Source organism: Serratia sp. CoH_134_PS_4 (genome assembly GCF_058190535.1).
The window spans coordinates 1-57,671 of record NZ_JBXWKI010000011.1; the positions used below are offsets into that span (position 1 = coordinate 1).

Here is a 57,671-nt window from a genome sequence, read left to right on the forward strand (position 1 = left end):
GATTTTTTCTCTTCGAACCCCGGAGACTCTGTGAAGTTGTTCACATGTTCCGTGTCGATGGAGGCGCATTATAGGGAGCCGGCTCAGAATGACAAGGATTAATATTCACTTTTTATCTGACCGCTCACTATTCATGCATAACGTCTACTAAACCCGCTTTTTAATGGCTTCCGGCAGGTCTGCCAGGCTGTTTAACACCCAATCTGCCAGTTTCTCGCCTTCTTCAGTGACTGGCTTGCCGGTACGCACCAGTACTTTTGTGCCAACACCCGCCGCCATTGCCGCCTGCATATCTTCCAGTTTGTCGCCAACCATATAAGAAGCAGCCATATCAATGTTCAATTCCTGCTGCGCCTGCAACAACATGCCAGGTTGAGGCTTGCGGCAATCGCACACTTGGCGGAACTCTTCTATTACTGCTTCTGGATGATGTGGACAGAAATAGATGCCATCCAGATCAACATCACGATCGGCTAACGACCAGTCCATCCATTCAGTCAGGTACATAAACTGGTCTTCGCTGAACTTACCGCGTGCGATGCCAGACTGGTTAGTCACCAATACCAAAGCAAAGCCCATCTTTTTAAGTTCGCGACAGGCGTCAATCACGCCATCAATAAAGTGGAAATTATCGATTTCATGGACGTAGCCATGGTCGACATTAATCGTGCCATCACGATCGAGGAAAATTGCTGGAACGCTTTGTGTCACCGGTTTGCTCCTGAGGGCCTGAAAACGTGCACAGTATCGCATGTTTTACCCAATGCTGAGAACGGAAGAGAACAGCGTTGATCGTTGACTTAGACGTCTAGACGCCTTAACATCTGAGTCATACCTTGGTCCACGCCAAGGTTTACTTTTATCTAGCCACGGGCAACCACGCTAAAATAAGAAGAATATGATTAAACTTTCTAACATCACCAAAGTGTTCCAGCAGGGTTCGCGCACGATTAACGCGCTCTCTGACGTGACTCTTCACGTCCCTGCCGGGCAAATTTATGGCGTTATCGGTGCATCAGGCGCCGGTAAAAGTACCTTGATCCGCTGCGCCAATATGCTTGAGCGCCCAACCTCGGGCCAGGTGCTGGTCGACGGACAGGATCTGACGTCGCTGTCTGAAAGCGAACTGACGCGCGCACGCCGTCAGATTGGCATGATTTTCCAACACTTTAACCTGCTGTCTTCCCGTACCGTGTTCGGCAACGTTGCTTTGCCGCTCGAGCTGGATAACACCCCGCGCGCTGAAATCAAAAAACGCGTGACCGAACTGTTGGAACTGGTCGGTTTGTCAGATAAGCATGATGCCTATCCGGCTAACCTGTCAGGCGGCCAGAAGCAACGCGTGGCAATTGCCCGTGCATTGGCAAGCCAACCTAAAGTTCTGTTGTGTGATGAAGCCACCAGCGCCCTGGACCCGGCCACCACACGTTCAATTCTGGAACTGTTGAAAGACATTAACCGTCGTCTTGGTCTGACTATTTTGCTGATCACCCATGAAATGGACGTGGTAAAACGCATCTGTGATCAGGTTGCGGTTATCAGCCAGGGCCAACTCATTGAAAAAGACAGTGTCAGCGAAGTGTTCTCGCACCCGAAAACCCCGCTGGCCCAGCAGTTCATTCAATCCACGCTGCACCTGGATATCCCGGATGACTATGCCAAGCGCCTGGCGCCTGAACGCAGTGGTGGCCGTCAGCCACTATTACGTCTGGAATTCACCGGCCAGTCAGTTGATGCGCCGCTGCTGTCAGAAGCTGCCCGCCGTTTCAACGTGAATAACAACATCATCAGTGCGCAGATGGACTATGCCGGTGGCGTCAAATTTGGCGTGATGCTCGCTGAGCTCCACGGCAGTGATGAAGACGCATTGGCAACGATTAAGTTCCTGCAGGAAAATCAGGTAAAAGTAGAGGTTCTGGGTTATGTCTGAGGCAATGATGTGGTTAATGGCTCGTGGCGTGTGGGAAACCGTCATGATGACCTTTGTCTCCGGCTTTTTCGGTTTCGTACTCGGCCTGCCGGTTGGCGTGCTGCTGTATGTGACTCGTCCGGGGCAAATCGCCGCCAACAATACGCTATATAGAACACTGTCTGGGTTAGTGAACGTTTTCCGTTCCATCCCCTTCATTATTCTGTTGGTGTGGATGATTCCATTTACTCGTTTGATCGTCGGTACGTCGATTGGCCTGCAAGCGGCCATCGTGCCACTGACCGTAGGCGCTGCCCCCTTTATTGCCCGTATGGTAGAGAACGCGCTGTTGGAAATCCCCTCTGGCTTGGTGGAAGCGGCCCGTGCGATGGGCGCAACCCCGATGCAAATCATTAAAAAGGTGTTGTTACCAGAAGCCCTGCCGGGTTTGGTTAACGCCGCCACCATTACCTTGATCACTCTGGTGGGTTATTCCGCCATGGGCGGCGCTGTTGGCGCAGGTGGGCTGGGGCAGATTGGTTATCAGTACGGTTATATCGGTTATAACGCCACAGTAATGAATACCGTATTAGTATTACTAGTGGTGCTGGTTTATCTGATTCAGTTCTTCGGTGACCGGATCGTCAAGGCCGTCACCCATAAGTAGTTTTTACAGCAACTGCGCTGATATCTACCCGATAGATTTCAGAACCTGGCCAGTCGGCAAGTAAGCGAGTCCCCATGAACAGTAATTGGGGTGAGCGTACACAGCCAACAACGCTGGGCTTTGAAAGATAAAGGGTAAAGCGTATTTCAAATGCGAGTCTAATGAGGAAGGGATATGTCGTTAAAATTTAAATCCATCGCAGCAATCGGCGCACTGATCGGTACTCTGGCTCTGGTAGGCTGTGGTCAAGAAGAAAAAGATCCGAACCATATTAAAGTCGGCGTCATTGTCGGTGCTGAACAGCAGGTCGCCGAAATCGCGCAAAAAGTGGCGAAAGAGAAATACGGTCTGGACGTCGAGCTGGTAACGTTCAATGACTACGTGCTGCCAAACGAAGCGCTGAGCAAAGGTGACATCGATCTGAACGCCTTCCAGCACAAACCTTATCTGGACCAGCAAATCAAGGATCGCGGCTACAAACTGGTCGCAGTCGGCAATACCTTCGTTTATCCGATTGCCGGTTACTCCAAGAAAATCAAATCTCTGGACGAACTGAAAGACGGTTCTCAGGTTGCCTTGCCTAATGACCCAACGAACCTGGGCCGTTCCCTGCTGCTGCTGCAGAAGGTTAACCTGATCAAACTGAAAGACGGTGTTGGCCTGCTGCCGACCGTGCTGGACGTAACTGAGAACCCGAAAAACCTGAAGCTGGTCGAGCTGGAAGCACCACAGTTGCCACGTTCACTCGATGATCAGCAAATCGCACTGGCGGTAATCAATACCACTTACGCCAGCCAGATTGGCCTGACCCCAGCGAAAGACGGCCTGTTCGTTGAAGGCAAAGACTCGCCGTATGTGAACCTGCTGGTTGCCCGCGAAGATAACAAAGACGCGGAAAACGTGAAGAAATTCGTTCAGGCTTACCAATCTGACGAAGTGAACGAAGCGGCCAACAAGATCTTTAACGGTGGTGCAGTTAAAGGTTGGTAATTATTCATTACCGATTTTATTCCTATAATTGCAAGACGGGCTTCGGCCCGTCTGACACTGTTAATCAAATCCTTTGCGACTGATGCAGTCATTTAGTACTAATAAAAACAAAGGATTATATTTTCTACATTACCCCAAACATCCGAAAACCACGTTTTTCGGGTGTTTGTCAGAAATCTAGACGGGCTCCGGCCCGTCTTGTTATTTCCACGATAGATTGCTTCAATAGCGCCACTTCTATATTCCATCAAGGCAGAGGAATCTCAATGCGTGCTTTACCTCTCTGTTTGTTAGCGCTTGCGCTAGCAGGGTGTTCGTCGCAGCGTTTCGCGCCCCCCTCAACAAACAGCACCAGCAAACCGGTAGCAACAACGCCAACGAAAACGACCTCGGCGGCACGTCCCGCGCCGGTTAAACTGTATAAAAGTGCAGAAGAGTTAGTCGGTAAGCCATTCCGCGATCTGGGTGAAGTTTCCGGCGAGTCTTGCCAAACGACGGTGCAGGATTCTCCACCTAATCTGGCGACAGCCCGTAAACGCATGCAAATCCGCGCTTCTTATATGAAAGCAAATGCCGTGCTATTGCACGACTGCCAAATTGTCAGTGGCGTTGCCGGCTGTTACCAACAGGCCATTTGCCAAGGCTCAGCGCTTAACGTTTCGTCCAAATGACCGAGTTTGTTTTCAATCAGATCGGAACCATCCGTTCACCGTATAAAGAAAAATTCGCCGTACCCCGTCAGCCGGGGTTGGTGGAAGATGGTGGCGGTGAGTTAGTGCTGCTGCCGCCCTATAATCAGGCGGAAGCAGTACGCGGTCTCAGTGAGTTCAGCCATCTTTGGGTGATGTTTATTTTCCATCAAACCATGGAAGGCGGCTGGCGGCCAACCGTCCGCCCACCCCGCCTCGGCGGCAATGCCCGGATGGGAGTATTCGCGACCCGTTCGACTTTCCGTCCGAACCCGCTCGGTATGTCGCTGATTGAATTAAAAAATGTGCGCACTCAGGGCAGCGACGTCGTGCTTGAATTGGGCAGCCTCGATCTGGTTGATGGTACGCCAGTGGTGGATATCAAACCCTACCTGCCCTTTGCCGAAAGCCAGCCACAGGCGCGTGCCGGATTTGCTCAGTCAGCGCCAGCCGGTGATATGCCCGTGTTTTTTGCCCCTGAAGCGGAACAGCAGCTACAGCAACATCAAACACGCTACCCGCAGTTACGGCGCTTTATCACTCAGGTTCTGGCTCAAGATCCACGTCCAGCCTACCGTAAGGGGCAAGAAGTGGAACGGGATTACGCGGTCTGGTTACTGGATTTCAACGTACGCTGGCGGGTCGTGGATCAACAAACCGAGGTGCTGTCTCTCGACCTGCGTTAAAAATCCATCGTCTCTCTTTTGACAACCCGCTTGCACTGGTAAACTAAACCACTTTTGGCCGCCACTGTGGCTACCCAATGCAATTTGCAGTTCTAACGGAACCAAAACACCATGCGTACTAGCCAATATCTGCTCTCCACCCTGAAGGAGACACCTGCCGATGCCGAAGTGATCAGCCACCAGCTGATGCTGCGCGCCGGGATGATTCGCAAACTGGCCTCGGGTCTTTATACCTGGTTGCCAACCGGTCTGCGCGTTCTGAAAAAGGTTGAAAACATCGTTCGCGAAGAAATGAACAATGCTAACGCGATCGAAGTATGTATGCCGGTGGTACAGCCTGCCGACTTGTGGCAGGAAAGTGGCCGTTGGGAACAGTACGGTCCTGAACTGTTGCGTTTTGTCGATCGCGGCGAGCGCCCGTTCGTACTGGGTCCAACGCACGAAGAAGTGATCACCGATCTGATCCGTAACGAGATCAGCTCTTACAAACAGCTGCCGCTGAACTTCTTCCAGATTCAGACCAAGTTCCGTGATGAAGTGCGCCCACGTTTTGGTGTGATGCGCTCTCGCGAATTCCTGATGAAGGACGCGTATTCGTTCCACACCACGCAGGAATCGCTGCAAGCGACCTACGATGCGATGTACGAAGCCTACAGCAAAATCTTCAGCCGCATGGGCCTGGACTTCCGTCCGGTACATGCCGATACCGGTTCTATTGGCGGTAGCGCATCACACGAGTTCCAGGTGCTGGCTGACAGCGGTGAAGACGATATCGTGTTTTCCACCGGGTCCGACTTTGCCGCCAACATTGAACTGGCCGAAGCCGTTGCCCCTGCGGATCCGCGTGCTGCAGCCAGTGAAGAACTGCGCATTGTGGATACGCCAAACGCCAAAACTATTGCCGAGCTGGTAGAGCAATTCAATTTGCCGGTAGAGAAAACCGTCAAAACGCTGCTGGTGCGTGCTAAAGAAGAAAGCGGCCACAAGTTGGTTGCCCTGCTGGTTCGCGGCGATCATGAACTGAACGAAATTAAAGCCGAAAAACTGCCGCAGGTTGCTGCTCCGTTGGTCTTCGCCACCGAAGAAGAAATCCGCGCCATCATCGGCGCTGGCCCTGGTTCTCTTGGCCCAGTTAATCTGCAGGTTCCTGTCGTGGCCGATCGCAGCGTAGCGGCAATGAGTGATTTTGGTGCCGGTGCCAACATCGACGGTAAGCACTACTTCGGTATCAACTGGGAGCGCGATCTGCCGCTGCCGCAGGTTGCCGATATCCGTAACGTTGTGGAAGGCGATGCCAGCCCGGACGGTAAAGGTACGCTGTTGATCAAACGCGGTATCGAAGTGGGCCATATCTTCCAGCTCGGTACCAAATACTCTGAAGCGATGAAAGCCACGGTTCAGGGTGAAGACGGTCGTAACCAAGTGCTGACCATGGGTTGTTACGGCATCGGGGTGACCCGTGTTGTGGCTGCGGCTATCGAGCAAAACCATGACGAACGCGGCATCATCTGGCCAGATGCTATCGCTCCATTCCAGGTGGCGATTCTGCCAATGAACATGCACAAATCTTTCCGCGTGCAAGCGCTGGCGGAAGATCTGTACAACACCCTGCGTTCACACGGCATCGACGTGATCCTTGATGACCGTAAAGAGCGTCCAGGCGTGATGTTTGCTGATATGGAACTGATTGGCGTACCGCACTCTATTGTTATCGGCGATCGTAACCTCGACACCGAAGAGATTGAGTACAAAAACCGCCGCGTCGGCGAGAAACGCATGATCAAAACCGGTGAAATCGTTGATTTCCTGTTAGGCCAGATCACGCGCTAATCCGCGACAGCTGAAAACAAAAAACCCGCCGAGGCGGGTTTTTTTATGACGCTTATTTACTGTCGCAATTTTTGCTGCGGTCGAAAGCAATTTTGCCGTCAGGCACCAGCGCTTTCTCCGTTAAGCCATCTTCCATTGAAGGCTGAACGCTGAAGTGACCATTCAGGGTCAGGAACACCGGCTCACCCGGGGTTTTATAGGCTTTGGCATAACCTTGCTCCAGGGCGATAGTATTATCAACCGGGAAAGTCTGGCCTGTGGCGCAGTCTTTAAATACTGCCGCATCTGCCATATAGGTGTAACTGCCTTTCAGCGACATCGGTGTCTTAGGCAGTGCCTTCTCTACGGGATCGAGACGGTAATTCAGCTGAGACTCAATCACAGCACCGGTTTGATCCAGCATTTCCAGGCTTTTACCAACCGGACGGAAATAGCGTTTATCACCACGGCTGTCAGTCAGCACCAACTTATCCGCTGTACGCGCCCACTTGCCGTAATCAGCAAAGGTTTGATCGCCATCTTTGGTACCGCGGTAAGTTTCCTGCAACACGAAAGTGCCATCTTTATCCAGGAACAACGAGGTATCCAGGCCACCACAATCAGCGCAAGGCAGAATGCCTTGGTAGCTTTGTTGCATCGCCTGAAGTGGTTGTTCTTTCGGCTGGTAGTGGTTATTACATCCCAGTAACGAAAGTGCCCCTGCCGCTAAAAACAAGGCCAGTGTTATTTTCTTCACAGTTATTCTCCTACTGTGTTTATATCCTTTATTCTTGCCGCTGCCTCTGAGTTGCCAGTGCTCCCTTATCCGAATCACTTACCACGCAAGCGCATTGGAATTCGTTCACTGGCCGACTCGGTGCAACGCCAATTATATTGGGTGTATGTATCCTTAAGTGCGGATCTTACCGCGCAGCGCTTTAGTTGCGCCTTTACGTACCTTGCCTTCCAGCCGGCGTAATTTTGATCCTTTCGTGGGCTTGGTCGCTTTGCGCGCCTTTTCCACCACCATCGCCTGCTGAATTAGCGCGACCAACCTGGCCAGCGCCGACTCGCGGTTTAATTCCTGGCTGCGATATTCCTGCGCTTTAATAATCACGACGCCATCAGCGGTAATTAAATGATTATTCAGGGCCAGCAATCTTTCCTTGTAATACTCTGGCAGGCTGGATGCCCGGATGTCAAAGCGCAAATGGATAGCCGTTGAGGTTTTGTTCACGTGCTGACCACCCGCACCCTGCGCACGGATCGCCGTTAATTCCAGCTCGTTATCCGGTATGGCTACGTTTCTTGACAGTTCTAACACCAATCACACCTGTGCCTGTTGCCACTCGGCAAACTGGATTTCCAGACTATTCTGAACGTCAGAAAGCCAGATAGTTCCCTCTTGCAGCGTAGCCTGTAGCGTCATATTTCGACTGGCCAGCGCGGCCAATTTGCCCAATTGTTCATCATCCAGAAAACGGATGCTTAGGTTTTTGTGGTTTGCCACCTTACTCTGAATCGACTGCCACCACACATGGCCGGCGCGTTCACCGTAAGCATACAACACGACCCGCGGTGACTGATTGCAGGCTTTCTTGATCCGCTTTTCATCAGGCAATCCCATTTCGATCCACATTTCCAGCCCGTTATGGTCGTTCCGCTGCCAGATTTCCGGCTCATCGTCAGCGCTCAGGCCTTTAGTAAATACCAAACGCTCATCCGCGTGGCAGATCCAAGCCAGCAAACGCAGCATCATGCGCTGTTCAGTTTCGGAAGGATGCTGGGCCAAGGTGAGCGTGGCGTCGTGGTAGAAGTGACGATCCATATCAGCGATATTGACCGTGGCTTTATAAATTGTAGCTTTCAGCGCCATGGGTGACCTCATAATTATAAGGCGACAGTGTACTAGATTTGGCCTAACCGCTGCCAGCGCGGCCGGGAAAAGCACGGCACGAAAGCCACGCGGAGGTGCTAATAACTCCACAATAGCTGTGCTATAGTCGTCTAGGATAGAGTCAAGCTCCGAGAGCCTGCGCCTCATCGCTGTAGGGCTTCGATGACGCAGAGGTTCTTAAGGGAGGAAACTGTGCAACAATACTGTGAGTTAGTACGCCGTTTTTACGCTGAGATCGGCAGTGGTGATCTCGGCTACGTGCCTGATGCGTTAGCATGTGTATTAAAGGCATTGGACGAAGTTGCTGCGAATAACGCGCTACCGTCCTCCGTTAGGGAACAGGCGGCCTTTGCCGCCGCTAACTTATTGGTGAGCGACTATGTTGATGAATGATGAGTACCAATCCATCAATTGCGATGACTATGAAAGCCTGGAACTCGCCTGTCAGCATAACTACATTCTGAAGCTGGAGTTACGCGACGGAGAAAAACTCGAAGGCAAGGCCACCGAGCTGAAGTTTACCAAGGGCGTTGAGTATCTGATTATCGATCAGGCCGGCAATGCTCTCAGCTTGCGTCTGGATCATATCCTCAGTTTCAGTCATCCGGAAATCGGTACCGTGGTCGTCAGCCTGTCTGACTGATTAAACGGTAACGCCATCCCAACAGGGCAGCCCAACGGCTGCCCTCGTCTTTTATGGCTTCTGCTAGGGTTTAAGACTGGCATAGTAGGCCGCCAGATCGGCAATATCATCATCAGACAGCGCTGAAACGTAGGCCTTCATCACTTCTGCCTGCCCCCCATTACGCTCGCCTTTTTTATACGCCTGCAATGCATGCTCCAGATACATGGCGTTTTGCCCGGCCAGGTTCGGGTACATGGGCACGGAGACCTTCCCTTCCGCACCGTGGCACGCCATACAACTGGCAGATTTATCCTTACCCGCCGCCGCATCGCCCGCAGCCATCGCTGGCAGGCTGCACAACCCCAACATCACCGCCACTGCGCTCACAAATTTCATCATTGCTCCTTCGCTATGCCCAAAACCATTGGCGTTGCATCGAGGTGGCAACCAAACGCCCCCTGGACGTACAAATCGTACGTGACTGGAGCAAATACAGGTCGCCAACAAAAAGACAACGTCAGGTAGGTTGGGTCTCTTATTATTTTTTATGCCAGTGCAACCGCAGGGGCTGTTGCCCTTCGGGTATTTGACCGTCCTCGCAGACAAAAACCCCCAGCGCAGCGATAAGTTGATCATCATAATAGACCATCGGGATACGCTCACGCTGCCAGGGAGGAATCCCCAACTCTTGCCACAATTTTTTGATCGGCCGGGAATGCGTTCTACCAAGAATGCGGAGTTTACCTTGGGCAGCAAAACGTATGCTCACTTTTTGTTGTGGCTGTGGCGCCCGCAGGCAAATATCCCCCCCCCCACTGACCAACGTGCCTAATCCGTCCGGCAATGTGAGTGGCTCTGCCAATGACCAATTTAGGCTGAGATCCCGCAGATCGGCCATTAGCGGCAACAGGTATAAACGCCGGCGGAAACGGCGGATCTGATATTGTCGCAGTAGCAGTTGCGGTTCGGCATCGTCGCGGCTGAGTGCGACCTCTTCCCATAGCCGTTGCAGCTGTTCACGTGAGGGCATGGTAACGTCGAATGACGCAATCCAACGGCGTAACACAGCAAAACGCCGGGCTGCTGAACACGCCAGCAAACCCTCAATAGCCAGCGCATTGTCTTCATCCAGCAACGCGTGCAGTTGCTCTGCCAATAACTCGTCCAGCAACTGCTCTTGCTCGGCACACAAGCTGGCGCTACGCGCCGTTGCGGCTGCAAAATGCGGCCAGCGCTGATTCAGCAGCGGCAACACTTGAAGACGCAGGAAATTACGGTCAAAGCGCGGGTTCTGATTGCTGTCGTCGTCAACCCAGGTGAGTTTATGCTGCTGCGCGTAGGCTTCCAACTGTTCGCGTGAAATCCCCAACAACGGGCGCAGCAAACTATGATCCCCCCGCGTTGCCTCTGCAGCCATCGCCGACAGGCCCGCCGGGCCACTGCCACGTTTTAACGCCAGCAGGAAGGTTTCACATTGGTCATCAAGATGCTGTGCGGTAAGCAAGACCTCACCGGCCTCCAGCGTGCTGGCGAAGGCCGCATAGCGCGCGGCTCGGGCGGCGGCTTCAATGCCGCCTTGGCTGCCGTCAACCTGCACGTGCTGAACCACCAGCGGCAATCGCCAGGCAGCGCATAGCTGCTGGCAATGCGCTGCCCACCGATCGGCAAAAGTACTCAGGCCATGATGTACGTGCACCGCACGTAACTGCAATTCCGGCAATTGCTGCCGTAACATGGCCAGCAGGTGCAGCAGCACGGTGGAGTCCAACCCGCCGCTGAATGCCACCAGCAGATGCCGGTTTGCACCCAATTGGCGGGCAAGCTGTGCAGATAATTGATTACTCTTCATTGATTAGGCTTAATGACGTCCAGATAGCTGCACGTTAACCCCCGTCATACCATCAATCAAGCATTAACCGCTCGGATATGCCGCCCCGCCAATAACCACCACATGGCCAACACCGCAACCACTGCCGCAGTGCACCCCATCGCCCACCAGCCAATTTGAGCAAACAGGTGGACATAAGCTTGCGCTGTCGCGCCTGTTGCCGGGTCGTCAGCGGTCTGGCCGGCGATAATGCCCGCCAGGTAATTGGCTATCGAACCGGTGGTCAGCATATAGATGCCGGTCAGCACCCCGGTGGCGCCGGGAATATTCAGACGCGTAATTTGCGCCATCGCGACAGGGTCGATAAACAGTTCGGCGAGCCCCATAACCGAAAGCCCGGCGATCATTAACGCCATCGATCCTTGCCCGTAACGGGCGTTCAGTGCCATCAGGGTAAAACCCACGCCAATCAGCAACAAACCGAAGGCGAATTTTCCCCAGATACGCAGAGTTCGGCTCCCGCTGCCATTTCCTCTTGCCAGCCAGGCCAGCATCACACCGCCAAACATGACGGCAAAAGCATTCACCGACTGGAACAATGCGGTCGGTACTGACCAAGAGAACCATTGGCGATCGACATAGTGGTCGATAAATAAACTAATGGAGCTGCCGCCTTGCTGGGCGAAAGCCCAGAATAAGGTCCCCAACAGCATCAACGTGACAATCTGCCACAACCCGCGCCGCTGTATCGCCGTGGCCCGGGCCATGATCCGCATCACCATCACGACGGCAGCAGCACACACCAGCATCAGTAATTGTCCGGCCAAATCGTAAATGAACAACGCGGTGAAAAACAACGGAGCCAACAGCAGCATGACGCTCAGCCATACCCAATTTGGTACCCGTAACGTGGTGGCCGACATTTGAGCGGGATCCACGCCACGCGTATGGCGAAAGTGGCGGCTACCGCACAGGAAAATCGTTAACCCTGCCAACATGCCGATACCCGCAAGCGCAAAGCCTACATGCCACCCGTAGCGTTCCGCCGCCAACCCACAGGCGATCGGCGCCAGAATCGAGCCGACGTTACCGGCGGCATACAGCAGAGAGAAGCCCCCTTCACGGCGCGTATCCTGCGGCTGATACAGCTCACCCAGCAAGCAACTGATATTGGATTTAAACAGGCCATAGCCGCAGATGATGATCGCCAATGCCAGATAGAGTGAATGTGTTGAGACGGCGCTCAGCCCGAGTACGATATGGCCCAGGGTCATCAGCACCGCGCCGGCAATGACGGCGACACGGTTGCCAAGCAGGCGATCGGCAAGCAAGCCGCCAAGAATCGGCGTAACGTAAACCAGGGAAGCATAGGCGCTATAAAGGCTAATGGCGCGGCTGTCGGAATAACCAAGTTGGTGGGTCAGATAGAGAATAAGTAACGCACGCATGCCGTAAAAGCTGAAATATTCCCAAATTTGTATTGCTACGACATAGTAGATTGCGCGCGGCTGTGAGGGTGTTTTCATGGTTTTCTCCCATCAGTCGTTGAACGACAAAGGGGAAGCGCGAACGCCTCCCCTGTTATTACACTTATTTATCGTTTTTCAATACTTTAACGGTGTAACGTCCATCCGCCTGGCGGTACGCGCCGTGGATATCAGTTTCAAAGCCTGGGTAATGCGCGCCGATTTCGCACAGCATTTGCAGGAACTCCAGCACCGGACGGCTTTCCTCCGTCAGCATTTCACCCGGCATAACCAATGGAACACCCGGAGGATATGGCAGGATCATGTTGGCATTCACCTTGCCAACCATCTCCTCCAAATAGACCTCTTCTACTTCGCCGTGCAGTTCCTTCTGGAAGGCTTTGAACGGGTTCATCACCATAGTTGGCAACACTTCAAAGGCGCGGTACATCAGGTCCGGCAGGTTATGCTGTTTCACCAGGTTGTGGATATTCTGAGCCAGCTCCTGGATCCGCATGTTTTCATAGAACTCTGGGGCTTCTTTGTACAGCGAAGGCAGCATGTTTTTCACCCGCAGGTTCAGATCGAACGAGCGTTTGAAGTCAGTCAGACCGCGCAACAGACTCAGAGCTTTGGTTTTGTCGATACCGATGCTGAACAAGAACAACAGGTTATATGGACCGGTTTTCTCAACAATGATGCCGTGCTCATCAAGGTATTTCGCAACCAGGCTGGCAGGAATACCAAACGATTCCATTTGGCCATCTTTGCTCATCCCCGGTGTCAACATGGTGACCTTGATTGGGTCGAGGTACATATGTTCGTTATCAATGCCTTTGAAACCATGCCAGGCACTGTCGGAACGCAGTGGCCAGCATTCCGCTTCGTCGATGTGTTCTGGCTGCCAAACATCAAAGAACCAGCCTTCAGATTCCACATTCAGGCGTTTGATTTCTTTACGGAACTTGATAGCGCGCTCAATGGAACCGTTGATCAGGCGCTTACCGGCATTGCCCTTCATCATTGCTGCTGCGGTTTCGGTAGAGGCCACGATGCCGTAGTGCGGTGAAGTGGTGGTGTGCATCATGTAGGCTTCATTGAAGGTTTCTTCGTTAATGTCACCTTTCACATGGATCATTGAAGCCTGTGAGAACGCCGCCAGCAATTTATGGGTAGATTGCGTTTCATAAATCACCTTCCCTTCCACACGACCACCGCTCATGCCGCATTTGCCTTTGTAAATCGGGTGGAAATTGGTGTAAGGCACCCAGGCAGAGTCAAAGTGGATAGATTTCACATCCAGCGTGTTCTTAATGAAGTCGGTGTTGTACAGCAAACCGTCGTAAGTCGAGTTCGTGATAACCGCATGTGCAGGCCAGGTGGCGTTTGGCGTTTCTTTTACGCGTTTGGCGATAGTGGCACGGGTAAACTCGCTCTGCGGAATACCGCCAAGGATGCCGTAGGCATTACGGGTTGGTCGGAAATAGATCGGCGTAATGTCGCTCATCATCATCAGATGGGTCAGCGATTTATGGCAGTTACGGTCTATCAGTACGGTGCTTCCGGCAGGTGCGGAGTACATACCAACAATTTTGTTGGCGGTAGACGTCCCGTTAGTCACCATGTAGCTGCGTTCAGCGTTGAATACGCGAGCAATATACTCTTCAGCTTCTTTATGCGGGCCGGAATGGTCCAGCAGCGATCCCAGTTCAGAGACTGAAATCGACACGTCGGATTTCATCGCGTTCGGGCCAAAGAAATCATAGAACAAACTCCCCACCGGGCTTTTCTGGAAAGCAGTCCCGCCCATATGGCCAGGCGTACAGAAGGTGTATTTGCCTTCACGCACGTACTTGAACAGCGCCTTGGTCAGCGGAGGCAAAATGGTATCGACGTACTCATCGGTGTTTTGTTTAATCTTGTCAGCAATGTCGTTAGCGGCACCCAAGGCATACTCGAAGAAACGCACCTGCATGCGTAAATCGTTCAGGCTGACATCCAGCGTTGAATAGCTATTGGCAAATGCATACAGCGGCATGTACTCATTCAGCTGGCTGATTTCTTCACATAACTCAAGGTTGTATTTATCCCAGTCGAAGATGACCCCACACAGCCGAGCATTGTTCTCGATCAGTTTGAGCAGGTCTTCGCGATCGTTCGGATAAACGATACGAAAATTCAGTTTTTCTAACGCGTTGTGCAGTTCGCGGATGGGCTCTTCTTTGAAGTAAACACCCATGTGGTTCATGATAGCAATAACGTTCATAATCATTTCTCCAGGTAATGCGAGCCCCTTGCCATCGCGGATGGCAATTGTTGCAAGGGGCTGAATTAGAGGTGGGTCAGTGCGTACTTAGTGCGCTTTAGCCGGTGTGTTGCTGTCGATAGCGACGGCTTTAGCCGTCTGGCGAGTATTCATTTTGCGGGCATAGAACATCAGAATGATCAGGCTGATGATGAAGGTACCGGACAGTTCGAACGAGTCAGCCCCCATCAGCGCGATGAAGCAGAAACCACAACCCAGAATCGATGCAATCAGGCTCAGCAGGTTACGTATATTGACGCCTTCAAAGCGGATCAGGTCTACGCAAGAGTAGAAGTACGGCAGCATGGTCAGCAGCACCGCAATACCGGTCAACATCCCGAACAGGTCGGAAGCTTTACCGCCACCGGAACTCATGGCAGTAATCAGCACCATCAGCGCGGTCATTTTGCAGCTTGCCAACAGCAGGCCTTTTTTAGGAATGCCGTTTTTATCCATTTCGCCATACACTTTCGGGAAGTTACCGTCGTTGGCAGCACGTACCCCAGCCTGGCCAACCAGCATCATCCACGACCCCAGAGATGTCAGGCAGGCAAAGGCGGTGAAGGCAGAAACCATTGGTGCGGCCCAACTGCCCATAATGGTAGAGGCGCTGATGGCGAACGGTGCGCCGGAAGCCGCCATCTCAGAAGCAGGGTACATACCGCTCATCACCTGAGTTGCAGCGACATAGATAATCCCAGCCAGTGCAGTACCCAGCATGGTTGCCAGTGGCACGGTACGTTTCGGGTTTTTTACCATGCCGGTGCTCACGGCGGCAGACTCTACGCCGATAAACGCCCACAGGCACAACAGGATACTTTTGACGACGGCATGCATGTCCGTTGTCCCGGAGGTGTTCCAGTTAGCGTGATAGGTGGCAGCATCAAACCAATGCCAACCCGCAGTAGCGGTAACAACCACCGGAATCAACACCAATACCAAACCCAGCGTCGTTAAACGACTGACCCAAGAACCGCCGAGAAGGTTAATAAAGGTAAACACCCACACGATAGCAATACAGGCAATACCTGCAGGTACCGGGTTATTCAATGCAGGGAAGAAGGTAGAGAGGTAAGAAACTGCGGTAATGCCGATAGCCAAATTACCGATCCAGTTAGCATGGTAATAAAGCACGCCGGTCTGGAAACCAAATGCCGGTGAAATTTCACCCGCGTAAGCAATAGGACCGCCCTGCTGAGGATTTTTAGTGGCCAGACGCGCATACACATAAGCCAGTGACATCGCGCCAATAATGGAAATTATCCACCCCCAGATAGCGATAGAACCGAGACTTGCCAGGTTCGCGGGCAATAAAGCAATACCGCTCCCCATCATATTACCGGCGACCACGCCGGTGCAGGCAATAAGCCCTATTTTCTTGGATGAAGCCATGGTCAGTTTCTCCTGATTTTGATTTCTTATAAGTCTTGGTCGTTATGCAATTTTGCTAATGACCCGACTTGATAATCAGGATGCTAATGACAGGCGGGAATAAAGTCCTAAAGATAAAGTGATATTACGCTCATGATCATACAAATGATAAATTGAGGTTTTCCATTAACACATCAAGAGATAAACACATGCTCAAGAAAAGATAAACTTTCAATTAAAACATGCAAGTAGCTTTGTTATCCGATAACAACAAACCGGAGTTTTATGGCGTAAATTTCCAACCAAGGTATTTATTTAATTTAACAAATGAAAAACAATAAATAACACCGCCCATCAGACAATGCGTTTGGGCGGTGTTAGTCAGCAGGCATTATTTATTGGGGTTGTAGTTTTCCAGGTAAGGAACCACGGTGTTCACTGAGGTATGGAAGACAGCATTACGGATCCAATGCAGCGTATTCTCTCCTGGGCGAAGATTAAATGCAGTGATATAGGAGTCTGCAGCCAAACGGTTATACCCCTGCATTTCGTAAACTTTGCCGAGCAACACATAATTCATCCATGACATCTGCAATTCAATGCCTTTATTTATCGCCTGATAAGCCTCATCCGTTTTTCCCTCTCCCAAAGCCCGTATCGTATGAATTTGCTGAATAATGGGGCTGTCTTTTAATGCAGGCAACGTGTCCAGGCGAGCAATCTCCGAGCTCAATTGTGCCAACTGCGCGCTGTCGAAGGGTTGATAAGAGTTACGCAGTAAATCCGCCAGCGCCTTTTCCGCAGAAAGATAAATAAAGTCTGGTGAGGCTTTTACCATCTCACCGAGCATGCTGCTGGCATGCGTCAGAGAGTCGATATCCCCCTGGATCAACAATTGATGTGCCTGATAATACTGCTGCAAGGCCGGCCCGGAGTTCGGTAAGAGCCGCATAAGACGCTGCTGCAACTGGGGTGGCCACGGCTGATTGAGTGCAACCGACAGGCTGCTAAGGAAGTCTTCCTGAATTTTTAGTTGGTTATCCGCAGTAACAAAGTAGCGTTTATCCAACATGATCGAGCTGTCCGCGTTGTCCACCAGCCGTACCGACAGGAAGCACTGTTGCGCGCGATAATGGCGTTGATTAACGAATTCAATGGTCAGCGATTTTCCCGAACTGCTTGGCCCGGTGTAGTTGTAGTTGGTCTGATCGTGCACCAGGAACGTGGAATAAGTATTCAGCGAATCTGTCACCACTTCGCTTAAGCCGACGACATAAGAAAGCTGCGGCGTCCAGTTGCTGCAACTGTTGCCACCCTGAATACGGATATCAATATCGCGCGGATTCATCAATACCGGCATGGTGGATTCCGGTATACGCTGCGACAAGGTGGCAATGGCGACAAACACCACGCAGGCACTCAACGCCGCCAGGAAAGCCAGCCACACCCAGAACGGTGATTGACGGTAAAAAGGTATCTTCGATTTCGTCAGTGGCGTTTTTGTCACGGTGGGTTTTGGCGGTTCATAGTCTTCACCGTCATCTTCGCTACCATCTTCCGGCTCGTGGGTAATTACCGCCACCCGCGGTAACGCTGCATCTTCCCCTTCACACCACATGACTGGCGCAGCCAATTTATAACCGCGCTTGGGCACGGTTATAATGTATTCCGGGCTGTTGCTGTCGCCGTCTTTGAGGTATTTACGCAGTTCGGAAATACTCTGCGTCACCACGTGGTTGGTGACGATATTGCGCTTCCAAACGTTATCGATCAGCTCATCGCGGCTTAACACCACATCCGGGTGCCGGGCGAAATATTGCAGCATATCGATTAACCGCGGTTCTAACGCCATTTGGCGTCCATCGCGGCTTATTTTATTGTCTGCGGGAGTAACCAACCACTCACCAACGCGAAAAACGGGTTCTTGCATAGTGAAAATAACTCAAAAGGGGCGTACGGCAAGCGCGGGATAATAACATATGAGGGCGCGTCCTGCGTCGATACGCCCCGATTAAGCATTCATAGCTCATATAATTCTAGAGGCAGCCCATCAGGATCGCTGAAAAAAGTGAAACGTGACTGAGTATAGGGATCGACACGCACCGGTTCACAAACCACCCCGGCATTTTGCAAATGCCGGATCGCCTGTTCGATGTCATCGACGCTGAATGCAAGATGGCGCAGACCACAGGCCTCTGGGCGGCTGACCCGAGCCGGCGGTGACGGGAAGGAAAACAGTTCGATGCTGTATTGCCCATTAAGCGCCAAATCCGCTTTCCAGGAATCACGCTCCGCGCGGTAAAACTCGTCCAACAGGGTAAAACCAAGAATATCGCAGTAGAAATGCTTACTGGACTCATAGTTTGATCCGATAACTGCGATGTGATGTACCTGACGTATCGCCAACATAGTGATGTCTCATTGTCTGTTTGATGAGGCACGGTATCTGGCACCGTTGGTGACGTCAACGGCAAAAAGCCCCGCAGCATAAGACGGGGCTGTCATTCATACATCAGCAACGCAATGTGTAGATCAGACTTTAAGATCTGCCAACGCCGCACCGTAGTTGATGTGCAACACCTGTCCATCCACCACCAGTGCAGGAACGCTCTGCACCCCCGCTTTTTCCGCTTCGGCGATGCGCGCTGGCTTTTCGCCCAGGTGCACCACATCCACCTGCACATTTGGGCTCAATAGACCCAATAACTGCTGCTCTGCACTGACGCAAACCGAACAACCGGCGTGATAAAAAACGGCTTTAGTCATAATAATTCTCCTTGGTTCTGACTGTTGTAGGTGAAATAGCACCTCATTTGGTTTCGAATCGAAACCAAATGCACAATAAAACCATCGCCACCGCTTGTCAATATAGTTTTTAGTCGATACTATTTTAGCCTGCTCACGAGGATCCTACATTGAGACTGTTTGATTTACTGGAAAGGCTAAATAGCCTGCAGCGCAGCTGGCTGCGCAACCACGAAGAACTGGAAAGCCTGCCGCCGGTACAGCTCAGTGCGTTGTACTACCTGGCACGCTGTAACCATTACTCCAACACACCGATGGCGGTGGCGGAATATCTTGGCCTGACCAAGGGCACGGTATCGCAGTCGCTGAAAAAGCTGGAGAGTAACGGGATGATCGCCCGTACTGCCGACGAGAAAGACCGGCGGAGCGTCAGGCTTAAGCTGACAGACAAATCACGCATGTTGATGGAGACGTTGTTCCCACCCGCCTATTTGCAAAATGCACAGGATGCCATGCAACAGGAAGGTGGGCAGTTGCTGGAACTGCTCACGCAGTTGCTGCGTCAATTGCAGAAACAAGACGATAATGTGGCGCTCTTTGGCGAGTGCCACAGTTGCCGTTATCATCAACGGCATGACGGCCTGCCGTTTTGTGGCCTGACACAGGAACCGCTGCCGCAAAGCAGCGTGAACCTGATCTGTCGGGAGTTTGCTTAGACCAACGGCGTCTTCAGCACCTTCACCCAATAACGCCCGTCTTCAGCCAGTTTTGCACCGTGGATATCGGTTTCAAAACCCGGATAATGTTCACCGATTGAGCACAGCATCAGCAAGAAATCGAGCACTGCACGGCTCTCCTCGGTAATCATCTCTCCTGGCATCACCAGCGGCACTCCAGGCGGGTAAGGCAGAATCATATTGGCCGCCACTTTGCCGACCAACTGATCCAGTTCGCAGGTTTCCACGTTGCCACGCACTTGCTGTTGAAACATCTGATGTGGCGTCAATTTCATTTCCGGCAGAACGTCGAACGCCCGCTGCATCAAACGTGGCAGATCGTGTTGGCAAATCAAGCGGTGGATCCCGGCGGCCAGATCCTGAATACGCATATTGCGGTAAAAATCCGGATCTTCCGCGAACAAGTCCGGCAGCATGTTCTTCACCCGCAGATTGAGATCATAAGCGCGCTTGAAGTCGGTAAGGCCGCGCAACAAGCTCATCGCCTTGGTTTTATCGATGCCGATGCTGAACAGGAACAGCAGGTTATAAGGCCCGGTTTTCTCCACTACGATACCGCGTTCGTCCAGGTATTTTGCCACCAGAGCCGCCGGTATGCCGTCCTCCTCCAACTTGCCAAGCTCGTTCATGCCCGGCGTCAGAATCGTGACTTTGATCGGATCGAGATACATGTGATCGCTGTCGGTGTTGCCGAAACCGTGCCAGTTATCATCCGGATTGAGCGGCCAACACTGCGCCTCGTCGATCACTTCCGGTTGCCAGATATCAAAGAACCAGCTATCGCTTTCTTCCCGTAGCCGCTGCACTTCGCGGCGAAAATGCAGCGCTCTCTCCACCGAACGGTTAATCAAACGACGGCCTGGATTGCCTCTCAGCATCGCCGCAGCCGTTTCCATCGACGCTACAATGCCGTAATTCGGTGACGTGGTGGTATGCATCATATAGGCTTCGTTAAAGGTGCTTTCATCGTAGTCACCTTTAATGTGAATCATCGAAGCCTGCGAAAACGCCGCCAGCAGTTTGTGAGTAGATTGGGTTTCGTATATCACCTTACCGGGGGTACGTTCGCCACTCATGCCGCTTTTGCCGTCATAAATCGGATGGAAGTTGGTGTAAGGCACCCAGGCAGAGTCAAAGTGGATTGAGGGCACGTCCAGCGTCTGTTTGATGTAGTCGGTGTTGTACAACAACCCATCATAGGTAGAGTTGGTGATCACCGCATGCACTGGCCAACTCGCATTGGCTGTCGTCGCGACCCTATCGGCAATGCTCTCATGGGTGAATTCGTGGCGTGGGATGCCGCCAAGAATGCCATAGGCATTACGCAGTGGGCGCAGGTAAATCGGCACGATATCGCTCATCATCAACAGATGGCACAGCGATTTATGGCAATTCCGGTCGATCAAGACGGTGCTGCCACTTGGCGCAGAATACATCCCGACAATTTTATTGGCCGTGGAGGTGCCGTTGGTCACCAGATAGCTTTGTTCGGCATTAAAAGTACGTGCAATATACTCTTCAGCCTCTAGGTGCGGGCCCGTGTGATCCAGCAACGATCCCAGTTCAGTGACAGAAATCGATACGTCGGCTTTCAGGGTATTGGCACCGAAAAAGTCGTAAAACAGGCAACCTACCGGGCTTTTCTGGAAGGCCGTACCGGCCATATGGCCTGGCGTACAGAAGGTATATTTCCCCTCTCGTACATAATTGAACAGCGCTTTGGTCAAGGGCGGCGTAATGGTATCAATGTATTCGGCCGTATATTGCTGGATGCGTTGTGCAATATCATCCGCCGCATTCAGCCCGTACTCAAAGAAATACAAAGCCATACGCATTTCGTGCAGGCTAACGTCGAAAGTGGAGTGGGTATTGATAAAGGCATACAGCGGCAGATATTCGTTCAGCTCGTTGATGTCGCTGCACAACTCCAGGCTGTAATCATCCCAGTCAAAGATCACCCCGCAGATACGCGCATTTGCCTCGACTAACTTCAACAGGTCACCGCTGTTTTTTGGATACACCAGTTGGAAATCCATTGCAGTCAGTGCAGTGTGGAGCTCGCGGATCGGCTCATCTTTGTAATAAACGCCCGCTGGGCTCATGATCGCGATGATGTTCATCGGCTGCTCCTGTCAGTTAACCGCCAAACCCCTATAACAACATGAAAATCCAGCGGTGTGTAGCCAAAAAAAAACCGCCCGAAGGCGGTTTCTTGCAACGCATAACTGAACTCAGCAATAGCCGTAGTTCATCAGGCGCTGATAACGGCGGTTGAGCAACTCTTCGTTGTTCAAACCATCGAGATCTTTCAGATCAGCCAGCAGCTGTGCTTTCAGCGTCGCAGCCATCGCAGGCACGTCGCGGTGGGCAGAACCCAACGGCTCCGGGATCACCGAATCAATCAGTTTCAGCTCTTTCAGGCGTGGTGCGGTAATGCCCATCGCTTCTGCAGCCAGAGGGGCTTTATCAGCGCTCTTCCACAGGATTGATGCACAGCCTTCCGGTGAGATCACCGAATAGGTGCTGTACTGCAGCATATTCACTTTGTCACCAACGCCGATAGCCAATGCGCCGCCAGAGCCGCCTTCGCCAATTACGGTGCAGATCACCGGAATGTTCAGGCGGGACATTTCACGCAGGTTATGGGCAATGGCTTCCGATTGGCCGCGTTCTTCCGCGCCCACGCCCGGGTATGCACCTGGGGTGTCGATGAAAGTGATCAACGGCAGCTTAAAGCGAGAGGCCATTTCCATCAGGCGTAATGCTTTGCGGTAACCTTCTGGTGCCGGCATACCGAAGTTGCGACGGATTTTCTCTTTGGTTTCACGGCCTTTCTGGTGACCGATGATCATCACCGGGCGACCATCTAAGCGCGCAATACCACCTACAATCGCTTTATCATCGGCATAGGCACGATCGCCCGCCAACTCTTCGAAGTCGGTAAAGATGTGTTTGATATAATCCAGGGTATAAGGACGGCGCGGGTGGCGTGCCAATTGGGCAACTTGCCAAGCCCCAAGATCGGAAAAAATCTTGCGCGTCAGCTCAACGCTCTTTTCACGAAGGCGCTGAACCTCTTCGTCCAGATTAATATCTAATTTTTCGTCTTGACGGCTGACTGCAGTCAGCGAGTCAATTTTCGCTTCCAGCTCTGCAATCGGCTGTTCAAAATCAAGAAAATTCAGACTCATAGCATTCCTATTTTAGTCAAATTCCAGTTCCACCTGCTCATTACCTACCAAAGTCCGCAAATCAATCAATAAGCGGTCGGTTGGCGTCACGCGCCAGGTTGCGCCAAAACGCAGCTTGGCCCGCGCATCTTCCCGTTGATAGTAAAGATGCACTGGAATCGTCCCCGAGCGATGGGGTTCCAAAGACTGACGGAGACGGTTCAAAAGCTGGTCATCAATTTGCCTGTCCGTCAGCGAGATAGCAAGCCCGCGAGCGTATTTTTCACGGGCTTCACTGATGTCCATTAGCTCACGGGCGGTCATTTTAAGCCCACCGCTAAAGTCATCAAAGCTGACCTGTCCACTGGCGATCAGGATACGGTCTTTTTCCAATAAATGCTGGTATTTTTCTAACGCATCGGTGAATAACATGACTTCCAGACGGCCAGAACGGTCATCCAGGGTACAAATTCCGATGCGATTACCGCGCTTGGTGACCATAACCCGCGAGGCAATCACCAGCCCAACAGCGGTCGTCATTTTGCCCCGATCCGTCGGGTGCATATCTTTCAAACGCTGGCCACCGGCGTAGCGTTCGATTTCCTTCAGGTACTGGGTGATGGGGTGACCCGTGAGGTACAAACCCAACGTTTCCCGTTCACCGTCCAGCACCACCTGCTCCTGCCAGCGGGGCACGTTAGCGTAAGATTGCTCCACTTGCTCTGGCGCTTCCGCCAATACGCCAAACATGTCCACCTGACCGATAGCTTCGGCTTTGGCATGCTGATCGGCCGCTTTCAACGCATCGCCCAATGAATTCATCAGCGCGGCACGGTGCGGTCCAAGACGGTCGAATGCCCCGGACATGATCAGCTTTTCAAGAATGCGACGGTTCAGTTTTTTGATGTCTGAGCGTGCACATAAATCGAAGAGGTCTTTAAAGTAGCCTTGTTCGCCGCTGTTACGTGCTTCAAGAATAGCTTCAATCGGCCCTTCACCCACACCTTTGATGGCGCCGATGCCGTAAACGATCTCACCCTCATCGTTTACGTGGAAATGGTACTGCCCGCTGTTGATATCCGGCGGCAGGATTTTCAGGCCCATGCGCCAGCACTCATCCACCAATCCCACCACTTTATCGGTGTTGTCCATATCGGCAGTCATTACCGCCGCCATAAACTCAGCTGGGTAGTGCGCCTTCAGCCACAACGTTTGGTATGACACCAAAGCATAGGCGGCGGAGTGTGATTTGTTGAAACCGTAACCGGCAAATTTTTCCACCAGGTCAAAGATTTTTACCGACAGCTCACCGTCGATACCACGCGATTTTGCTCCATCCTCGAAACCGCCGCGCTGCTTGGCCATTTCTACCGGGTTCTTTTTACCCATCGCACGGCGCAACATGTCCGCGCCGCCCAGCGAATAACCGGCCAGCACCTGGGCAATCTGCATAACCTGTTCTTGATACAGGATGATGCCGTACGTCGGCTCCAACACAGGCTTAAGCGACTCATGTTGCCACTGGATATCCGGGTAGGATATTTCTTCACGGCCGTGTTTACGGTCGATAAAGTTATCAACCATGCCTGATTGCAGCGGCCCTGGGCGGAACAGCGCCACCAGTGCGATCATATCTTCGAAGCAGTCGGGCTTCAGGCGTTTGATCAGATCTTTCATGCCGCGAGATTCAAGCTGGAAGACCGCGGTGGTCTCCGAACGCTGCAGCATGTCGAAGCTTTTCTTGTCCTCTAACGGAATGGCGGCGATATCGATCGGCTCCAACCCGGTTTTGGCTCGGCGAGCGTTGATCATCGCCAGCGCCCAGTCGATGATCGTCAGAGTACGCAAGCCGAGGAAGTCGAACTTCACCAGACCGGCGTATTCCACGTCGTTCTTGTCAAACTGGGTTACCGGGTGCTGACCTTCGGCATCGCAATACAGCGGGGCAAAGTCAGTGATTTTCGTCGGCGCGATGACCACCCCCCCGGCGTGTTTACCGGCGTTACGTGTCACCCCTTCCAACTTACGCGCCATATCGATCAGCGCTTTGACTTCTTCATCGGCCTCGTAGATTTCCGGCAACTGCGGCTCGGCAGCAAAGGCCTTTTCCAGCGTCATTCCCGGATCGGGTGGCACCAGCTTGGAGATGCGGTCGACGAAGCCATAAGGGTGGCCTAACACGCGTCCCACGTCGCGAATAACGGCTTTCGCCGCCATGGTACCGAAGGTAATGATCTGTGATACCGCTTCACGGCCGTACATTTCTGCCACGTGATCAATCACCAGATCGCGTTTTTCCATGCAAAAGTCGACGTCGAAGTCGGGCATCGAAACACGTTCCGGGTTAAGGAAACGTTCAAATAGCAGATCAAATTCTAACGGGTCGAGATCGGTGATTTTCAGCGCATAGGCCACTAACGAGCCGGCACCAGAGCCACGGCCCGGGCCAACCGGCACATTATTGTCTTTCGACCACTGAATGAACTCCATGACGATCAAGAAGTAACCTGGGAAGCCCATCTGGTTGATCACTTTCAGCTCAACATCCAGACGTTCGTCATATTCAGGGCGGCGCTGAGCGCGCACTTCCGGATCGGGGAACAGGAACTCCAAACGGTCTTCCAAGCCTTCCTTCGACTTAAGGATCAGGAAATCTTCGGTGGTCATTTCACCGGTCGGGAACTGCGGCAGGAAGTATTCACCAAGACGAATGGTCACATTGCAGCGTTTGGCAATTTCGACGCTATTGAGCAACGCTTCCGGGATGTCGGCAAACAGCTCACACATCTCGTCTTCACTCCGCATGTATTGCTGCGGCGTATAGTTACGTGGGCGTTTGGGATCGTCTAAAGTAAAGCCGTCATGGATGGCAACGCGGATTTCGTGGGCATCAAAGTCATCCGCAACCAGAAAACGCACGTCGTTAGTGGCCACCACCGGTAGCCCACGCTCGGTAGCCAGCGCCACCGCGGCATGCAAATAGTTTTCTTCGTCTGGCCGTCCGGTGCGGATCAACTCGAGATAATAGCTGTCAGGGAAGTACTGCTGGTAGAACTCCAGGCATTGCTCTACCTGCGGCTGGTTACCACGCAGTAAAAACTTACCGACGTCGCCCTGACGCGCGCCAGAGAGCAGAATAAGCCCTTCACGGTGCTCAATCAGCCAGTCACGATCAATAATCGGGCCAGCAGCACCGTAACCGCGCTGATAAGCACGGGAGATCAACAGCGTCAGGTTTTGGTAACCGTCATTATTGGCAGCCAGCACCGTGAGCTGCGCAAGTTCATCGCCCAGCACGTCGCTTTGCACGTGAAAATCTGCGCCGATGATCGGTTTGATCCCGGCACCGTGCGCACTGCCATAAAACTTCACCAGGCCACACAGGTTAGTAAAGTCAGTAATTGCCAAAGCAGGCATGGCTAACGCGGCGGCTCTTTTCACCAACGGCCCAATCTTGGCTAATCCATCAATCATGGAATAGTCACTATGAACGCGCAGGTGAATAAAACGAGGTTCGGCCATATCCAGATACCTGAATCTATGGGCTCAGTGAACTGATACCCGGGTTAACTCTATCGCGTGCCTGGCCCGAATTACCGGGCCTGCAGATTACAGCTCCAGCGCCCTTCTTACCGGGGCAAAGCTGCGGCGATGATGCTCGGTCGCACCCAGCGCGGCCAGCCGCTCCAGATGGAAGGCGGTCGGATAACCTTTATGCTGCGCAAAACCGTAGTCCGGGAATACCCGATCCAGTTCGGTCATTTCGTGGTCACGCGTTACTTTCGCCAGAATGGATGCCGCGCTGATTTCCGCGACACGGCTATCGCCCTTCACTACCGCCTGCGAACGCATCGGCAATGACGGACAACGGTTACCGTCAATCAATACCATGTCCGGCACGATATGCAATCCGGCAACAGCACGCTGCATCGCCAACATCGTGGCATGCAGAATGTTAAGTTCGTCAATCTCATCCGGCTCGGCGCGTCCCAGACTCCAGGACAGTGCCTTCTCAATAATCTCGTCATATAACGCCAATCGGCGCTTTTCACTGAGTTTTTTCGAGTCCGCCAAACCCAGGATCGGTCGGGTAGGATCGAGAATCACTGCGGCAGTTACAACCGCCCCGACCAATGGGCCTCGGCCGACCTCATCCACACCGGCAATCAATGTCGCGGCAGGATAAATGAAAGGTTCAATCATGCTTTTGCCAGCTCCAACACAGCCTGAGCGGCCTGTTCGTCAGCACCGCAACGGATGCTGTGGTGCAAAGTAAGGAACGTCTGTTTCAGTTCATCGGTTTGCGGGCTGTCTTCCAACAGAGGCATCACCGCCGCTGCCAGTTTTTCCGGCACGCAATCATGCTGTAACAGTTCAGTGACGATCTCACGGCCCGCTAATAAATTAGGCAGTGAAACATAGGGGGTTTTCACCAACCGCTGCGCCAACCAGAAGGTAAATGGCTTCATGCGGTAGCCCACCACCATCGGACATTTGGCCAACATGCATTCCAGCGCCGCAGTACCCGAGGCCAGTAATGCAGCATCGCTGGCGATCATCGCCTCACGACCCTGACCATTTAGCAGATGAACCCTCAGCTCTGGTGCCACTTCAGCCTTGATACGCTCGAACTGCTCACGCCGCTTGGCATTCACCAAGGGCACGACCAATTCCAGATCGGGATAACGCGTACGCAGTAACTGCGCCGTCTTCAGAAAGTCGGCACTCAGCATCTCGACTTCTGCGCCGCGGCTCCCCGGAAGCAAAGCAAGGCAACGTGCATCAGGCGCGATACCCAAAGCTGCACGCGCAGTCAGTTTGTCCGGTTGAAGAGGCATGGCGTCGGCCATCGTGTGGCCAATAAAACGGCAAGGAACGTTAAAACGATCGTAAAACGCTTTTTCGAAAGGGAGAAACGCCAGCACCAGATCGGTGGCTTTGCCAATTTTGAAAACGCGCTTCTGACGCCAGGCCCAAACGGACGGGCTGACATAGTGAATGGTGCGGATGCCCCGCTGTTTCAGGCGGCCTTCCAACGTGATATTGAAGTCCGGCGCATCAATGCCGACAAACACGTCTGGCTTCAGGTCGCTGAACCGGCGGGTAAGATCCTTGCGGATCTTTAACAGGCGTGGCAAGCGCTCGAGCACTTCCACCACGCCCATTACCGCCAGCTCTTCCATTTCGTACCAGGTTTCGCAGCCTTCCGCCTGCATCAGCGGGCCCGCGACGCCAACAAAACGCGCGTCAGGAATCTGCGCCTTGAGCGCACGGATCAAACCGGCGCCAAGAATATCACCGGAAGTTTCTCCGGCGACCAATCCGATAGTCAATGGGCGATTTAGCATAGGTCAGCGAATGATACCGCGGGTTGAACGGGTAAAGAAATCGAGGTATTGCTGCACCACTGGCTGTTCTTTAGCCAGGGCTTCGATTTCTGTCTTCGCCTCATCCAGCGTTTTTTCACTGCGATAAAGGATCTTGTAGGCATTACGGATCGCCTGCATTTCATCCTTATCAAAACCACGACGCTTCAGGCCAACGGCGTTAACGCCGAATGGTGTCGCGTGGTTACCTTGTGCGATGACGAAAGGAGGCACGTCCTGAGCAACCCCGGAGCAGCCGCCAACCATCACGTGTGCGCCAATAATGCAGAACTGATGAATCGCCGTCATGCCACCGATAATGGCATGGTCGTCAACTTCAACATGGCCCGCAAGCGTGGCGTTGTTGGCCAGCACGCAAGAATTGCCGACTACGCAGTCGTGCGCAACGTGCACGTTAACCATCAACAGGTTGTCGCTGCCCACTTTGGTCAGGCCTGAGCCCTGCGCAGTGCCGCGATGGATGGTGACGCTTTCGCGGATGCGATTACGGTCGCCAACTTCAACGCGTGTTGGTTCACCCGCATACTTCAGATCCTGGTTCACTTCACCGATGGAGGCGAACTGATAGATCTGATTATCACGGCCAATCTTGGTAATGCCGTTCACCACAACGTGGGACTTCAGTACCGTGCCAGCGCCGATTTCCACCTGGGAGCCGACGTAGCAGAAGGGACCGATATGCGCGCCAGCGCCAATAATGGCGCCGTCTTCAACTATTGCGCTAGGGTGGATAAAGGCGGTTTCGTCAATCACGGATTATGCCTCCCGGCTGCGGGCACACATCATGGTTGCTTCGCAGACAATTTTGCCGTCTACCGTCGCCACGCCTTTGAAACGCGTCAAGCCACGGCGGGTTTTCTCAAAGGTGACTTCCATGATCATCTGATCGCCTGGCACTACCGGACGTTTGAAGCGGGCTTCGTCAATACCGGCAAAGTAATACAATTCGCCCGGTTCCAGTTTGCCGACGCTTTTAAACGCCAAGATACCGGTGGCTTGCGCCATGGCTTCCAGAATCAATACGCCTGGAAAAATCGGTTTACCAGGGAAGTGTCCCTGGAAAAACGGCTCATTTACAGATACGTTCTTCACCGCACGCAGGAATTTGTGCTCCTCAAACTCGAGGACGCGATCGACCAGCAAGAACGGGTAACGGTGAGGAAGCAGCTCTAAAATTTCTGCAATATCCAGAGTATGAGTGTCAGTAGTCAAAATACTCTTCCTGTCTCTAAAAACTGATGGCATCAACAACACGGCCTGCGCTGACCCCAAAAGGAGATCATCATGCAGGCCGCAAATTAACAACTCTTTGCGCTTTTGGTCTCATGACCAACGCGTTTCGTTTTGTACCCAGTGTGGCGGGCGGCAGTGATTATACCCTACATCGTGCAAACTGCATTTTGTTAGCTGCCTTCACTTACCCATTGGCTATGTGCCGGGGTTCGCTCAGTTGCCGCCGCAATGCAGCGTACAATTTATCGGGTATCGTCTTTTCCGACTTTTCGTTCGACAGCTTTTAAGCGCTTGCTAATCTCATCGATATTCATCACCAACGCAGCGGTTTTACGCCACACTTTGTTGGGTTGTAACGGAATGCCCGAAGAGTATACCCCAGGTTCGGTGATTGGTCGCATAACCATTCCCATTCCGGTGACAACAACTTTGTCGGCGATCTCCATGTGACCGTTGATCACGCTGGCTCCGCCGATCTGGCAATAGCGCCCGATTTTCAGGCTGCCTGCCATAATCACACCACCGGCGACGGCGGTATTCTCGCCAATCACAACGTTATGTGCAATCTGACATTGGTTGTCGATGATAACACCATTCCCAATCTGGGTGTTATCCAACGCGCCGCGGTCAATCGTGGTGCAAGCGCCAATTTCGACGCGATCGCCAATAATCACCGTGCCCAGTTGAGGGATCTTAATCCACTCGCCGCGTTCGTTGGCATAGCCAAAACCGTCAGCACCAATCACAGTACCGGACTGGATCAAGCAGCGCTGGCCGATCTCGACCTCATGATAAATCGTAACGTTCGCCCATAGACGCGTACCCGCGCCAATGCGTGCACTTTTGCCGATAAAACAGCCAGGGCCGATAACCACGTTATCACCCAGTACTGCACCAGACTCGATCACCGCATTTGCCCCTATGGCAACATGCTGTCCCAGCGTGGCGTCAGGGGAGATAACCGCACTTGGCGCGATATCCTGAGCCGGGGATGGCGTCGTATCCATCAGCTGCGCCATACGCGCGTAAGTCAGATAAGGGTTTTTAACCACCAGCGCCGCAGAACGGCAGTGTGGTAAGTCCGCTTCGGTAAGCACTACTGCACTTGCCTGGCAGGAAGACAGCTGCTCTTGATAGCGGCTGTTTGACAAAAACGTGATTTGGCCAGCCTGTGCCGAATGCATAGAAGCAATGCCGGTGATGACGAGATCGCCATCACCGTGCAATTGTGCATCCAACTGCTGCGCTAAATCAGCCAGTCGAATTGAAGGCATGTGTTATTTAACCTGTTTCAGCACGTCGGCAGTGATGTCTTTAGAAGAACCTGCGTAGGCAACAGCGTTAGCATCGATGACTACGTCGTAGCCTTCTTTGCTGGCAACAGATTTCACAGCGTCCTGAATACGGCTCAGGATTTTGTTACGCTCTTCCATCTGACGGCGACGGTTGTCCTGCTCAAAAGCCTGTGCTTTCTGAGAGAACTGCTCGCGCTGTGCCATCACGTCCTTTTCCATCTTGCTACGATCGCTGGCTTTCATGGTCGCGCCATCACGCTGCAAACGTTGCATTTTGGTCTGAAGGCTACGCTCCATGTTCTGAAGCTCACCCGCACGGCCTTTGAACTCGTTTTCCAGCTGTTTGGCAACGGCTTCACGAGCCGGCAACTGTTGGAAAATGCTGGAGACGTTAACTACAGCGATCTTATCTGCTGCCTGAACGCCAGCTGAAGCAGCCATTGCTAAACCGAGGCCTGCGGCACACAACCACTTTTTCACTATAAACTCCTTACCATCACCCATTTGTGTCATATGACACTGAAGTACACAATCTGCCAGACTTATCCCGCAAAACAATGAGAATCATCTCTCTGTGCTCTGACGGGCGCCTGGCATTTGCGATTCTTAATAACTGCTATGCCCAGAAGCGGGACCTGTTACCAGGTCTTGCCAATGTTAAATTGGAACTGTTCGGACTTGTCGCCTTCGTATTTCTTGAGCGGGTTGGCATAAGAGAACACCAACGGACCCAAAGGTGACATCCACTGCAAAGCGATACCGGCAGAAACGCGGATATTGCTCGCTTTACTGTAGTCCGGAATATCATACATGCTAGTTTGAGCCGTATTCTGCCAGTTGGTATCCCACACGGTGCCCGCATCCATAAACAGTGAAGTACGCACAGAGTTAGCATATTTCTCACTGATGAATGGCGTTGGCGTGATCAGCTCCATACTGGCGACCGCCATGGCGTTACCGCCCACTGCGTCGTCCGAGTTACAAATCGGGGTACCGTTACTGCAGCTATACGAGCTGGAGTTGTAGTATGCCGCTTTTGGACCAATGGTGTTGGAACCGAAACCACGCACGGTGCTTGAACCACCGGCGTAGAAGTTCTCGTAGAACGGCATTTCTTTGCTGCCAATACCGTCGGCATACCCCAGACGGCCACGACCCAACAGCACCCAGGTACGATCGTCATTGATCGGAACGTACTGCACGCTGTCTAACGTCAACTTGTAGTATTCGTTATCTGAGCCTGGAATGGTGACTTTACCATTCAGCGTCGTGCGGTTACCCGAGGTTGGGAAATAGCCACGGTCAAGGTTGTTGTAGGTCCAACCCAGGTTCAACGTGAAGTCGTCGGCAGAATAGCTGGCGCGGTCAGTGGTGTTAGGGTTCAGGCCCACTGAGTCCAGATAACGCCACATGGCAATCTGCGGCTGCATGTTCGACAGACCGTTATGCACATAACCCAAGCCGGTACGCAACGAGTTGTTTTCGTTGATCGGGAAGCCCAGGGTACCGTCTATACCGTAACTCTTGTTGGTATAGTCGGACAGGTCCGCATCATCCGCTTTAAAGTCGTTGTAGAAGATACGACCACCCAAACTCACACCGTCAACGGTGAAGTACGGGTTGGTGACCGACAGCTCTGTGTAGGTCTGGTAGTCGTTCTTGGTACCGCTGATACCGACGGAATAGCCCGTACCCAGCCAGTTGTCCTGCTGAACACCCGCCTGGAAGCTAACACCGCTCTCGGTGCCGTAACCGACGCCGAAGTTAAAGGTACCGGTGTTACGCTCTTTGACCTTGTAGGTGACGTCGACCTGGTCCGCAGTACCTGGGACGCGCTGGGTTTCGACATCGACCGTTTCAAAGTAACCCAAACGGTTCAGACGCTCTTTACCCTGTTCAACTTGAGCATTACCCAGCCATGCACCTTCCATCTGGCGCATTTCACGGCGCAATACGGCGTCTTTACTGGTGTCGTTACCTTCGAACTTGATACGGCGCACGTAGAAGCGGTTGCCTGCATCAATATTCAGGTGCAGCTTCACGGTTTTATCCGCGTCGTTGATTTCAGGCTGAGTGGAGACACGCGGATAGGCATAACCATAACGGCCCAACATCGTTTTGACGTTGTCTTCCATTTTGGTCACTTTACTGCCGTTGTACAGCTCGCCTGGCTCGATTTTGGTCAACTGGGCAACTTCTGCCGAGTGGCCAGCCAGGTTGCCATTCACTACCACGCCGGTAAGCTTGTACTGCTCGCCTTCGGTGATATTGATGGTGATGTAAATGCCTTTTTTGTCCGGCGTCAGGCTGACCTGAGTCGAATCAATATTAAAGCGTGCGTAGCCGCGGTCCAGATAGAAACTGCGCAGGGTTTCAAGGTCACCCGCCAGTTTTTGTTTCTGGTATTTACGATCGCCGACCACGTTCCACCAAGGTACCTCATCACGCAGTTGGAAGCGTGAAATCAGTTCATCGTTGGTGAAGGCATGATTGCCGACAATGTTGATTTGTTGAATCTTGGCAGAAACCCCTTCCGTGAACACCAGTTTCAGGTCGACACGGTTACGCGGCAACGGCGTGACAACGGCTTTCACCGAGGCGCTGTATTTACCGACGCTGTAGTAGAAGTCTTCCAACCCTTTTTCAATGCTGGAAATCGTGGTGCGGTCAAGCGCTTCGCCAACCCGAACGCCAGAGGCCTCCAGGTTTTGCTTGAGCATGTCATCTTTCACCGACTTGTTGCCGGAGAAGGTGATGCTGGCAATGGTAGGACGTTCCTTAACCTGAACAATCAGCGTATTACCATCGCGCAGCACGCGAACGTCCTCGAAGTTGCCAGTGGCAAACAAGGCACGGATGGTATTACTGATATCATCGTCAGTGACGGTATCGCCTACGCGAACCGGCATGTTGAGTAACGCCGCACCGACGGCGACTCGCTGCAGGCCTTCGAAATGAATATCCTTCACTACGAACCCGTCTGCACCGTATACGGTGGCGCTGCCAAACAGCAGCGACGCTATGAGCAACTTTTTCATCGCCATCGTTGTTATGCGTTCTTCCTAACCTATCCTCGCCCCTAAAGACGAGAAAAATCATTGAAAAGTGCAAGACCCATTAAAAGCACCAACACGATCGAACCAATGCGGTAACTGTAGTCCTGTACTCGCTCGGAAACCGGCCCACCCTTCAGCTTTTCTATCGCCAGGAAAAGGAGATGCCCACCATCTAACACCGGTAATGGGAACAGGTTGATGATACCCAGGTTGACACTGATCAACGCCAGGAACATCAGATAATACACAAACCCGACCCCAGCTGACGCCCCTGCTCCCTGTGCAATAGAAATCGGGCCACTCAGGTTGTTCAGCTTTACATCACCGGTTATTAATTTGCCCAGCATTTTGACCGTAAGGCTCATTAGCTGCCAGGTCTTGTCCCCAGCCTGATACAGCGCTGGGAAAGGTCCATACTGGCGAATCGTTTTATACTCGTCTGGCAGCGGCAACACTTTCGGAATGATGCCTGCAAATCCCACGGTTTTGTCTTTTCCCACCGGCTTTGTATCCGGTATCAGCGTCAAAGACAAGGGGGCGCCGTTTCTTTCGATCTCTAAAGCCAGCGGTTGTCCTGGGCCGTTGTGGATCCGTTTAACCAACGTTTGCCAACGACCCAATAGCTGACCATCGACTTTAACGATCCTGTCCCCTGCTTGCAAACCCGCCTTTTGTGCAGCCGAATTCGGTTGCACTTCGGCAAGGACAGATTCTATCTGTGGGCCGCGTGGAATGATACCCAGTGCAACGACGGGATCCTGTTTGTCCGGCTCAAAGTTCCATTGGCGCAAATCGAGGGTTTTAGTGACTACCTGCGAAGAACCAAATGGCGCGATGCCAACTTCCGTTTGCGCATCACCAATCTTTGTCACCAGTGCCAAACGAACTGATTCCCAATCAGGCGTTTCGATGCCATCTACAGACTTAAGTTCCATCCCAGGCGAAATTTCAGCGTTAGCAGCGATCGATTGTGGTGAGATTTCACCGATCACAGGGCGGAAGCTGGGGACGCCGATAATGAATACCAGCCAGTAAGCAAGGATAGCGAACAGGAAATTGGCGATAGGGCCGGCGCTGACGATGGCGGCACGTTGCCAAACGGTTTTGTTGTTAAATGCCTGATGGCGAAGTTCCGGTGCAACCGAGTCAACGCGCTCATCAAGCATCTTTACATAACCGCCCAGCGGGATCAGGGCAATCACATACTCCGTGCCCTGGCGATCGGTACGACGCCACAAAGCACGGCCAAAACCAATGGAGAAGCGTTCTACTCGGACGCCGCAACGGCGAGCAACCCAAAAATGCCCGAACTCGTGCACGGTGATTAACACACCGAGCGCAACCAGAAATGCGACCAAGTTCCAGAGCACGCTAACCATAATCCCTTCACTCCCCGTCATTGACGGATTAAAACACTAACAGCATCAGGCAGGCAAATACAGGCACTGCTGCGGTCAGGCTATCGATACGATCCAGTATACCGCCATGACCCGGTATCAAATGACCACTGTCTTTGATACCCGCTTCGCGTTTGAACATGCTCTCGGTAAGATCACCCAGCACAGAAGCCAGCGCAGCCACTATCGAACAAATCAGTAAGGTCGCCGGCACCACGTTCAACGGGGCGTAACGACCAAACAACCAGGATATCAGGGCTGAGGTGATCAGGCCACCAATGAGCCCCTCCCAGGTTTTCCCCGGGGAAACTTTCGGTGCCAGTTTATGCTTGCCAAACAACTTGCCGAACATATAGGCGCCGGAATCCGCGCCCCACACCAACAGCATCACATACAGCAGCCACCAGGCACCGGTGAAGTGGTTTTGTTCATAGCCGAACTGACGCAACGACAGCATGCCCCAGAAGAACGGCACGATGGTCAGCAGACCGAAAACCAGACGTATCGGGCGTGAGTTACGCCACAGTGCTGCTGAACCGGGATAAAACAGAACCAGTAACAGCGCTGCCAGCCACCAAACCAGTGACAGCCATAACGGCCCACCGACCTGAGGCAAATGGACCGACTGGTGATAAGCCGGGATGCTGAGCATCATTAATGCCAGCAGGAAGCCGCACAATATCGCCAACCAGATGCGCTGCGAGCGGGAAGTAAAACCGGCCAATTGGCCCCACTCCCAGGCAGCTAACATGCACACAACGAGCGTTACCAGGGCAAAGCCCACCGGCGGCAGCAAAAACAGCGCTGCGATAACAATCGGAATTAAAATCAGAGCAGTTATGAGGCGATACTTCAGCAAAAGTTCCCCCTAGGACGCATTGGCGCCGATAGGTGTTGTTCCCCCGAAGCGACGCTCGCGTTGTGCAAATGCATTCAGCGCACCTTCAAAGACAAGTTCATCAAAATCAGGCCAGAGTACATCAGTAAAGTAAAGTTCAGCATAAGCAATTTGCCACAGCAAAAAGTTACTGATGCGATGTTCACCACCAGTGCGGATCACCAGATCCACCGGTGACAGGTCATTCATGCAGACCCGCTCACCCAGTAACTCTTCGCTAATTTGATCGGGATGCAGTACACCATCCTTCACCTGCTCAGCCAGTTCCCTTACTCCCTGAATAATATCCCAACGACCGCCATAGTTGGCAGCAATGTTGAGCGTCAGGCCATCGTTATTTTCTGTCAGTTGCTCAGAGCGATGGATCCGCTCTTGCAAACGCGTACTGAAACGGCTGATGTCGCCGATCACCCGCAATCTGACGTTATGTTTATGCAGGCTTTTCACTTCGCTATCCAGGGCACGGACAAAAAGCTCCATTAGGGCGGAGACTTCCTGCACCGGACGGTTCCAGTTCTCGCTGCTGAAGGCATAAAGCGTGAGCGCATCTAAATGGTTATTGGCGGCAAAGCTGACAGCACGCCGAACCGATTTCACCCCTGCTTTATGACCGAAGACACGTAACTTACCCTGACGTTTAGCCCAGCGTCCGTTGCCGTCCATAATAATGGCGACATGTCGTGGCCCCAGAGTGGACGGATTAGCCTCTTGTTGATTTGCGGACGACATAACTCGTACTTATTTCCTCAATAGAAATACAACTGCCCTTCCGGAACATCAGACCCTTACGCGCAAAAAAAGCCGTGTGCCCGACACGGCTTTTCAGTCTGCCCAGCAACAACAGGGAATATCTGCTGCGCCATCGGCATTCGAGATGTCAATCAGGCCATAATTCAACGGTATAACCGCTGACAGGTGGCGCAGACTATACCACCTCAACCGGGCCTGAACAAACGGCCCCACTGCGGCACGCGTAATTTGCGAACAAAATAGGATAATTGCCGGTATCAGTTCCGCAGTGATTTAACGTATCCAACGGCAACCTCACGTGCCTGACGATCTATTTCTAAGACCGCATCAATGCACGTCGGTTCCTGCACGGATAGCCGCTCGACCACTTTTTGGTTCACTGCCGCAATATCGGTAAAGCGAATCTGCTCCTGCAGGAAAGCCGCCACAGCCACTTCGTTAGCTGCATTCAGCGCTGTTGTTGCTGCCTGACCCGCATCAAAAGCGTCAATAGCCAGATACAGGCAGGGGTAGCGCTCCCGCTCAGGTTCAGCAAAGGTCAGTGAGCCAATACGACAGAAATCCAGGGCTTCTACGCCTGAACTGATACGCTGCGGATATGCCATCGCATGGGCGATAGGAGTACGCATATCTGGCGTACCCAACTGAGCCAGCACGCTGCCATCAGCGTAACGCACCATTGAGTGGATCACCGACTGCGGATGCAGAATCACTTCCATTTGTTCGGCCGAGGCATTAAACAGCCAACGGGCCTCAATATATTCCAGTCCTTTATTCATCATGGTGGCGGAATCTACCGAAATCTTGCGCCCCATCGACCAATTAGGGTGAGCGCAGGCTTGATCCGGCGTCATCGTGGCGAACTGTTCCATTGGCGTAGTACGGAATGGGCCACCTGAACCGGTAAGCACGATGCGCGAAACACCATGACTGTCTAATGAAGAGTATCCCAACTGACGCTGAATGCTCTCAGGCAAACTCTGAAAAATCGCGTTATGCTCGCTATCCAACGGCAACAACTGCGTCTGGCTCTTTTGAACAGCATCCATGAACAGGCGTCCGCAGGTCACCAGCGACTCTTTATTCGCCAACAGTACCTGTTTGCCAGCACGAATGGCCGCCAACGTCGGCAGCAGCCCGGCAGCGCCAACAATGGCCGCCGTCACCTGATCGACATCGTCCAGCGCCGCCAATTCACAGGCAGCCTGTTCACCTGACATCACCTCGGTGGCAATGCCGTTCTCCGCCAGCAGGATGCGCAGCTCACGTGCAGCGCCTTCATCCGCCATCGCTGCATAGGCTGGACGAAATTCCATGCACTGTTGCGCCATGACCGCTACATTGCGGCCGGCAACCAGCGCTTTAATCGCGAAACGGTCGGGATTTTCCCTAACCACGGCCAGGGTACTTGTCCCCACTGAGCCGGTAGAGCCAAGAATAGTCAGTTGCTTCATGAGCTCACTCTGAATAACTGTCTGATGAGATCGGAGGTGCTCCAGTGTGTAACCTTGGCCACCACTTGTCCATGATCAATCAGTACGATGAAACGGGATCTGCGCCACAAAAAACAAAGCGCCGCCCAGGCGACGCTTTTTTTCTGCGCGATGCTGATTAGAATTCCATCAGCTCTTTTTCTTTATCCGCCAGCGCGGCATCCAGAAGTTTGATGTACGCATCGGTCAGTTTCTGAACATCGTCCTGTGAGCGACGATCTTCGTCTTCGCTGATTTCTTTGTCTTTCAGCAGCGCTTTAACTTTATCGTTGGCGTCACGGCGAACGTTACGTACAGCCACACGGCCCTGCTCTGCTTCATTGCGTACGATTTTGATCAGGTCTTTACGACGCTCTTCGGTCAAAGGAGGCAATGGAACGCGGATCACGCTACCCGCTGAGCTTGGGTTCAGACCCAGGTCAGAAGACATGATGGCTTTTTCTACCGCAGAACCCAAAGAGCGATCAAACAGGTTGATTGCCAGGGTGCGGGAGTCTTCAACGGTCACGTTAGCCAACTGACGCAGTGGCGTAGCGGAACCATAGTATTCCACCATGATGCCGTCCAGGATGCTTGGAGAAGCACGACCGGTACGGATTTTATTGATTTGGTTTTTGAATGCTTCTACGCTTTTTTCCATGCGTGAATCAGCATCTTTTCTGATTTCATTAATCACGTTGCGAACCCTTGGAAGCTGGATACTTGGCAGGCTATACCACAGTATAGCCCGTGAATTTTACTCAAGGAGAGCGCACAACGCATAGCGTTACCCGCTCCCACTAAATTTGGCAGAACAGCCTTATTTGCTGATCAGCGTACCTTCGTTCTCACCCATCACCACCCGGCGCAGCGCACCCGGTTTGTTCATGTTAAATACGCGGATTGGCAAACCGTGATCGCGAGCCAGCGTAAATGCCGCCAGATCCATCACTTTCAGCTCACGCTCCAACACGTCTTGATAGGTGATATGCTCATACAGTGTTGCATCCGGGTTTTTAACCGGGTCAGCGGAGTATACACCATCCACTTTGGTCGCTTTCAATACCACATCCGCTTCGATCTCGATCCCGCGCAGACACGCAGCTGAATCGGTGGTGAAGAACGGGTTGCCGGTACCGGCGGAGAAGATCACCACGCGGTTATTACGCAGCAGGCTGATTGCTTCTGCCCAACTGTAGTTATCGCACACGCCGTTCAACGGAATTGCCGACATCAGGCGGGCGTTCACATAGGCACGGTGCAGTGCATCACGCATAGCCAGGCCGTTCATCACGGTAGCCAGCATTCCCATGTGGTCGCCCACTACGCGGTTCATGCCAGCTTGCGCCAGGCCCGCGCCGCGGAACAGGTTACCGCCGCCAATAACTACACCGACCTGAATTCCCAGTTCGACCAGCTCTTTAACTTCCTGAGCCATGCGATCCAAAACGCTAGCGTCGATACCAAAACCTTCTGCGCCTTGCAGGGCTTCGCCACTCAGTTTAAGCAGAATACGCTGATATACGGGTTTTGCATTGGTTGCCATGGAGTTCTGTCCTAAGAAGCAGTATTAGTATTGGGGATTTCAGCCGATGAAACGCGCCTGTGTTGAGTATAATGCCACAGGGCTTGCCACCGGTGTAATTCTGGCTGGATAGAATGGAACCGCCTGACGGCGGCTCCATTATACCCTTCATCTTTCACGTTGCCACTGCGTTGGCTGCCGTCACTTACCCCAGAAACCTGGTAAACCAAGCTTCTGGGAGTTCGCTCAGTTGCCGCCTTGCCGCACCGCGAAATCTATCGGGTATACAGTCATTAAGACTGTTTGCTCATTGCTGCAACTTCAGCAGCAAAGTCATTTGCCGCTTTTTCGATGCCTTCGCCCACTTCGAAGCGGATGAAGTTAACAACGTCAGCGTTGTGCTCTTTCAGCACCTGGCCAACGGTTTTGCTTGGTTCGATAACGAAAGGCTGACCGGTCAGAGAAACTTCGCCGGTGAATTTCTTCATGCGGCCTTCAACCATTTTCTCAGCGATTTCTTTCGGCTTGCCAGACTGCATGGCGATGTCCAACTGAACCTGGTACTCTTTTTCTACTACTTCAGCAGACACATCTTCAGGCTTAACGAATTCTGGCTTGCTTGCCGCAACGTGCATAGCGATTTGCTTAACCAGCTCTTCATCAGCGCCTTTAGCCGCGATCAGAACGCCGATACGTGCGCCGTGCAGGTAGCTGCCCAGCACGTCGCCTTCCAGGGAAGCCACGCGACGGATGTTGATGTTTTCACCGATTTTGGCAACCAGCGCTACACGTTCTTCTTCGAACTGTGCTTTCAACACTTCAACATCAGTGATTTTGCCTGCAACAGCAGCGTCCAGCACTTTGTCAGCGAATGCCTGGAAACCGGCATCTTTAGCAACGAAGTCAGTCTGGCAGTTAACTTCCAGGATCACGCCGTAGTTGCCTTCGATCTTGGTTTTGATCACGCCGTCAGCAGCTACGTTGCCTGCTTTTTTCGCCGCTTTGATCGCACCAGATTTGCGCATGTTTTCGATTGCCAGCTCGATGTCGCCGTTGGACTCAACCAGCGCTTTCTTACAATCCATCATGCCAGCGCCAGTACGCTCGCGCAGTTCTTTTACCAGAGCAGCGGTAATATCAGCCATTTCTTTTTCCTCGGTTATCTCGCGTAGAGACAGTTCTCATTCAGATAAGCAAAGGGGGCCTATAAAGGCCCCCCTAACCAACATATTCAATACCTGGTTAATAAGGGCTCAGTGACGAGCTTGCCTTATTATTCAGCTTCTACGAAGCTTTCTTCCGCTTGAACGGCCAGATCTTGAGAACGACCTTCACGGACGGCGGCAGCAACGGCAGTCAGGTACAATTTGATTGCACGGATTGCATCGTCGTTACCAGGGATGATGAAGTCAACGCCGTCTGGATCGGAGTTGGTATCAACGATAGAGAATACCGGGATACCCAGGTTGTTGGCTTCTTTGATCGCGATGTGTTCGTGATCAGCATCGATTACGAACAGAGCGTCAGGCAGACCACCCATGTCCTTGATACCACCCAGGGAGTTTTCCAGCTTAGCCAGTTCGCGAGTACGCATCAGCGCCTCTTTCTTGGTCAGCTTGTCAAAGGTGCCATCTTGAGACTGGATTTCCAGATCTTTCAAACGCTTGATTGACTGACGAACGGTTTTCCAGTTAGTCAGCATGCCGCCCAACCAGCGATGGTTCACGAAGAACTGATCGCAGTTGTTAGCATATTCTTTTACCGCTTCGCTTGCTGCGCGCTTAGTACCAACGAACAGGATCTTACCTTTACGGGAAGAGATCTTGGTCAGTTCAGCCAGTGCTGCGTTGGCCATTGGTACAGTTTTTTCCAGGTTGATGATGTGAACCTTGTTACGTGCGCCGAAGATGAAAGGCTTCATTTTCGGGTTCCAGTAACGGGTCTGGTGACCAAAGTGTACACCGGCCTGGAGCATGTCGCGCATGGAAACAGTTGCCATGATTAAACCTCTATAGAGTTAGTTGGGGTTATGCCTCCACGTATCCCATAACGCCGACCCTGGCGGTGATAAATCACCTCAGGGCACCCCGGCGGATGTGCCGATACGTGTGTGTTATTTACACAAAGTGAGTGCAGTTAAAGTATTTTCGGCCTTTTCCGCCATTATCACAAGGACGAAGAGCGGATCTGCCGGCGCGCTTTATACCATAAACCCGCCCCCGACACCAACTTTTGTTACCGGCCAGAGGCTGTCAAAGAAATCAAATTTGGCAGCCTCTGGCCGGGCTGGTACCATAAGAGACTGCTTCTTATTTCTTTCTGTTGTCGTCGAGCACGACACCTGCGGACGAATTTCATGGCAATCTCAATTAAAACACCTGATGACATCCAAAAAATGCGCGTGGCTGGCCGATTGGCCGCCGAAGTGCTGGAAATCATCGAGCCGCACGTCAAACCTGGCGTGACCACCGGCGAACTGGATCGTATCTGTCACGATCACATCACCAACCAACAGCAGGCCATTTCTGCTTGTCTTGGCTACCACGGTTTTCCGAAGTCCGTCTGTATTTCGGTCAACGAAGTGGTCTGCCACGGTATCCCGAGCGATGACAAAGTCTTGAAAGATGGCGACATCGTGAATATCGACGTCACCGTGATCAAAGACGGTTTCCATGGCGATACCTCCAAGATGTTCATTGTTGGCAAGCCGACCATTCTGGGTGAGCGCCTGTGCCGCATCACGCAAGAAAGCCTGTATTTGTCACTGAAAATGGTGAAGCCGGGCATCCGCCTGCGCACGCTGGGCAAAGAGATCCAGAAGTTCGTCGAAGCCGAAAACTTTTCCGTGGTACGTGAGTACTGCGGCCACGGTATTGGCGAGGTCTTCCATGAAGAACCGCAGGTACTGCACTATGACGCCGATGACGGCGGCGTGGTGTTGCAGGCCGGTATGGCCTTCACGATCGAACCTATGGTTAACGCCGGTGATTACCGCATTCGTACCATGAAAGACGGTTGGACGGTAAAAACTAAAGATCGCAGCTTGTCGGCACAGTATGAGCATACTATTGTGGTCACAGATAACGGCTGCGAGATAATGACGTTGCGCAAGGATGACACCATCCCCAACATCATTACGCACGAAATGTAAGAGCTGCAACTGCGTCACTGCAGCTCGTTATATAGATAGGCTGGTATTAACCCGATGGATTTCCAGTTGCGGCAAGGCGGCAACTGGAAAGATGAAGGGGATTACCGGCCTTTTTTATGGGCTGCGTACTATGTCTGAAAACTTCCGCCAACACGACACCTCGGTCATTCCACAACAGGCCATGCCAGAGCAGCCTGAATATCCCAACGCCTACGGCGATGAAGAGATTAACTGCATCGCGCTGAAACAGCGCCTTGAGCAATTCCAACTCTGGCTCGCCGCGGCATTTAATGCCGGCTCCAGCGCGGAAAGCCTGGTCGCCGCCCGTAGCGACTTTATCGACCGTCTGCTACGCCGCCTGTGGGCCTTCTACGGCTTTAAAGATATCCCTGAAACCGCACTGGTGGCGGTTGGTGGCTATGGTCGTGGCGAATTGCATCCGCTTTCGGACATTGACGTGCTGGTGCTGAGTCAGAGCCGCCTGAATGAGCAGCAATCACAGCGTGTAGGGGAATTTATCACCCTGCTATGGGACCTGAAGCTCGAAGTGGGCCACAGCGTGCGAACGCTGGAGGAGTGCCTGTTGGAAGGGCTGGCAGACCTGACCGTTGCCACCAACCTGATTGAATCGCGAATGATCTGCGGTGATGTCGCCCTATTCCTGCAAATGCAGAAGCACATCTTCAGCGATGGCTTCTGGCCATCCCCCAAATTTTTCCACGCGAAATTGGTTGAGCAACAGGAACGCCATCAGCGTTATCACGGCACCAGTTACAACCTTGAGCCAGACATCAAAAGCAGTCCCGGCGGGTTGCGCGATATTCACACGCTATTGTGGGTCGCTCGCCGTCACTTCGGGGCGACCTCACTGGACGAAATGGTCGGTTTCGGTTTCCTCACGCAGGCCGAGCGCAACGAACTCAACGAGTGCCAAAGCTTCCTGTGGCGCATCCGCTTTGCCCTGCATCTGGTGCTGCCACGCTATGACAACCGGCTGCTGTTCGATCGCCAACTCAGTGTAGCGCAGCTGTTGCGCTACGAGGGGGAAGGCAACGAGCCCGTTGAACGCATGATGAAAGACTTTTATCGCATGACGCGCCGCGTGGGCGAATTGAATCACATGCTGCTGCAACTGTTCGACGAAGCCATCCTCGCACTGGACGCGACAGAAAAGCCGCGCCCGCTGAATGATGATTTTCAACTTCGCGGCGATCTTATCGACCTGCGTGACGAAACATTGTTTATCCGCCAACCTGAATCCATCATGCGGATGTTCTACCTGATGGTACGCAACCGCGATATCAAAGGCATTTACTCCACCACGGTGCGTCAACTCCGCCACGCGCGTCGGCACCTAAAGCAGCCACTGTGCAACATTCCAGAGGCTCGCGAGCTGTTTATGGCCATTTTGCGCCACCCAGGTGCGGTATCACGGGCGCTGGTGCCGATGCATCGGCACAGCGTGCTGTGGGCCTATATGCCGCAGTGGGGCAAAATTGTCGGGCAAATGCAGTTCGATCTGTTTCATGCCTATACCGTTGATGAGCACACCATTCGCGTCCTGCAAAAGTTGGAAAGCTTTGCCGATGCGGAAACCCGGCCACGCCACCCGCTGTGTGTGGAGCTGTATCCGCGTCTGCCAAACCCAGAGTTGTTGTTGTTGGCCGCCTTGTTCCACGATATCGCTAAAGGACGTGGCGGCGACCACTCTATCCTGGGTGCACAAGACGTGTTGGAGTTCGCTGAATTGCACGGTTTGAATTCCAGAGAGACCCAATTGGTTGTCTGGCTGGTGCGTTGCCACCTGTTGATGTCGGTAACCGCACAACGCCGTGATATTCAGGATCCGACGGTTATTCAGCAGTTTAGCGCAGAAGTACAGAGCGAAACCCGTCTGCGTTACCTGGTTTGTCTGACCGTTGCGGACATCTGTGCCACCAACGAAACCCTGTGGAACAGCTGGAAACAGAGCCTGTTGCGTGAACTGTACTTTGCCACCGAGAAACAGCTGCGCCGTGGCATGCAAAACAGCCCGGATCTGCGTGAGCGCGTGCGCCATCACCGCCTGCAGGCTTTGGCCCTGTTACGTATGGATAATATCGATGAAGAAGCGCTGCACCGTATCTGGAGCCGCTGCCGTGCCGATTACTTCCTGCGTCACTCGCCTAATCAGTTGGCCTGGCACGCACGCCACTTGTTGGCCCATGACTCCACCAAACCGCTGGTATTGGTCAGCAGACAAGCGACGCGTGGGGGTACTGAAATTTTCATTTGGAGCCCTGACCGTCCGTATCTGTTTGCCGCCGTAGCCGGCGAAATGGACCGGCGTAACCTCAGTGTTCATGACGCACAAATCTTCACGAACCGCGACGGCATGGCAATGGATACCTTTATTGTGCTGGAACCCGATGGCAGTCCACTCGCCCAGGACCGTCACGCGGCGATCCGACACGCACTGGTACAGGCCATTACTCAACGAGAGTATCAACCGCCGCGCGTGCGCAGGCCGTCCTCCAAGCTGCGTCATTTCAGCGTGCCGACCGAGGTCAGTTTCTTGCCAACCCATACTGACCGCCGGAGCTATCTGGAACTGACCGCACTGGATCAACCCGGCCTGCTGGCCCGGGTAGGCGAAGTATTTGCCGATCTCGGTCTGTCTCTGCACGGCGCACGCATCTCCACCATTGGGGAGCGGGTGGAAGATTTATTTATTCTTGCCGACAGCGATCGACGCGCCCTTAACCCGGAAACACGCAGAAAGTTGGAACAACGGTTGACAGAGGCCCTCAATCCAAACGATAAATTGTGATACAAGTAACTTTTTCGTAGACAACATCAGGACAGAGAACAGCATGCAGCAATTACAAAACGTTATTGAAAGCGCCTTCGAACGCCGTGCAGAAATCACTCCGGCGAACGCAGACACCGTAACGCGCGAAGCGGTAAACCAGGTGATCGGCCTGCTGGACAGCGGCGCCCTGCGCGTTGCCGAGAAGATTGACGGTCAGTGGGTAACGCATCAGTGGCTAAAAAAGGCCGTGCTGCTTTCTTTCCGCATTAATGACAACAAAGTGATGGACGGTGCAGAAACCCGTTATTACGACAAGGTGCCAATGAAGTTCGCTGATTACGATGAAGCGCGCTTCCAGAAAGAAGGCTTCCGCGTCGTACCACCAGCCACGGTTCGCCAAGGTGCATTTATTGCACGCAACACGGTTCTGATGCCTTCCTACGTGAATATCGGTGCTTACGTTGACGAAGGCAGCATGGTGGATACCTGGGCCACCGTCGGTTCTTGCGCGCAGATCGGTAAAAACGTACACCTGTCAGGCGGCGTGGGCATCGGTGGCGTTCTGGAGCCCCTGCAAGCTAACCCAACCATCATCGAAGACAACTGTTTCATCGGCGCACGCTCAGAAGTGGTTGAGGGCGTGATCGTGGAAGAGGGCTCGGTGATCTCCATGGGCGTATATCTGGGCCAAAGCACCCGCATTTACGACCGTGAAACCGGTGAAGTGCATTACGGTCGTGTCCCAGCAGGTTCCGTGGTGGTTTCCGGTAACCTACCATCCAAAGATGGCTCTTACAGCCTGTATTGCGCGGTCATCGTCAAGAAAGTCGATGCCAAAACGCGCGGTAAAGTCGGTATTAATGAGCTATTGCGTACCATCGACTAAAATAGATATGGCGGGTGATTAACCCGCCATTTTTTTGTCTTCATTACGTGAGCTGTCACAGTCTCTGGCGTGGTTATTCGCCATAATCCCAGACCGTGGAATAAAGTCTATTTATAAGGTGGCGCTATTATGTATGACAACCTGAAAAGCTTAGGAATCAATCAACCGGAAGATGTCGATCGCTATAGCCTGCGTCAGGAGGCCAATAACGACATTCTTAAGATTTATTTCCGCAAGGACAAAGGCGAGTTCTTTGCCAAGAGCGTGAAATTCAAATATCCGCGCCAACGTAAAACTGTGGTAGCAGACAACGCCGGTCAGGGTTACAAAGAAATCCATGAAATAAACCCGAACCTGCGCTACGTCATTGATGAGCTGGATCAGCTATGCCAACGCGATCAGGTGGAAGTGGATCTGAAACGCAAAATTCTTGATGACCTGCGTCATCTGGAAGGTGTGGTCTCACACAAAATTGCCGAGATCGAATCCGATCTGGAAAAACTGACCCGCGGTAAATAAGCTGTAACTGTAGGGGCGCAGCATGCTGCGCCCGCATCAATCGGTGCGAATGTATTCGCACCCTACAGGCGACGGGTAATGCTATTTCAGCAATGTGCCCCACTGCTCGACCCACGGGCAAGAAACCACTTCCGGCTCAGGCTGTTCCATCGCATCAATTTCCAGCACTTCACCTACACGGGTTGCCACCTGTTCCTGAAGCAGTGCATCAAATGCCCGCCCAGCGCCGCAGAAATTGTCATAGCTGCTGTCACCCAGCGCGATCAGCCCATAACGCAGTTCCGGTTGGTAACCGACCTGGTCACGGATCGCATGGAACAAGGGTGCAATACTGTCCGGCAAATCGCCTTGACCCGTCGTGGAGGTAATCACCAATGCGTAGTGTTGACGGTAAAACTGCCAAGCCTCAAGCGTGCCCTCTTCAAACAGTTTGACCTCATGGCCCTGTTCGCTGAGGATATTTTCCGCTTCTTCTGCCACTAACAGCGAATTACCGTAGACCGTTCCCACGAAGATTCCAACCTGAGCCATTGCCCCTACTCCCTTACATACCTTTGAAAATGATCAACTATCCTGACCGCTCGTCAGGGGAAACTCAACCCTGGCAAGCTCAGGGATACTCTCTGCCCAGCCAAATTGTGACATGACACCCTGCCAGGGCTCATCCCAACGCGCAGAAAGAAGCAACGGCTCACCGGTCACCGGATGATTCAGTTGTAAATGGCTGGCGTGGAGCATCAGGCGTGAACAACCGAAATGCTGAGCCATACCCCGGTTCTGACGCAGGTCGCCGTGTTTACTGTCACCGATGATCGGATGACGGATATGCACCATATGGCGGCGCAGCTGGTGCTTGCGGCCATTTTCCGGCTTCAGTTCGACCAGGCTATAGCGCGCACTGTCGTAACGCCCAATGGCCACCGGCATCTCTACCTGCGCCAGTGATCGATAATGCGTCACTGCTGGTTGTGGCCCTTTATCCTTCGAGGCAAATTTGTCCGCAATTTTATCCAGCTCTTCCGTCAGCGGATAATCGATAGTATCGCCTTCTGGCACAAAACCACGCACTACCGCGTGGTAGGTTTTTTGCATCTGATGTTGTTCAAACTGCTGCGATAGCAGCCGCGCGACGTCGCTGGAGAGTGCCATCAGCAGCACACCGGAGGTAGGGCGATCGAGCCGATGTACGGTAAACACATGCTGGCCGATCTGATCGCGCACGGTCTGCATGACAAATTGGGTTTCATGGCGATCCAACCAACTGCGGTGCACCAACCACCCGGAAGGCTTGTTCACCGCCACCAAGTACTCATCCTGATAAAGGATCTCAAGCATTATTGAGGCTCTTTATTCAGCATGAGATCCAGACGCTGCAACTGTACCAGCAGCGGCATGCAGTTAGGTTCGCTATCTTTCAGTGCCTCTTCAAAGTAAGGCGCAATAGCGAAACGCGTCGGGAGAGGCGAACCGGCGTCCAACAACGCGTACATACGTGGTAGAAAGACCCATTGCAACCACGCTTCTGCCGACATGCTGCCTATGCAAAACGGCTCGGGGCTGGCGAAGGCTTCAGGCTCTGGCGGCGTGGCCTGCCACAGCGCCAACTCTCGCATTGACTGTTCAATCGCCTGCAAACTAAGGCGAACCTGATTTTGTATACTCATCTGCATTCTCGATCCGTTTAAACCATGATATTCAGCGGCGCGGCTGAAAGGCGGCAAAGCATAGCATTTTACTTTTTATAGCCCAAATCCAGCTGAGTGGATAACCTTCGAGCATTTGAACTGGTAGCCTACAGCACCGCACGGCACAATATACTCACCAAATAAACCACGCAGATTAGACAGATGCCCGCAACTACACCGATAAAAAATCACGCCACACCCGGCAAAGCCATGCTTGCCTCAGTCACCGGCTACGCGATGGACGGCTTCGACTTGCTGATCCTCGGCTTTATGCTGCCCGCTATCAGTATCGAAATGGGGCTGAGTTCTTCCGCCGCCGGTTCACTGGTCACCTGGACGCTGATCGGCGCCGTACTGGGAGGCGTGATTTTCGGCCACCTCAGCGATCGCTTTGGACGCATTCGGGTATTGACCCTCACTATCCTGATGTTTTCGTTATTTACGGGGCTGTGCGCCCTGGCGCAGGGATACTGGGATTTACTCGCCTACCGCACACTGGCGGGGATCGGGCTAGGCGGTGAGTTTGGTATCGGCATGGCGCTGATCGCCGAAGCCTGGCCAGCGGAAAAACGTAATCGCGCCTCCGCTTATGTGGGCATGGGATGGCAACTTGGGGTGCTGGCAGCCGCGTTTCTCACGCCGTTACTGCTGACCCATATTGGCTGGCGCGGCATGTTCCTGGTTGGATTGCTCCCGGCGTTGGTTTCATTCCTGATCCGCCGCACCTTGGGTGAGCCGGAGGAATTCGTCCACCAGCAACGTACCGGTGAGACATTGTCCTTCACTCAACGTATTAGGCTGCTGTTCAAGGACCGAGCCACCAGCAAAGCCAGCATCGGTATTTTTATTCTGTGCTCGGTGCAGAATTTCGGTTATTACGGACTGATGATTTGGATGCCAACATATCTGGCAAAAAACTTCGGTTTTTCGCTGACCAAGTCTGGTTTGTGGACCGCGGTCACGGTGATTGGCATGACATTCGGCATTTGGCTATTTGGCGTCTTGGCCGATCGCTTCACCCGCTGGAAGATTTTCGTCAGCTATCAGATTGGCGCCGTAGTGATGGTGATTGTCTACGCGCAGCTTAGCGACCCAACGCTAATGTTGTTTGCCGGGGCGCTGATGGGATTGTTCGTTAATGGCATGATTGGTGGCTACGGCGCGTTGATCTCGGATACCTACCCCGTTCAGGCGCGCGCTACCGCGCAGAACATCCTGTTTAATCTGGGGCGCGGCATTGGCGGTTTAGGGCCATTGGTCATCGGCGCCTTGGTGACCCAGGTATCCTTCACTGCGGCAATCAGCCTGCTGGCAGCGATTTACCTGCTGGATATTTACGCCACATTATTCCTGCTACCGAAAAAACAGGGACATGGCGATACGCTGGGGGCAATTGGTTAATAGCTGAGATGAATGTGAACAGGGACAAGCATCTTTGATGCTTAAAGCATAACCAATATAAAAGTTGAGGGCACTGCGCTAACAGTGCCCTCGGTTCGTTTTATAGCAGTCCTGCTACACAGTGTGCTCCCTGCTCAATCCTTGAAAACTTTTCCTGCGGCCATCCTGACCAAACCGTCCTGGCGCTATCCTCTAACATCGTCCTGATGCGGTTCCTCAGCCTTCATGGCCCGCCAACCATCCTGTGCCGGCTCTCAATCTCCGTCCTGGAGGTGTCCCTGGTTTCAATCCTGAAACATCCTGGGCATCTCCTGACGCCATCCTTCGCTCTTCACTGAGCGCATCCCTTTCTTCGTCCTGAAGCTGCATCATCCTGATGCTTTCCAGCTCCACAGCGTCCCTTCCGGTACACATAAGATCGCTTAATTATCTCTGGTTCACAAGGGCTTACTGGTTGGTTGACAGGAAATTAATACTAAGAGTTATCCTAAAGAAATTCTAACCAATTGATCTGGATAACAATAAAATCTGTCTAAGCCAGTGGCAGAGAAAAATTAAAAGCGATCTCTCACAGCCCGTGTGAGAGATCTCTCACACGGATTACGGTGAAATTAGCGTCAAACGCCCAGTCGAGGGCGCAATGCGTCGAGGAAATTCCCCAACGAAGCCGCCAACAACGTACGTTTATCACTCCCAAACTGTTCCAGCACCACGTTACCACTCACGTTGCACAACGAAACCATGGTCATTTCTGATTCTGTGGTGGCCAGGAATAACGTTGGCGACAGTTTTAGGCGTTTTTGCGTCACCAGATGGCCGATCAGGTTTTCTTGCAGGCGAATAAAGTCATCCTCGCTCCACACCTGCAGCAGTGTCACATCATGCTCACCGAACTGCGCGGTCATATCCCCCGCATACTGTTGGGTATAAAACAGGTTGATGTCGGGTTGCAGACGCAGATCAAGCGCAGTCGCTACCTTTTCCAGCGTCGCTGCTGGGGTAAACGGCTGCGGCAACCATAGCGCCTCGTTATCCCGATTTTCTACGAGGCAAGGCGACGGCACGCCGTATAGATCTTGACTTGCTGGCGCATGACCGCGTTCTTGCTGCCAAAGATCAACATAGCGCTGGGTGAATTCACGCAGGGCGTGCGGTACATCATGGTCCATATTTTTTCTCGCATACGGTAAACTGGCATCCATTGTACCTATCTATGACCAAGGTGACAGCAGATGTCCTCATATCAAGATCATCATGCCCTTTCGGCATTGACGCTAGGCAAAGCTACCGCGTATTGCGATCGCTACGACGCCACGCTGCTGCAGGCGGTGCCACGCAGCATGAACCGCGAGCCGCTGGGTTTGTATCCCGACAACCTGCCGTTTCACGGTGCCGATATTTGGACGCTGTACGAACTCTCTTGGCTGAACGACAACGGCCTGCCGCAGGTCGCAGTCGGTGAGATTAGCCTCAACGCCGACAGCACCAACCTGATTGAGTCCAAAAGCTTCAAACTGTATCTCAACAGTTTTAACCAGACGCCGTTTAGCGACTGGGAGACCGTACGCACTACCTTACAACGCGATCTTTCTCTTTGCGCGCAAGGTGAAGTCAGCGTCTCATTGTTCCGCGTCGATCAATTGGAAGGGAGCCAGATCGCCCGGTTAGACGGCGAATGTATCGATCACCAGGACATTCGCATCGATGATTACACGTTCAACGCGGATTACCTGAAAAATGCCGCCGGCACGCAACAGGTCGAAGAGCAACTTGTCAGCCACCTGCTGAAATCCAATTGCCTGATCACCAACCAACCCGATTGGGGTTCAGTACAAATTCATTATCGAGGGGCACAAATCGACCGTGAGGCGCTATTACGTTATCTGGTGTCTTTCCGTCACCACAATGAATTCCACGAACAGTGTGTAGAGCGTATTTTTAACGATTTGATGCGCTACTGCCAACCGCAGAGCCTGACCGTTTACGCACGCTATACCCGTCGTGGCGGGTTGGACATCAATCCATGGCGCAGTAACACTGACTTTGTCCCTTCACATGGCCGCCTGGCACGCCAATAGTGCGGAACATTGCTCAACAACTGAGCTAACGAGCGGTTTGTATTGGTAAAAAATAAGGGACGGCGGTAAGGTTAAATCAGGAGCACCGGGCATTCCGGTCGGGTCTGCCGCAGTGCGCTAACAATAACGAAATGCTGTTCTGCTGCGTATGGATTACTACTGCCCCATTCCGGGAGCAAAGGAGTTACCTTGATTACACACATCAGCCCACTTGGCTCTATGGATTTGCTGTCGCAGCTGGAAGTGGACATGCTAAAGCGCACCGCCAGCAGCGATCTTTACCGCCTATTCCGCAACTGTTCGCTGGCCGTCTTGAATTCCGGCAGCCAGACCGACAACAGCAAACAGCTGCTGTCGCGTTACGAAAGCTTTGATATTAACGTGCTGCGTCGTGAGCGCGGCGTCAAACTTGAGCTGGTGAATCCACCGGAAGAAGCCTTTGTTGATGGCAGAATTATCCGGTCGCTGCAAGCCAACCTGTTTGCGGTACTGCGTGACATCTTATTCGTTCACGGACAAATAGATAGCGCTGGCCGTTTCCAGCATCTGAACCTGGAAAACTCGGCCCATATTACCAACCTGGTGTTCTCTATCTTGCGCAACGCCCGTGCGCTGCATCTCGATGAAGATCCTAATATGGTGGTGTGCTGGGGCGGCCATTCGATCAACGAAAACGAATACCTGTACGCACGTAAAGTGGGTAGCCAACTCGGCCTTCGCGAGCTGAACATCTGCACGGGTTGCGGACCGGGTGCCATGGAAGCACCGATGAAAGGCGCCGCGGTAGGCCATGCACAACAACGCTACTATAACAGCCGCTTTATCGGCATGACCGAACCCTCAATCATCGCCGCCGAACCGCCTAACCCACTGGTTAATGAACTGGTGATCATGCCAGACATTGAAAAACGTCTGGAAGCCTTTGTGCGTATCGCTCACGGTATTATCATCTTCCCGGGCGGCGTCGGCACGGCGGAAGAACTGCTGTATCTTCTGGGGATCTTGATGAACCCGGAGAACAGCGAGCAGGTATTGCCACTGATCCTCACCGGGCCGAAAGAAAGCGCCGACTATTTCCGTGTGCTGGACGAGTTCATCAAGAACACCTTAGGCGAAGAAGCTCGCCGCCATTACACCATTATCATCGACGATCCGGCCGAGGTCGCACGTCAGATGAAGAAAGCCATGCCATTGGTGAAAGAGAACCGCCGTAATACCGGCGATGCCTACAGCTTTAACTGGTCAATCCGTATCGCACCCGATCTGCAATTGCCGTTTGAGCCGAGCCACGAAAATATGGCCAATCTCAACCTGTACCCGGATCAGCCTGCCGAACAATTGGCAGCTGCGCTACGTCGCGCATTTTCCGGTATTGTAGCCGGTAACGTGAAGGAAAATGGCATTCATGCTATTGAGCAGTTTGGCCCGTACAAGCTACACGGCGAACCGCAGATGATGAAGCAAATGGACAGCCTGCTGCAGGGCTTTGTCGCCCAACATCGCATGAAGCTTCCCGGCACCGCTTATGTTCCCTGCTACGAAATCGTCGCCTAGTTCAACCAGGCCTCATTTTTAACCGCGAACGCTGCCGATACACGAAATCATTTAAGCTGCATCGAGGCGGCAACAGAGTGAATCCCCGGGAGCATAGATAACTGTGTGACCGGGGTGAGTGAAGGCAGCCAACAAAGAACCAGCGTGAAGGATAACGTGTATATACACCTACTGATTGTCGACGCCCTAAACCTCATCCGCCGCATTCACGCCGTGCAGGGTTCCCCCTGCGTGACTGCCTGCCAACATGCGGTGCAACAGTTGATCCAGCACAGCCGCCCAACCCACGCGGTCGCGGTGTTCGACGAAGACGATCGTAGTGAAAGCTGGCGTCACCAAATCCTGCCCGACTATAAGGCAGGCCGTTCGCCGATGCCGGCGGATTTACAGCAGGAAATGCCGCAGCTTCGTCAGGCGTTCGCCGCCCTTGGCGTCGCCTGTTGGCACTCGCCCGGCAATGAAGCCGACGACCTGGCGGCAACCCTGACGGCCAAGATCGCTGGCGGCGGTCATCAGGTAACTATTGTGTCCACCGACAAAGGTTATTGCCAACTGTTGGCACCAAGTGTGCAAATCCGTGACTACTTCCAAAAACGCTGGTTGGATATGCCATTTGTGCAACAGGAGTTTGGGGTATCGCCACAGCAGCTGTCAGATTACTGGGGATTGGCGGGGATCAGCAGCAGCAAGATCCCTGGCGTAGCCGGCATCGGACCGAAAACGGCGGTATTGCTGTTACAGCAGGCAGGTTCGCTTGATGGGTTATATCAGAGTCTGGAACAGGTGCCGGAGAAATGGCGCGGTAAACTGCAGCAGCACCGCGAAATGGCTTATATCAGTAAAAAGGTGGCGACGCTACGAACCGATCTGGTGTTAACCGGCAACCTGCAGCAACTGCGGTTACCGGTTTAACGATACCCGTCATACTTCAAACTGCAGGGGTATTAGATCCTGCAACTCGAATGATTTAGGGTATAAGATTAGTGCCGGCAGCGTTCTTATTCACGCTCGTCGCGACGGCCAGCCACGGCTGACCACATGCGGCGAACGTGCACCGTAACCTCTTCACGATCGTGGTACAGCTGCTTGGCATGGATTTCTGAGCTGATACCCGCCGAGTCCAAGGCTTCTTTGATGGACAACAGGTTCTGCGACACCTCTTCGTAGCGTTTTTTCATCGGCAGTTTAAGGTTGAAGATTGCCTCACGGCACCACCCTTTCACCAGCCACTGAATCATCAAGCTCGTCACCTTCGCCGGCTTCTCCACCATGTCGCACACCAGCCAGTAAATCTTGCTGCTGGAAGGCTCATACCGGAAGCCATCGGCGCGGTGGTGCGTTACCTGACCGGTATCCATCAGGCTCGGCGCCATTGGGCCATTATCTACCGCATGTACCATCATGCTACGCTGCACCAATTGATAGGTCCAACCGCCCGGACAGGCGCCCAGATCGACCGCATGCATGCCACTGGCCAAACGTTCATCCCACTCATCGGCAGGGATAAATACGTGGAATGCCTCTTCCAGCTTCAGCGTAGAACGGCTTGGCGCATCGGATGGGAACTTAAGACGTGGGATCCCCATGTAGAACGGTGAATTATTGTTGCTGAAGGAATAGCCGACATAGCAGCAACCCGGCGCAATAAAGAACACGTGGACCACGGGACGGGTTGCGTTTTCACGCGCCATCAACACCTTCTGTTCACGCATTGCAGAACGCAACGGTACCGTCAACTTGCGGCAAAACTTCAACAGTTCTTTGCTTTCGTTGGTGTCAGGGACTTCAACACGTAGCTCACCACCACGGTCAACCGCACCGATCAGCATGCCAACAATCGGTGATACGCGATCTTCCGGCGGTAAATCACGCAGCAACTCGCCAACCACCAGCATCTGGCGGGCAAAGATCAGTTCGCGGAACGGAATTTCCCGTGCCAGGCGATCGGCGTCATCCGGTTGATAACATTCAAACAGCACGTAGCCGCTATTATCTTTTACTCTGGCAAAACCAAACACTTCCAGTTCAGCTGCCTTGGCGGTAATTTCCGCCGCGCACTCTTTTTCAAAGCCTTGACGGCAATACAACGCAAGTCTATTCATGGCGCTCGGCCTTTTTCCTCAGACGCAAAGCGCCAATCAACATCAATGCCCAGCCGATCAGGAAACACATGCCGCCAACCGGCGTGATATAAACCCAGACCTTCAGGTGTGACAGCGCCAGACAGTACAGGCTGCCGCTGAACAGTACAGTGCCGAGCGCCAAGAGCGCCCCGCTCCAATAAAACCACAGGCTAACGCGGCGTTGCATCGCCACGGCCAACGCCAGGATCGCCAGAGTGTGGAACCCTTGGTAGTCCAGACCGGTACGGATCCAAACCATCTCGTTAGCGCCTAACGTGCCACTTAATACGTGTGCGCCAAACGCGCCCAGAGCAACAAATACAAAGCCACTGATAGCGGCAAAAATCAGCATTGAACGACTGCTCATCGTTATTTACCTTTATTTAAAGAAAGCGGGCAGCAATAAAATGGCGGCCTGCCTTATTGTTCGTAGCGAAAGCGGAACTTTTCTTGTTCGCTGGCTGCGCGTGCCAGGATCCACTGACGAAAGGCGGCTATTTTACCCAGTTCTGCCTGGCTGTCATGACATACCAGATAAAAAGCATTTTTACTGACTAAAACATCGTTAAACGGGCAAACCAACCTTCCGGCTTCAATCTCGGTCTGCGCCATCACGTTATTTACCAGCGCAATCCCCTGCCCATGTACTGCCGCCTGAACCACCATGGCGCTGTGGCTAAAAATCGGGCCTTGTTGCACATTAATGTGTTGTAACCCCAGTTGGCGCGTATATGCCAACCAATCGCGGCGGGAAGTATCATGCAGTAGCGTGTGATAAGCCAGATCGCTCGTCACTTTTAATGCATGTTCCCCAGTCAGTAAGCTCGGTGAACATACCGGCAGCAGGTATTCCGCGTATAAACGTTCGGCACGTAACCCCGTCCAGTTACCACGACCATAGAAAATCGCTACGTCGACATCATCCGCCAACTTGTCTTCTTCGCGGTCCACCGCCTGGATTCGCACATCGATTCCCGGATAAGCTGAGTTAAAGCCGGACAGTCGTGGCACCAACCACTGAATAGCAAAACTCGGGGGCAAACTGACGGTTAATGCGCCCTTGGCGCTACGCGCCTGCAACTTACGCGTCGCCTCATTGATTGAGGAGAAGATTTCCTTGATATCCAGGTAATAACTTTGCCCTTCTTCCGTCAGCAATAGAGAGCGATTACGACGCCGAAACAGCTTCAGGCCAAGGAAGTCCTCCAGCGACTTGATCTGGTGGCTCACCGCAGCCTGGGTGACAAACAGCTCTTCAGCCGCTTTGGTAAAACTCAGGTGACGGGCAGCCGCGTCAAAGACCCGCAGCGCATTAAGAGGTGGTAAGCGTTTAGACATTTATTAGCTACTTTTGTGTAACAATATTCCGAATGATTCGGCATAAAAAATCAAGCGGCGTTGTCTGCCGTGCAATAGGCACAGGACAGCAAAGCGCTACCATTAGTTTTTTTAATCCGAGCCATTATAAATTGTCCGTTGAGCATGCGCCAGCAAATACCTATAGTGGCGGCACTTCCCGGGCCGGAACGAAAAGGAATTGGGTGTCGAGGACATCGATGAACTTTTGGCTTGTGGT

The 57,671-nt window shown here is 52.9% G+C and carries 54 protein-coding genes; 17 read left to right on the top strand and 37 right to left on the bottom strand.

Features of this window, described 5'->3' with window-relative positions; all coding sequences use genetic code 11:
- Nucleotides 1-147: 147 nt before the first annotated feature.
- A complete protein-coding gene (gene gmhB / locus AC2FCQ_RS17040; protein ID WP_209639939.1) occupies nucleotides 148-711 on the bottom strand; it encodes a D-glycero-beta-D-manno-heptose 1,7-bisphosphate 7-phosphatase in 564 nt (187 codons plus the stop codon).
- Between the two features lie 187 nt (nucleotides 712-898).
- Between gmhB and metN the strand changes: the two genes are divergently transcribed.
- The 6 genes from metN (at nucleotide 899) to proS (ending at nucleotide 6,771) form a co-directional block, all read left to right on the top strand.
- Entirely contained in the window at nucleotides 899-1,930 is a 1,032-nt protein-coding gene (metN, locus tag AC2FCQ_RS17045; RefSeq protein ID WP_209639936.1) for a methionine ABC transporter ATP-binding protein MetN, read from the top strand.
- Nucleotides 1,923-2,576 (top strand): methionine ABC transporter permease MetI, encoded by a 654-nt coding sequence (locus AC2FCQ_RS17050; protein WP_012146460.1) that lies wholly within the window; start codon nucleotides 1,923-1,925, stop codon nucleotides 2,574-2,576. The genes metN and AC2FCQ_RS17050 overlap by 8 nt, the downstream gene beginning before the upstream one ends.
- A 174-nt stretch (nucleotides 2,577-2,750) precedes the next feature.
- A complete protein-coding gene (locus AC2FCQ_RS17055; RefSeq protein ID WP_037426426.1) occupies nucleotides 2,751-3,566 on the top strand; it encodes a MetQ/NlpA family lipoprotein in 816 nt (271 codons plus the stop codon).
- 266 nt (nucleotides 3,567-3,832) lie between these two features.
- Nucleotides 3,833-4,237, top strand: coding sequence for an Rcs stress response system protein RcsF (gene rcsF, locus AC2FCQ_RS17060; protein ID WP_209639933.1), 405 nt, complete (start codon nucleotides 3,833-3,835; stop codon nucleotides 4,235-4,237).
- Complete coding sequence (gene tsaA, locus AC2FCQ_RS17065) at nucleotides 4,234-4,941, top strand: tRNA (N6-threonylcarbamoyladenosine(37)-N6)-methyltransferase TrmO (protein ID WP_209639930.1); 708 nt, start codon at nucleotides 4,234-4,236, stop codon at nucleotides 4,939-4,941. Before rcsF ends, tsaA begins: the two co-directional genes overlap by 4 nt.
- Before the next feature lie 111 nt (nucleotides 4,942-5,052).
- Nucleotides 5,053-6,771, top strand: a complete 1,719-nt coding sequence (proS, locus tag AC2FCQ_RS17070; RefSeq protein WP_490309066.1) for a proline--tRNA ligase — start codon at nucleotides 5,053-5,055, stop codon at nucleotides 6,769-6,771.
- Between the two features lie 52 nt (nucleotides 6,772-6,823).
- Here proS and nlpE read toward each other — a convergent pair whose 3' ends face one another.
- From nlpE to AC2FCQ_RS17085, 3 genes are all read right to left on the bottom strand, one after another.
- Nucleotides 6,824-7,507 (bottom strand): envelope stress response activation lipoprotein NlpE, encoded by a 684-nt coding sequence (gene nlpE, locus AC2FCQ_RS17075; protein WP_037426436.1) that lies wholly within the window; start codon nucleotides 7,505-7,507, stop codon nucleotides 6,824-6,826.
- Nucleotides 7,508-7,660: 153 nt separating this feature from the next.
- Nucleotides 7,661-8,074, bottom strand: a complete 414-nt coding sequence (gene arfB, locus AC2FCQ_RS17080) for an alternative ribosome rescue aminoacyl-tRNA hydrolase ArfB (RefSeq protein WP_037426459.1) — start codon at nucleotides 8,072-8,074, stop codon at nucleotides 7,661-7,663.
- A gap of 3 nt (nucleotides 8,075-8,077) precedes the next feature.
- Complete coding sequence (locus AC2FCQ_RS17085; RefSeq protein WP_490309067.1) at nucleotides 8,078-8,626, bottom strand: YaeQ family protein; 549 nt, start codon at nucleotides 8,624-8,626, stop codon at nucleotides 8,078-8,080.
- A gap of 213 nt (nucleotides 8,627-8,839) precedes the next feature.
- Here AC2FCQ_RS17085 and AC2FCQ_RS17090 point away from each other — a divergent pair, with 213 nt between their 5' ends.
- Together AC2FCQ_RS17090 and rof are read left to right on the top strand one after the other, a co-directional pair.
- Nucleotides 8,840-9,040: a YaeP family protein gene (locus AC2FCQ_RS17090; RefSeq protein WP_037426441.1), complete on the top strand. Its 201-nt coding sequence runs from the start codon at nucleotides 8,840-8,842 to the stop codon at nucleotides 9,038-9,040.
- Nucleotides 9,033-9,290: a Rho-binding antiterminator gene (gene rof / locus AC2FCQ_RS17095; RefSeq protein ID WP_004952197.1), complete on the top strand. Its 258-nt coding sequence runs from the start codon at nucleotides 9,033-9,035 to the stop codon at nucleotides 9,288-9,290. Before AC2FCQ_RS17090 ends, rof begins: the two co-directional genes overlap by 8 nt.
- A 63-nt stretch (nucleotides 9,291-9,353) precedes the next feature.
- Here the strand turns inward: rof and AC2FCQ_RS17100 are convergent, their stop codons facing one another.
- From AC2FCQ_RS17100 to AC2FCQ_RS17135, 8 genes are all read right to left on the bottom strand, one after another.
- Nucleotides 9,354-9,671 (bottom strand): c-type cytochrome, encoded by a 318-nt coding sequence (locus tag AC2FCQ_RS17100; RefSeq protein WP_209639922.1) that lies wholly within the window; start codon nucleotides 9,669-9,671, stop codon nucleotides 9,354-9,356.
- A gap of 139 nt (nucleotides 9,672-9,810) precedes the next feature.
- A complete protein-coding gene (gene tilS / locus AC2FCQ_RS17105) occupies nucleotides 9,811-11,121 on the bottom strand; it encodes a tRNA lysidine(34) synthetase TilS (RefSeq protein WP_490309068.1) in 1,311 nt (436 codons plus the stop codon).
- Between the two features lie 56 nt (nucleotides 11,122-11,177).
- Entirely contained in the window at nucleotides 11,178-12,626 is a 1,449-nt protein-coding gene (gene dtpD / locus AC2FCQ_RS17110) for a dipeptide permease DtpD (RefSeq protein ID WP_209639915.1), read from the bottom strand.
- Between the two features lie 64 nt (nucleotides 12,627-12,690).
- Nucleotides 12,691-14,832, bottom strand: a complete 2,142-nt coding sequence (cadA, locus tag AC2FCQ_RS17115; RefSeq protein ID WP_209639912.1) for a lysine decarboxylase CadA — start codon at nucleotides 14,830-14,832, stop codon at nucleotides 12,691-12,693.
- Between the two features lie 87 nt (nucleotides 14,833-14,919).
- Entirely contained in the window at nucleotides 14,920-16,263 is a 1,344-nt protein-coding gene (gene cadB, locus AC2FCQ_RS17120) for a cadaverine/lysine antiporter (RefSeq protein ID WP_209639909.1), read from the bottom strand.
- A gap of 370 nt (nucleotides 16,264-16,633) precedes the next feature.
- Nucleotides 16,634-18,172, bottom strand: coding sequence for a lysine decarboxylation/transport transcriptional activator CadC (gene cadC, locus AC2FCQ_RS17125; RefSeq protein ID WP_490309069.1), 1,539 nt, complete (start codon nucleotides 18,170-18,172; stop codon nucleotides 16,634-16,636).
- 89 nt (nucleotides 18,173-18,261) lie between these two features.
- The gene (locus tag AC2FCQ_RS17130; protein WP_490309070.1) at nucleotides 18,262-18,651 is read right to left on the bottom strand and encodes a VOC family protein; all 390 of its coding nucleotides are present in this window, start codon (nucleotides 18,649-18,651) and stop codon (nucleotides 18,262-18,264) included.
- Nucleotides 18,652-18,774: 123 nt separating this feature from the next.
- Nucleotides 18,775-19,008, bottom strand: coding sequence for a glutaredoxin family protein (locus AC2FCQ_RS17135; RefSeq protein ID WP_404760858.1), 234 nt, complete (start codon nucleotides 19,006-19,008; stop codon nucleotides 18,775-18,777).
- A 149-nt stretch (nucleotides 19,009-19,157) separates the two neighbouring features.
- Here AC2FCQ_RS17135 and AC2FCQ_RS17140 point away from each other — a divergent pair, with 149 nt between their 5' ends.
- Nucleotides 19,158-19,703, top strand: a complete 546-nt coding sequence (locus AC2FCQ_RS17140) for a MarR family winged helix-turn-helix transcriptional regulator (protein WP_265556462.1) — start codon at nucleotides 19,158-19,160, stop codon at nucleotides 19,701-19,703.
- On the opposite strand, the gene AC2FCQ_RS17145 is transcribed toward AC2FCQ_RS17140, so the two are convergent.
- The 18 genes from AC2FCQ_RS17145 to rpsB form a co-directional block, all read right to left on the bottom strand.
- Nucleotides 19,700-21,844 (bottom strand): lysine decarboxylase LdcC, encoded by a 2,145-nt coding sequence (locus tag AC2FCQ_RS17145; RefSeq protein ID WP_490309071.1) that lies wholly within the window; start codon nucleotides 21,842-21,844, stop codon nucleotides 19,700-19,702. The two genes, AC2FCQ_RS17140 and AC2FCQ_RS17145, sit on opposite strands and share 4 nt — an antisense overlap.
- A gap of 111 nt (nucleotides 21,845-21,955) precedes the next feature.
- On the bottom strand, nucleotides 21,956-22,915 hold the full coding sequence (accA, locus tag AC2FCQ_RS17150) for an acetyl-CoA carboxylase carboxyl transferase subunit alpha (RefSeq protein WP_037418817.1): 960 nt from the start codon (nucleotides 22,913-22,915) through the stop codon (nucleotides 21,956-21,958).
- Between the two features lie 12 nt (nucleotides 22,916-22,927).
- Complete coding sequence (gene dnaE, locus AC2FCQ_RS17155; protein WP_209639891.1) at nucleotides 22,928-26,416, bottom strand: DNA polymerase III subunit alpha; 3,489 nt, start codon at nucleotides 26,414-26,416, stop codon at nucleotides 22,928-22,930.
- An 87-nt stretch (nucleotides 26,417-26,503) separates the two neighbouring features.
- Complete coding sequence (rnhB, locus tag AC2FCQ_RS17160; RefSeq protein WP_209639888.1) at nucleotides 26,504-27,097, bottom strand: ribonuclease HII; 594 nt, start codon at nucleotides 27,095-27,097, stop codon at nucleotides 26,504-26,506.
- On the bottom strand, nucleotides 27,094-28,242 hold the full coding sequence (gene lpxB, locus AC2FCQ_RS17165; protein WP_209639886.1) for a lipid-A-disaccharide synthase: 1,149 nt from the start codon (nucleotides 28,240-28,242) through the stop codon (nucleotides 27,094-27,096). The genes rnhB and lpxB overlap by 4 nt, the downstream gene beginning before the upstream one ends.
- 3 nt (nucleotides 28,243-28,245) lie before the next feature.
- Nucleotides 28,246-29,034, bottom strand: coding sequence for an acyl-ACP--UDP-N-acetylglucosamine O-acyltransferase (gene lpxA / locus AC2FCQ_RS17170; protein ID WP_209639883.1), 789 nt, complete (start codon nucleotides 29,032-29,034; stop codon nucleotides 28,246-28,248).
- Between the two features lie 3 nt (nucleotides 29,035-29,037).
- On the bottom strand, nucleotides 29,038-29,493 hold the full coding sequence (fabZ, locus tag AC2FCQ_RS17175) for a 3-hydroxyacyl-ACP dehydratase FabZ (RefSeq protein ID WP_017893789.1): 456 nt from the start codon (nucleotides 29,491-29,493) through the stop codon (nucleotides 29,038-29,040).
- A gap of 263 nt (nucleotides 29,494-29,756) precedes the next feature.
- Nucleotides 29,757-30,788 carry a UDP-3-O-(3-hydroxymyristoyl)glucosamine N-acyltransferase gene (lpxD, locus tag AC2FCQ_RS17180; protein ID WP_404760861.1) on the bottom strand — a complete coding sequence of 344 codons (1,032 nt, stop codon included), beginning with the start codon at nucleotides 30,786-30,788 and terminating at the stop codon, nucleotides 29,757-29,759.
- A 3-nt stretch (nucleotides 30,789-30,791) separates the two neighbouring features.
- Nucleotides 30,792-31,289: a molecular chaperone Skp gene (gene skp / locus AC2FCQ_RS17185; protein WP_037418831.1), complete on the bottom strand. Its 498-nt coding sequence runs from the start codon at nucleotides 31,287-31,289 to the stop codon at nucleotides 30,792-30,794.
- Nucleotides 31,290-31,447: 158 nt separating this feature from the next.
- Nucleotides 31,448-33,853: an outer membrane protein assembly factor BamA gene (bamA, locus tag AC2FCQ_RS17190; protein ID WP_404760862.1), complete on the bottom strand. Its 2,406-nt coding sequence runs from the start codon at nucleotides 33,851-33,853 to the stop codon at nucleotides 31,448-31,450.
- 35 nt (nucleotides 33,854-33,888) lie between these two features.
- Complete coding sequence (gene rseP / locus AC2FCQ_RS17195) at nucleotides 33,889-35,244, bottom strand: sigma E protease regulator RseP (protein ID WP_490309072.1); 1,356 nt, start codon at nucleotides 35,242-35,244, stop codon at nucleotides 33,889-33,891.
- Between the two features lie 28 nt (nucleotides 35,245-35,272).
- Entirely contained in the window at nucleotides 35,273-36,121 is an 849-nt protein-coding gene (gene cdsA / locus AC2FCQ_RS17200; protein ID WP_037418841.1) for a phosphatidate cytidylyltransferase, read from the bottom strand.
- A 9-nt stretch (nucleotides 36,122-36,130) separates the two neighbouring features.
- Nucleotides 36,131-36,889, bottom strand: coding sequence for a (2E,6E)-farnesyl-diphosphate-specific ditrans,polycis-undecaprenyl-diphosphate synthase (gene ispU, locus AC2FCQ_RS17205; protein ID WP_209639871.1), 759 nt, complete (start codon nucleotides 36,887-36,889; stop codon nucleotides 36,131-36,133).
- A gap of 278 nt (nucleotides 36,890-37,167) precedes the next feature.
- A complete protein-coding gene (ispC, locus tag AC2FCQ_RS17210; RefSeq protein WP_265556466.1) occupies nucleotides 37,168-38,364 on the bottom strand; it encodes a 1-deoxy-D-xylulose-5-phosphate reductoisomerase in 1,197 nt (398 codons plus the stop codon).
- Between the two features lie 157 nt (nucleotides 38,365-38,521).
- Complete coding sequence (gene frr / locus AC2FCQ_RS17215; protein WP_209639865.1) at nucleotides 38,522-39,079, bottom strand: ribosome recycling factor; 558 nt, start codon at nucleotides 39,077-39,079, stop codon at nucleotides 38,522-38,524.
- Nucleotides 39,080-39,202: 123 nt separating this feature from the next.
- Nucleotides 39,203-39,928: a UMP kinase gene (gene pyrH, locus AC2FCQ_RS17220; RefSeq protein WP_004952223.1), complete on the bottom strand. Its 726-nt coding sequence runs from the start codon at nucleotides 39,926-39,928 to the stop codon at nucleotides 39,203-39,205.
- Nucleotides 39,929-40,200: 272 nt separating this feature from the next.
- Nucleotides 40,201-41,052 (bottom strand): translation elongation factor Ts, encoded by an 852-nt coding sequence (gene tsf, locus AC2FCQ_RS17225; RefSeq protein ID WP_209639862.1) that lies wholly within the window; start codon nucleotides 41,050-41,052, stop codon nucleotides 40,201-40,203.
- 128 nt (nucleotides 41,053-41,180) lie between these two features.
- Nucleotides 41,181-41,906, bottom strand: a complete 726-nt coding sequence (rpsB, locus tag AC2FCQ_RS17230) for a 30S ribosomal protein S2 (RefSeq protein ID WP_004952226.1) — start codon at nucleotides 41,904-41,906, stop codon at nucleotides 41,181-41,183.
- A gap of 357 nt (nucleotides 41,907-42,263) precedes the next feature.
- On the opposite strand from rpsB, the gene map reads away from it, so the two are divergent.
- From map to AC2FCQ_RS17250, 4 genes are all read left to right on the top strand, one after another.
- Nucleotides 42,264-43,058, top strand: coding sequence for a type I methionyl aminopeptidase (gene map, locus AC2FCQ_RS17235; RefSeq protein WP_209639859.1), 795 nt, complete (start codon nucleotides 42,264-42,266; stop codon nucleotides 43,056-43,058).
- A 181-nt stretch (nucleotides 43,059-43,239) separates the two neighbouring features.
- Nucleotides 43,240-45,867 (top strand): bifunctional uridylyltransferase/uridylyl-removing protein GlnD, encoded by a 2,628-nt coding sequence (gene glnD, locus AC2FCQ_RS17240; protein ID WP_416221892.1) that lies wholly within the window; start codon nucleotides 43,240-43,242, stop codon nucleotides 45,865-45,867.
- A 43-nt stretch (nucleotides 45,868-45,910) separates the two neighbouring features.
- Nucleotides 45,911-46,735, top strand: a complete 825-nt coding sequence (gene dapD, locus AC2FCQ_RS17245; protein ID WP_037418465.1) for a 2,3,4,5-tetrahydropyridine-2,6-dicarboxylate N-succinyltransferase — start codon at nucleotides 45,911-45,913, stop codon at nucleotides 46,733-46,735.
- 129 nt (nucleotides 46,736-46,864) lie between these two features.
- Entirely contained in the window at nucleotides 46,865-47,254 is a 390-nt protein-coding gene (locus AC2FCQ_RS17250) for a DUF3461 family protein (RefSeq protein WP_006318690.1), read from the top strand.
- Between the two features lie 81 nt (nucleotides 47,255-47,335).
- Here the strand turns inward: AC2FCQ_RS17250 and AC2FCQ_RS17255 are convergent, their stop codons facing one another.
- The 3 genes from AC2FCQ_RS17255 to AC2FCQ_RS17265 are packed head-to-tail and all read right to left on the bottom strand — an operon-like array spanning nucleotide 47,336 to nucleotide 48,918.
- Nucleotides 47,336-47,785, bottom strand: coding sequence for a flavodoxin (locus tag AC2FCQ_RS17255; protein WP_490309073.1), 450 nt, complete (start codon nucleotides 47,783-47,785; stop codon nucleotides 47,336-47,338).
- A gap of 33 nt (nucleotides 47,786-47,818) precedes the next feature.
- Nucleotides 47,819-48,589 (bottom strand): tRNA pseudouridine(65) synthase TruC, encoded by a 771-nt coding sequence (gene truC / locus AC2FCQ_RS17260; RefSeq protein WP_209639851.1) that lies wholly within the window; start codon nucleotides 48,587-48,589, stop codon nucleotides 47,819-47,821.
- Nucleotides 48,589-48,918 carry a YqcC family protein gene (locus tag AC2FCQ_RS17265; RefSeq protein WP_209639848.1) on the bottom strand — a complete coding sequence of 110 codons (330 nt, stop codon included), beginning with the start codon at nucleotides 48,916-48,918 and terminating at the stop codon, nucleotides 48,589-48,591. Before AC2FCQ_RS17265 ends, truC begins: the two co-directional genes overlap by 1 nt.
- 183 nt (nucleotides 48,919-49,101) lie before the next feature.
- On the opposite strand from AC2FCQ_RS17265, the gene AC2FCQ_RS17270 reads away from it, so the two are divergent.
- Complete coding sequence (locus AC2FCQ_RS17270; RefSeq protein WP_404760864.1) at nucleotides 49,102-50,340, top strand: MFS transporter; 1,239 nt, start codon at nucleotides 49,102-49,104, stop codon at nucleotides 50,338-50,340.
- A gap of 617 nt (nucleotides 50,341-50,957) precedes the next feature.
- Here AC2FCQ_RS17270 and syd read toward each other — a convergent pair.
- Entirely contained in the window at nucleotides 50,958-51,509 is a 552-nt protein-coding gene (syd, locus tag AC2FCQ_RS17275; protein ID WP_404760865.1) for a SecY-interacting protein, read from the bottom strand.
- A 63-nt stretch (nucleotides 51,510-51,572) separates the two neighbouring features.
- Here syd and queF point away from each other — a divergent pair, with 63 nt between their 5' ends.
- The 3 genes from queF (at nucleotide 51,573) to xni (ending at nucleotide 54,884) form a co-directional block, all read left to right on the top strand.
- Nucleotides 51,573-52,418 (top strand): NADPH-dependent 7-cyano-7-deazaguanine reductase QueF, encoded by an 846-nt coding sequence (gene queF / locus AC2FCQ_RS17280; protein WP_490309074.1) that lies wholly within the window; start codon nucleotides 51,573-51,575, stop codon nucleotides 52,416-52,418.
- 189 nt (nucleotides 52,419-52,607) lie between these two features.
- A complete protein-coding gene (ppnN, locus tag AC2FCQ_RS17285; RefSeq protein ID WP_209639837.1) occupies nucleotides 52,608-53,972 on the top strand; it encodes a nucleotide 5'-monophosphate nucleosidase PpnN in 1,365 nt (454 codons plus the stop codon).
- Between the two features lie 156 nt (nucleotides 53,973-54,128).
- On the top strand, nucleotides 54,129-54,884 hold the full coding sequence (gene xni / locus AC2FCQ_RS17290) for a flap endonuclease Xni (RefSeq protein ID WP_490309075.1): 756 nt from the start codon (nucleotides 54,129-54,131) through the stop codon (nucleotides 54,882-54,884).
- 86 nt (nucleotides 54,885-54,970) lie between these two features.
- On the opposite strand, the gene rlmM is transcribed toward xni, so the two are convergent.
- Genes rlmM through AC2FCQ_RS17305 form a run of 3 tightly spaced genes read right to left on the bottom strand, consistent with a single transcriptional unit; the run spans nucleotide 54,971 to nucleotide 57,433 of the window.
- Complete coding sequence (rlmM, locus tag AC2FCQ_RS17295) at nucleotides 54,971-56,074, bottom strand: 23S rRNA (cytidine(2498)-2'-O)-methyltransferase RlmM (RefSeq protein ID WP_490309076.1); 1,104 nt, start codon at nucleotides 56,072-56,074, stop codon at nucleotides 54,971-54,973.
- On the bottom strand, nucleotides 56,067-56,462 hold the full coding sequence (locus tag AC2FCQ_RS17300) for a DUF423 domain-containing protein (RefSeq protein WP_209639834.1): 396 nt from the start codon (nucleotides 56,460-56,462) through the stop codon (nucleotides 56,067-56,069). Before AC2FCQ_RS17300 ends, rlmM begins: the two co-directional genes overlap by 8 nt.
- 53 nt (nucleotides 56,463-56,515) lie before the next feature.
- Nucleotides 56,516-57,433, bottom strand: a complete 918-nt coding sequence (locus tag AC2FCQ_RS17305) for a transcriptional regulator GcvA (RefSeq protein WP_020828381.1) — start codon at nucleotides 57,431-57,433, stop codon at nucleotides 56,516-56,518.
- Nucleotides 57,434-57,671 lie beyond the last annotated feature (238 nt).

What these genes read in the sequence shown, in the direction of transcription:
- metN (WP_209639936.1), top strand. Translation starts at nt 899, where the DNA reads ATGATTAAACTTTCTAACATCACCAAAGTGTTCCAGCAGGGTTCGCGC.
- AC2FCQ_RS17050 (WP_012146460.1), top strand. Translation starts at nt 1,923, where the DNA reads ATGTCTGAGGCAATGATGTGGTTAATGGCTCGTGGCGTGTGGGAAACC.
- AC2FCQ_RS17055 (WP_037426426.1), top strand. Translation starts at nt 2,751, where the DNA reads ATGTCGTTAAAATTTAAATCCATCGCAGCAATCGGCGCACTGATCGGT.
- rcsF (WP_209639933.1), top strand. Translation starts at nt 3,833, where the DNA reads ATGCGTGCTTTACCTCTCTGTTTGTTAGCGCTTGCGCTAGCAGGGTGT.
- tsaA (WP_209639930.1), top strand. Translation starts at nt 4,234, where the DNA reads ATGACCGAGTTTGTTTTCAATCAGATCGGAACCATCCGTTCACCGTAT.
- proS (WP_490309066.1), top strand. Translation starts at nt 5,053, where the DNA reads ATGCGTACTAGCCAATATCTGCTCTCCACCCTGAAGGAGACACCTGCC.
- AC2FCQ_RS17085 (WP_490309067.1), bottom strand. Translation starts at nt 8,626, where the DNA reads ATGGCGCTGAAAGCTACAATTTATAAAGCCACGGTCAATATCGCTGAT.
- rof (WP_004952197.1), top strand. Translation starts at nt 9,033, where the DNA reads ATGAATGATGAGTACCAATCCATCAATTGCGATGACTATGAAAGCCTG.
- AC2FCQ_RS17100 (WP_209639922.1), bottom strand. Translation starts at nt 9,671, where the DNA reads ATGATGAAATTTGTGAGCGCAGTGGCGGTGATGTTGGGGTTGTGCAGC.
- tilS (WP_490309068.1), bottom strand. Translation starts at nt 11,121, where the DNA reads ATGAAGAGTAATCAATTATCTGCACAGCTTGCCCGCCAATTGGGTGCA.
- dtpD (WP_209639915.1), bottom strand. Translation starts at nt 12,626, where the DNA reads ATGAAAACACCCTCACAGCCGCGCGCAATCTACTATGTCGTAGCAATA.
- cadA (WP_209639912.1), bottom strand. Translation starts at nt 14,832, where the DNA reads ATGAACGTTATTGCTATCATGAACCACATGGGTGTTTACTTCAAAGAA.
- cadB (WP_209639909.1), bottom strand. Translation starts at nt 16,263, where the DNA reads ATGGCTTCATCCAAGAAAATAGGGCTTATTGCCTGCACCGGCGTGGTC.
- cadC (WP_490309069.1), bottom strand. Translation starts at nt 18,172, where the DNA reads ATGCAAGAACCCGTTTTTCGCGTTGGTGAGTGGTTGGTTACTCCCGCA.
- AC2FCQ_RS17130 (WP_490309070.1), bottom strand. Translation starts at nt 18,651, where the DNA reads ATGTTGGCGATACGTCAGGTACATCACATCGCAGTTATCGGATCAAAC.
- AC2FCQ_RS17135 (WP_404760858.1), bottom strand. Translation starts at nt 19,008, where the DNA reads ATGACTAAAGCCGTTTTTTATCACGCCGGTTGTTCGGTTTGCGTCAGT.
- AC2FCQ_RS17145 (WP_490309071.1), bottom strand. Translation starts at nt 21,844, where the DNA reads ATGAACATCATCGCGATCATGAGCCCAGCGGGCGTTTATTACAAAGAT.
- accA (WP_037418817.1), bottom strand. Translation starts at nt 22,915, where the DNA reads ATGAGTCTGAATTTTCTTGATTTTGAACAGCCGATTGCAGAGCTGGAA.
- dnaE (WP_209639891.1), bottom strand. Translation starts at nt 26,416, where the DNA reads ATGGCCGAACCTCGTTTTATTCACCTGCGCGTTCATAGTGACTATTCC.
- rnhB (WP_209639888.1), bottom strand. Translation starts at nt 27,097, where the DNA reads ATGATTGAACCTTTCATTTATCCTGCCGCGACATTGATTGCCGGTGTG.
- lpxB (WP_209639886.1), bottom strand. Translation starts at nt 28,242, where the DNA reads ATGCTAAATCGCCCATTGACTATCGGATTGGTCGCCGGAGAAACTTCC.
- lpxD (WP_404760861.1), bottom strand. Translation starts at nt 30,788, where the DNA reads ATGCCTTCAATTCGACTGGCTGATTTAGCGCAGCAGTTGGATGCACAA.
- bamA (WP_404760862.1), bottom strand. Translation starts at nt 33,853, where the DNA reads ATGGCGATGAAAAAGTTGCTCATAGCGTCGCTGCTGTTTGGCAGCGCC.
- rseP (WP_490309072.1), bottom strand. Translation starts at nt 35,244, where the DNA reads ATGGTTAGCGTGCTCTGGAACTTGGTCGCATTTCTGGTTGCGCTCGGT.
- ispU (WP_209639871.1), bottom strand. Translation starts at nt 36,889, where the DNA reads ATGTCGTCCGCAAATCAACAAGAGGCTAATCCGTCCACTCTGGGGCCA.
- ispC (WP_265556466.1), bottom strand. Translation starts at nt 38,364, where the DNA reads ATGAAGCAACTGACTATTCTTGGCTCTACCGGCTCAGTGGGGACAAGT.
- pyrH (WP_004952223.1), bottom strand. Translation starts at nt 39,928, where the DNA reads ATGGCAACCAATGCAAAACCCGTATATCAGCGTATTCTGCTTAAACTG.
- tsf (WP_209639862.1), bottom strand. Translation starts at nt 41,052, where the DNA reads ATGGCTGATATTACCGCTGCTCTGGTAAAAGAACTGCGCGAGCGTACT.
- rpsB (WP_004952226.1), bottom strand. Translation starts at nt 41,906, where the DNA reads ATGGCAACTGTTTCCATGCGCGACATGCTCCAGGCCGGTGTACACTTT.
- map (WP_209639859.1), top strand. Translation starts at nt 42,264, where the DNA reads ATGGCAATCTCAATTAAAACACCTGATGACATCCAAAAAATGCGCGTG.
- glnD (WP_416221892.1), top strand. Translation starts at nt 43,240, where the DNA reads ATGCCAGAGCAGCCTGAATATCCCAACGCCTACGGCGATGAAGAGATT.
- dapD (WP_037418465.1), top strand. Translation starts at nt 45,911, where the DNA reads ATGCAGCAATTACAAAACGTTATTGAAAGCGCCTTCGAACGCCGTGCA.
- AC2FCQ_RS17250 (WP_006318690.1), top strand. Translation starts at nt 46,865, where the DNA reads ATGTATGACAACCTGAAAAGCTTAGGAATCAATCAACCGGAAGATGTC.
- AC2FCQ_RS17255 (WP_490309073.1), bottom strand. Translation starts at nt 47,785, where the DNA reads ATGGCTCAGGTTGGAATCTTCGTGGGAACGGTCTACGGTAATTCGCTG.
- truC (WP_209639851.1), bottom strand. Translation starts at nt 48,589, where the DNA reads ATGCTTGAGATCCTTTATCAGGATGAGTACTTGGTGGCGGTGAACAAG.
- AC2FCQ_RS17265 (WP_209639848.1), bottom strand. Translation starts at nt 48,918, where the DNA reads ATGAGTATACAAAATCAGGTTCGCCTTAGTTTGCAGGCGATTGAACAG.
- AC2FCQ_RS17270 (WP_404760864.1), top strand. Translation starts at nt 49,102, where the DNA reads ATGCCCGCAACTACACCGATAAAAAATCACGCCACACCCGGCAAAGCC.
- syd (WP_404760865.1), bottom strand. Translation starts at nt 51,509, where the DNA reads ATGGACCATGATGTACCGCACGCCCTGCGTGAATTCACCCAGCGCTAT.
- queF (WP_490309074.1), top strand. Translation starts at nt 51,573, where the DNA reads ATGTCCTCATATCAAGATCATCATGCCCTTTCGGCATTGACGCTAGGC.
- rlmM (WP_490309076.1), bottom strand. Translation starts at nt 56,074, where the DNA reads ATGAATAGACTTGCGTTGTATTGCCGTCAAGGCTTTGAAAAAGAGTGC.
- AC2FCQ_RS17300 (WP_209639834.1), bottom strand. Translation starts at nt 56,462, where the DNA reads ATGAGCAGTCGTTCAATGCTGATTTTTGCCGCTATCAGTGGCTTTGTA.
- AC2FCQ_RS17305 (WP_020828381.1), bottom strand. Translation starts at nt 57,433, where the DNA reads ATGTCTAAACGCTTACCACCTCTTAATGCGCTGCGGGTCTTTGACGCG.